Origin of the sequence: Pseudomonas sp. LB-090624 (assembly GCF_003205205.1) — a bacterium.
Taxonomy (GTDB): domain Bacteria; phylum Pseudomonadota; class Gammaproteobacteria; order Pseudomonadales; family Pseudomonadaceae; genus Aquipseudomonas.
Genome location: NZ_QJRL01000011.1, coordinates 1 through 55441, shown reverse-complemented (window position 1 = coordinate 55441; position 55441 = coordinate 1). Strand labels below are relative to the sequence as shown.

The window sequence follows — 55441 nt, the reverse complement described above, 5'->3', positions numbered from 1 at the left end:
AGGCCCAAGTGCTGGCGCAGCACTTCCTCGATCTGGTAGCCAACGGTGTAGCTGGGGTTGAGCGCGGTCATCGGGTCCTGGAAGACCATGGCGATGTCCTTACCCACCACCTTGCGCCGTTGCCGGCCGCTGAGCTTGAGCATGTCGGTGCCGTCGAAGGTAAGGGCGTTGGCGGTGATGCGCCCGGGGGCATCGATCAGGCCCATCAGGGCCATCATGGTGACCGACTTGCCCGAGCCGGACTCGCCGACAATGGCCAGGATTTCTCCGGCGTCCACCGCCAGGTCCAGGCCATCGACCACCGGTACTGCGTTGGCGTCGCCGAAGCGCACATTCAGGTTGTTGATCTGCAACAGTGACATGGCGTTCTCCTCAGGCGGCGTTCTTGAGTTTCGGGTCCAGCGCATCGCGCAGGCCGTCGCCCATCAGGTTGATTGCCAGCACACTGAGCAGGATGGTCAGGCCGGGCAGGCTCACCACCCACCAGGCGCGCTCGATGTAATCCCGGGCCGAAGCCAGCATGGTGCCCCACTCGGGGGTAGGCGGCTGCACGCCGAGGCCGAGGAAACCCAGCGCAGCGGCGTCGAGGATCGCCGAGGAAAAACTCAGGGTTGCCTGCACGATCAGCGGTGCCATGCAGTTGGGCAGCACGGTGACGAACATCAACCGTGGCAAACCGGCGCCGGCCAGGCGGGCAGCGGTGACGTAGTCGCGGTTGAGTTCGCCCATTACCGCGGCGCGGGTCAGGCGCACGTAGGACGGCAGGGAAACGATGGCGATGGCAATCACGGTGTTGATCAGGCCAGGGCCGAGGATGGCGACGATGGCCACAGCCAGCAGCAATGACGGCAGCGCCAGCATCACGTCCATCAGGCGCATGATCGACGGGCCGAGCAACTGCGGGAAGAAGCCTGCGAGCAGGCCCAGGAGGATGCCCGGGATCAGTGACATCACCACCGACGACAGGCCGATCAGCAGCGACAGCCGTGCACCTTGAATCAGCCGTGAAAGCAGATCACGGCCCAGTTCGTCGGTGCCCAGGATGAACTGCCAGGTGCCGCCTTCCAGCCACACGGGTGGGGTCAGCAGGAAGTCGCGGTACTGCTCGCTGGGGTCATGCGGGGCTACCCACGGCGCGAACAGCGCGCAGAACACCACCAGGCACATGAAGGCCAGGCCCATCACCGCGCCTTTGTTGCGCGCGAAGGCTTGCCAGAATTCTTTGTACGGGGAGGGGTAGAGCAGGCTCTGGTCCACCGGGCTGGCCGGCGACACGGATTTTGGAATCGGGCTAGTCATGGCTTGGGCCTCAGCGCTGATGACGGATGCGTGGGTTGGCCAGGCCGTAGAGAATGTCCACGACGAAGTTGACCAGAATCACCAGGCAGGCGATCAACAGGATGCCGTTCTGGACCACGGGGTAGTCACGGGCACCGATGGCTTCGATCAGCCATTTGCCGATGCCCGGCCAGGAAAAGATGGTTTCGGTCAGTACCGCACCGGCCAGCAGCGTGCCGACCTGCAGGCCGAACACGGTCAGCACCGGGATCAGCGCATTGCGCAGGCCATGCACGAACACCACACGGGCCGGGGACAGGCCTTTGGCGCGGGCGGTGCGGATGTAGTCTTCGCGCAGCACTTCGAGCATTGAAGAACGGGTCATGCGGGCGATCACCGCCAGCGGGATGGTGCCGAGCACGATGGCCGGCAGGATCAGGTGCATCACAGCATCCTTGAACGCGCCTTCTTCATCGCTGAGCAGGGTGTCGATAAGCATGAAGCCGGTTTTCGGCTCGATGTCGTAGAGCAGGTCGATGCGCCCGGATACCGGGGTCCAGCCAAGGCTCACGGAGAAAAACATGATCAGGATCAGGCCCCACCAGAAGATCGGCATCGAGTAGCCGGCCAGTGATATGCCCATCACCCCGTGGTCGAACAGCGAGCCGCGCTTGAGCGCTGCGACTACCCCGGCCAGCAAACCGACGATACCGGCGAACAGCAGGGCGGCGAAGGCCAGTTCCAGGGTGGCCGGGAACAAGGTGATGAACTCGCTCCACACGCTTTCGCGGGTGCGCAGCGACTCACCCAGGTCGCCCTGTGCCAGCTTGCCGACATAGTCCAGGTACTGGACCGGCAGTGGCTTGTTCAGGCCCAGGCGTTCCATGGCCTGGGCATGCATTTCGGGGTCGACCCTGCGCTCGCCCATCATCACTTCCACCGGGTCGCCGGGGATCAGGCGTATGAGCGCGAAGGTGAGCAAGGTGATGCCGAAAAAGGTCGGTATCAACAGGCCAAGGCGCCGGGCAATAAAACTCAACATTGTCGGGGTTACCTCATCAGGCCGTGGGGCGATCAGCCCGGTACGGCAGTGCCGCCGGTCCCCGTGTGGGTGGCCGGCGGTCGTTGTTGTTCTACTTCACCTTGGTCGTGGCGAAGTTATTGTTGGTCAGAGGGCTGATCACGTAGCCCTCCACGTTGTCACGCATGGCCGTGAACACCTTGGGGTGGGCCATGCTGATCCAGGGTTGGTCGTCATCGTACACCTTCAATGCCTCGCTATAGAGCCTTGCGCGCTCGTCGTTGTCGATCACCTCGCGGGCGCGGGTGATCAGCTCCTGGAACTTAGGGTTGCACCAGCGGGCATAGTTCTCGCCGTTCCTGGCCGCCTCGCAGCTCAGCAGCGGGGTGAGGAAGTTGTCCGGGTCGGCGTTGTCGCCAGCCCAACCGGTAGACACCAGGTCGGCTTCGCCATTCTTGGCGCGGCGCAGCATCTCGGCCCACTCCATCACGCGTATATCCAGCTTCAGGCCGATCTGCTTGAGGTCGGCTTGCAGCATCTCGGCGGATAGACGCGGGTTAGGGTTGGTCATGCCGCCGCCGTTACGGGTGAACAGGGTGATCACCGTACCTTCGGGTACTCCGGCCTGCTTGAGCAGGGCACGGGCTTTGTCGAGGTCGCGCGGCGGGTTCTGGTTGCGGGGGTTGTAGCCGATCATGGTCGGTGGATAAGGGTTTACCCCCACCAGTGCGTTGCCTTTGCCGAACAGCTGGTCGACATGGGCCTGGCGGTCGAAAGCCATGTTGATGGCTTTACGCACACGCACATCGTTGAGGTATTTGTGCTGGGTATTCATGGCGATGTACCCGGTGACCAACGCTTCGGTTTGGGCAACCTTGAGACTGGGCTCGGCCATTATCGACGGCACGTCATCCGGCTTGGGGTACAGCGCCACCTGGCACTCGTTGGCGCGCAGTTTCTGCAGGCGCACGTTGCTATCGGTAGTGATGGCGAATATCAGGGAGTCGGCTGGCGGCTTGCCGCGGAAGTAGTCCGGGTTGGGTTTGAAGCGGACCTGGGCGTCCTTGTTGTAACGCTGGAAGATGAATGGGCCGGTACCGATCGGCTTGCTGTTCAGTTCGGCGGTCTTGCCGGCTTTGAGCAACTGGTCGCCGTACTCGGCGGAGTAGATCGAGGTGAAGCCCATGGCCATGTCTCGCAGGAACGGCGCTTCTGGGCGGGTGAGTGTGATCACCACGGTGTAGTCGTCGCGCTTGTCCACCGATTTGAGCAACCCCTTGAACGCCATGCTTTCGAAATACGGGTAACCGACGCTGGTCTTGTCGTGCCACGGGTGGGCAGGGTCGAGCTGGCGGCGCAGGCTCCACAGCACATCATCGGCGTTGAACTCGCGGCTGGGAGAGAAGTAGCTGGTGCTGTGGAATTTCACGCCCTTGCGCAGGTGAAAGGTGTAGGTCAGGCCGTCTGCCGAGATATCCCAGCGTTCGGCCAGGGCCGGCTGCACGTCAGTGGTGCCAGGTTTGAAGTCGACCAAGCGGTTGAACAGCGTTTCTGCGGTGGCATCGAAGGTCACGCCAGTGGTGTACTGGACCACGTCGAACCCCTCCGGGCTGGCTTCGGTGCACACCACCAGCGGCTTGGCCGCCACCTGCGTGGCGCCGCCGAGCACCAGCGCGGCCAATGCCAGACGCAGTGGTAGCGATTTGATGAAAGCTCTCTGCATGGGTTGAAGACTCCCTGCTTGCATTGATTCCAGCGTAGCCGCCACGGCCCGCCGTGAAGCGGACCGTGGCGCCAACGGTCAGAGAATATTGAATGGAATGGTGGTGACCACGCGGAACTCATCCAGGCTGCCATCGCCCTGCGCCTTGCTGGCGCGGTGGGTGGTGTAGGTGGCACGGATGCTGGTGTCTTTCAGTGACCCGCTCTGCACCGCGTAGCTGGTGCCGATGCCCCACTCATAGTGGGTTTCGCCATCCAGGCCGTTCACGTCATACGCGGTCCCACGGTAGTGGGTGCCATCGATCCCCCAGCCGCGGGCGTTGTACAGGTTGAACTTGAGCCCCGGTACGCCGTAGGGCGCCATGTTCAGTACGTAGGAAATCTTCAGCGATTTCTCGTTGGGGCCGTTGAAGTCCGACAGCAGCGAGTTCGCCAGGTAGATGCCGTTGGTTTCGTGCAGGTAGTCGAAGTACTCGTTACCGTTGACCTGCTGCCAGGAGGCGCCGAGGGTGTGCGCCTGGTGGGTCAGGTCGAACGACAGGCTGTAGGTGTCGTTGTCGATCTTGCCCATCTTCTGGCTGCCGGCGTCGACCGTCTTGTAGTAGTTCAGGCCGGTACTCAGGCTGAGCACTGCACTGTCGCCAAGCACGTGGTTGGCGCCGAAGTAGTACTGGTTCCAGAAATCGTCGGCGTTGGTCGCGTACAGGCTGGTACTCAGGCTCTTGAACGGCTGGTAGTTGATGCCGGCGGTACTGGCGCGGTCGGTTTCCACGCCAGTGGCACTGTACTCGCTGCGGAACTTGCTGAGGCTTTGCTCGGTTCGTGGCGAGACGCGGTCAAAGGTGCCCAGGTCGAAGCTGAGGTTGTCGAATTCGGCGCTGTGCAGGAACGCGCCCTGGAAGCTGGATGGCAGCGCGCGGTTACCGATGTAGGCGATCATCGGTGTGTCCACTGTCTGGCGGCCGAGGGTAAGGGTGGTGTTGGATACCCGCGCCTTGATGTTGCCCAGGCCCAGCTTGCTCCACTGGCCAATGGGGTCGCCATCGCTGTGGGTCAGCGTGCGGTTGTTGGGGCCGGCAATCGCTTCGCGGCTCTGCTGCAGGGCGATGGCGTTGTAACCGGCCGCCTCGACGGCGATGCCCACGGTGCCCTCGGTGAAGCCGGAACTGTAGTTGAGGATGGTGCCCTGTACCCAGTTTTCGCGGCTGTGCGTGGGGTGGCGGGTGCCGTCGTTCTTGTAGTACTTCCACAACGGGGCGCGTGCGGCACGCTCGCGGGCGTACCAGTTGCGGGTACTGCCGGACAGGCTCTGACCGTCGATGAAGCCGCTGGCCTGGGCCTGCGCGCTTTCACTTTTCAGGGTGACGGGGATGAAGTCCTGGCTTTGCGGGTCAGCCTGGGCCACGGTGGATAAGGCACTGATGGATAAGGCCAGTGCGGTCAAGGTGAATACTCTCAAGGTTAAAGCTCCCTTTCTTTTCTAGTTATGCCGGCCTTGTGGGCCGGGTGATTGCTGCGGTGTTGCCAGGGTCGCCGCGGGATCGCCGGGCAGAATCGGGGCGTTGTGTTGGCCGTTCTGGCCTCTTCGCGGGCAAGCCCGCTCCCACAGGTAGGGCGCAGTGTCCGAACCTGTTGAGATCCTGTGGAAGCGGGCTTGCCCGCGAAAAGGCCGGTACTGGCTAACGCTTAATCAACACTCACACCGGAAAAAACATTGCGCCCAAATGGGCTGACCTTGAATTCGGATACCTTGGTGCTGAGCGGCTGGTTAACCGTGGAATGTGCCACCGGGGTAATGGGTACCTGCTGCTTGAGCCGTTGTTGGGCTTGCTGGTACAGGGCGCTGCGTTGCGCCTGGTCGGTGACCTGCTTGGCCCGCTTGACCAAGTTGTCGTACTGCGGGTCGCACCATTGCGAGTAGTTGTTGCTGCCGATGGCATCACAGCTGTAGAGGGTACCCAGCCAGTTGTCCGGGTCGCCGTTGTCACCGGTCCAGCCGATCAGGGCAATGTCGTGTTCGCCGCTTTTCATGCGCTTGAGGTATTCGCCCCATTCGTAGCTGACGATGCGCACCTTGAAGCCAAGCTTGTGCCAGTCGGCCTGGAGCATTTCCGCCATCAGCTTGGCATTGGGGTTGTACGGGCGTTGCACCGGCATGGCCCACAGAGTGACCTCGGTGCCCGGCTTGACCCCCGCCTGCTGCAGCAACTGCCTGGCCTTTTCCGGGTCGTAAGGCGCATCCTTGACGCTTTCGTCATAGGACCATTGGGTTGGCGGCATGGCGTTGACGGCCAGTTGGCCGGAATCCTGATACACCGCCTGGATGATGGCTTTCTTGTTCACCGCCATGTCCATCGCCTGGCGCACTTCCAGGCGGTTGAACGGTGGGTGCTGGGTGTTATAGGCGATGTAGCCGAGGTTGAAGCCCGGTTGCTGCAGGACCTGCAGTTTGCTGTCGGTCTTGAGTGCCGGGATGTCCGCCGGGCGTGGATGCAGGGTGACCTGGCACTCGTTGCGGCGCAGCTTCTGGATGCGCACCGAAGGGTCGACGTTGATCGAGAACACCAGGTTGTCGAGTTTCACCTGCTCCGGCGCCCAGTAATCCTTGTTGCCCTTGTAGCGGATCTGCGAGTCCTTCTGGTAGCGCTGGAACACGAAGGGGCCAGTGCCGATCGGCTGCTGGTTGATGTCGCTGGCACGCCCACTGGCCAGCAAGGTGTCGGCGTACTCGGCGGAGAGAATCGAGGCAAAGCTCATGGCCAGGTTCTGGATGAACGCGGCATCGACCCTGTTCAAGGTGAACACCACGGTCAGTGGGCCGGTTTTCTCGACCCGGGCGATATTCTTGTCCAGGCCCATGCTGATGAAGTAGGGGAACTCGGTAGGGTAGGCCCGGCGGAACGGGTGGTCCTTGTCGAGCATGCGGTTGAAGGTGAACAGCACGTCATCGGCGTTGAAATCTCTGCCTGGGGTAAAGGCCTTGTTGCTGTGGAACCTGACCCCTTCACGCAAGTGGAACGTGTAGCGCAGGCCGTCTTCGGACACCTCCCAGCGGGTGGCCAGGGCAGGGTGCACGGCAGTACCGCCGCGCTCGAACTCGACCAGGCGGTTGTAGATTGGTTCGGCGGCGTCGTTGTCGGTGGCGCTGGTGTACTGGGCGGTGTCGAAACCGGCAGGGCTACCTTCAGAGCAGAACACCAGGTTGTTGGCCAGCAGGACCGGGGATTGGCTGACCAGGCCCAGGGCCAGCAGCGCGGAAAGGCGGGTAACGTGGCGCATGGCAAATCCTTTTTCATCTGTTCGCGCCGCCTCCGGGTACGAATGGCGGCAACAGTTCGCCGACCCCGCAGCGTATGGCCGCAGGACGACATGAAGAGGTGGCGGGGGTGAAGGGCACCCGCGATTCAGCGGGTGCCTCAGTCAGCCTATTTGTCCACGCTGACGCCGTAGAAGGAGTTCAGCGCGAATGGGCTGATCTTGAAGTCCTTCACCTTGGCGCTCATGGGCTGGTAGACGGTGGAGTGGGCGATCGGCGTGATCGGAACCTGCTCCTTGAGGATGTGCTGCGCCTTTTGGTACAGCTCGGTACGTTTGGCCTGGTCGGCGGTGGCCTTAGCCTGCTTGATCAGGTCGTCGTAGGGCTTGTAGCACCACTTGGAGAAGTTGTTGCCGTCGATGGCATCGCAGCCGTACAGGGTACCCAGCCAGTTGTCCGGGTCACCGTTGTCGCCGCTCCAGCCGATCAGCATGGCGCCCTGTTCGCCGCCTTTGGAGCGCTTGATGTATTCGCCCCATTCATAACTGACGATCTTTGCCTTGATGCCAATCTTGTTCCAGTCGGACTGGAGCATTTCGGCCATCAGCTTGGCATTGGGGTTGTACGGGCGTTGCACCGGCATGGCCCACAGGGTGATCTCCGTGCCTTCCTTGATACCGGCTTCCTTGAGCAGCTGCTTGGCTTTTTCGGGGTCGAACGGGGCGTCCTTGATGCTGGTGTCGTACGACCACTGGGTGGGCGGCATGGCGTTGACTGCCAGCTGGCCGGCGCCCTGGTAGACCGACTCGATGATTTTCTTCTTGTCCACGGCCATGTCCAGTGCCTGGCGCACTTTCAGCTGGGCCATGGGGTTGGGCTCGCTGCTGCCCTTGATCTTGTCCATCACGTTGTAGGCGATGTAGCCGAGGTTGAAGCCGGCCTGCTGTGGCATCTGCAGGTTCTTGTCGGCCTTTAGCGGTTCGATGTCGGCCGGGCGCGGGAACAAGGTGACCTGGCACTCGTTCTTCTTCAGCTTCTGCATGCGCACCGAGGCATCAGTGGTGATGGCGAAGATCAGGTTGTCGATCTTCACGTCTTCAGGCTGCCAATAGTCCTTGTTGCCCTTGAAGCGGATCTGCGCATCCTTCTGGTACTTGCTGAACACGAACGGGCCGGTGCCGATGGGTTTCTGGTTGATGTCGGCGGCCTTGCCGTCCTTGAGCAACTGGTCAGCGTATTCGGCGGACTGGATCGAGGCAAAGCTCATGGCCAGGTTCTGGATGAACGCGGCGTCGACTTCGTTGAGGGTGAACCTGACCGTGTGCTCGTCGAGCTTCTCCAGCTTGGCGATGTTCTTGTCCATGCCCATGTCGGTGAAGTAGGGGAACTCGGTGGGGTAGGCCTTGCGGAACGGGTGGTCCTTGTCGAGCATGCGGTTGAAGGTGAACAGCACGTCGTCGGCGTTGAACGGGCGGGTTGGCTTGAAGTAGTCGGTGGTGTGGAACTTCACCCCTTCGCGCAGGTGGAACGTGTAGGTCTTGCCGTCGTCGGACACTTCCCATTTGGTCGCCAGGCCCGGGATCACCGCAGTGCCGCCGCGTTCGAACTGGGTCAGGCGGTTGAATACGGTCTCGGCCGAGGCGTCGAAGTCGGTCCCGGTGGTGTACTGCCCTGGGTCGAAACCGGCCGGGCTGCCTTCGGAGCAGAACACCAGGTTGGACGCGGCGAGGGCCGAAGGCGCACCGGTGAGCAAGCCTGCACCTAGCAGGAACGGAATGACTGCGTGTTTGAGCATGGTGGCCTCATTGTTGTCATTTTTCGATTGAGGTGGCCTCGTGAGCCGACCTGCGGATACTTATGCAGGGGGTGTTCCCAATGCAATACATACAAGGATAGTTGGCGCCAGAAATGTGGTACGGGCGTACATGGATGTCGCATCGGTATAACTTTCGGCGAAGTTAAACGTTTGCGAGGGCAAAATGATGGCTTTTTTCAGAATATTTCGGCGCGGGGATGGGTGTAGGACGCACCTTGCTGGTGCGTAGGAGATGTCTGAAATCGCTAAATTGTGCGGTTGGGTCGGGGCTCTGTGGCAGCGGGCGTGTCCGCTGCCACAGGTGTTTCGTGAGTCTGTTACGGCATCTGCACTTCAATCAGCCCGTCGGCGTTCATGCTCACCTCACTGGTCCCGGCTTCGATGTCGGGCGCCGGCGCCGCTTCATCTGCGCCCATGGCCTTCATCGCCATCGGTGCGCTACGCAGGTACGGGCGAGGGTAACCACTGCTGTTCAGGTTCAGGCTGACCACCTTGTAGCCCTTGCCACCCAGCGCTTCGGTGGCCAGTTGCGCGCGTGCCTTGAAGGCGTCGACCGCATCCTTGAGCAGTGCATCTTCGCTGGACTTGCGCGTGGCCGGGGCGATGGAGAAGTCCATGCCACCCATTTTCAGTTCTTGCAGCAGGTCGGCGGTAAGCTGCGACAGGGCTGGGAAATTGGCGCTTTCCAGGCGCAGTTCGGCACGTTCGCGCCAGCCGGTGATCTTCTGGCCTTTGCTGTCATACACCGGGTAGCTGTTGCGGCTACCCTGGCTGATCTTCACGTCCTTGACCTGGCGCGACTGCTGCACGGCCTTGTTCATGGTTTCGGTGATCTGCTTGGCAAGCTTGCCCGGGTCGGTATTCTGCGCTTCGCTGTACAGGGTCACGACCATCAGGTCGCGCGCCACTTCCTTGCTGACTTCGGCACGCAGCGATACCTGGTTGTAGCGCGGTTCATCGGCAGCCAGGGCCGGCAGGCTGGCGAGCAGGCCGCAGGACATGATCAGGGCGGCGCCGCGACGTGGGATTTGCATGTAGTACTCCTTGGCAATAAAAGGCGTGGGCTCTGGTCATCCATGCCACGCATGGCCCATCAGACCGGGAACAGTGTAGTGGGTTCACAAGTGCCATCATGACAGTGTGACAAAGTGTGGCGCTTTGCCGCATCGCTGCAGCAGGGCGCCCGGCTTCGGTATACTCCAGCCGATTTTTCTGGAGCACTCATCAGGAGAGCTCATGCTCGCCGCCGTACAACCGTTGTCCGCTACCCGCCAGAACCTCTGGCGCCTTACCGTCATTCGGGTCCTGGTCCTGGCTGCCCAGGCCGGTTCGGTGGGTGTCGCCTACTGGACCGAGCTGCTGCCATTGCCCTGGCTGTCGCTGGCCGGCACCTTGGCCTTGTCCTCGCTGCTGTGTGCCTTCACGGCCCTGCGGCTGCGCCTGTCGTTGCCAGTCACCGAAATGGAGTACGCCCTGCAGCTGGCCTGTGACCTGCTGATCCACAGCGCCTTGCTGTATTACTCCGGGGGTTCGACCAACCCGTTCGTGTCGTATTACCTGGTGCCGTTGGCGATTGCCGCAGTGACCCTGCCGTGGTTGTATTCGCTGATCCTGTCCGGTATTGCCTTGACCGCCTACAGCCTGCTGCTGGTGCAGTTCTATCCGCTCGAAGGCCTGCCGATGGCGCGGGACAAGATGCAGGTCTACGGCATGTGGCTGAGTATCGCGCTGGCCGCCGCCGTCATTACCTTCTTTGCTGCACGGATGGCCGAAGAACTGCGCCGACAGGAGCAGCTGCGTTCCGAGCGGCGTGAAGAAAGCCTACGCGACGAGCAGTTGCTGGCCGTCGCTACCCAGGCTGCCGGTGCTGCACATGAGCTGGGCACGCCGTTGGCGACCATGAGCGTGCTGATCAACGAAATGCGCCAGGACCACACCGACCCGCTGTTGCAGGAAGACCTGCAGATACTTCAGGACCAGGTAAAGCTGTGCAAGGAAACCCTGCAGCAGCTGGTGCGTGCCGCCGAAGCCAACCGCCGCCTGGCGGTGGTTGAACAGGATGTCACGGCTTGGCTGGACGAAGCGCTGAACCGCTGGCACCTGATGCGCCCGGAAGCCAGCTACCGCTTTCAGCGCCTGCGCGACGGTCAGGTGCCACGCCTGACCCCGCCGCCGGACCTGACCCAGGCATTGCTGAACTTGTTGAACAATGCCGCCGATGCCTGCCCTGATGACCTCGAGGTGCACCTGGACTGGGACGCCCAGGATATCGTCATCAGCATCCGCGACCATGGCCCTGGCGTGCCGCCGGCCATCGCCGAAGCCATCGGCAAACCCTTCATTACCACCAAAGGCAAAGGCTTCGGCCTGGGCCTGTTCTTGAGCAAGGCCAGCGTGACCCGTGCGGGCGGCTCGGTGAAACTCTATAGTCATGAACAGGGTGGCACCCTGACCGAACTGCGCCTGCCCTATGGCAAGCGAGGAGATGAATGATGAGCGAAGAAAACCAAGTCGAAGGCGAGGAGCTGCCGCACCTGCTGCTGGTGGATGACGATGCCACCTTCACCCGGGTCATGGCGCGTGCCATGAGCCGTCGTGGTTTCCGCGTAAGCACTGCCAGCTCGGCCGAGGAAGGCCTGATCCTGGCCCAGCAGGACCTGCCGGACTATGCCACGCTGGACTTGAAGATGGACGGCGACTCGGGCCTGGTGCTGCTGCCCAAGCTGCTGGAGCTGGACCCGGAAATGCGCGTGGTGATCCTGACCGGCTATTCGAGCATTGCCACTGCCGTGGAAGCGGTCAAGCGCGGCGCGTGCAACTACCTGTGCAAGCCGGCTGACGCCGATGATGTGCTGGCGGCGTTGCTGTCGGAGCACACCGACCTAGATACCCTGGTGCCGGAAAACCCGATGTCGGTCGACCGCCTGCAGTGGGAGCACATCCAGCGCGTGCTGAACGAGCATGAGGGCAATATCTCCGCTACCGCGCGAGCGCTGGGCATGCACCGGCGAACCTTGCAGCGCAAGCTGCAAAAGCGCCCGGTCCGGCGCTGAGTCTTGCTGGGCTTGGGCCGGCCCTTTCGCGGGCTTGCCCACTCCCACAGGGTCAGCGCAGGCCCCAAGTCTTGTGGAATACCTGGGGGCGGCCAAGCCCGCTAAGAGGGCAAAACTGACAGAGGCTTCTCTTTATCACCCCGCGATCCCCGCAAATTCCGGCTGTTGGCGTATCATTAGCCACCTAACGGCAACCCTCTCCAGGATCGCTTGCGCATGCTCGCCCTTCTTATCCAGACGCTGAACATCACGGCGCCGGTTTTCGCCATGCTGTTCATGGGCGTGCTGCTCAAACGCATCCGCCTGATCGACGATAATTTCAACCGCGTCGCCTCGCAGCTGGTGTTCAACGTGTGCATGCCGGCGCTGCTGTTTCTTGGCATCTACCATGCCGACCTGGCTGCAGCAGTCAAGCCGGGGGTCATCCTGTACTTCATCGTTGCCACGTTGGTGGGCTTCGCCATTGCCTGGGGGCTGGCCATCTGGCGCAGCCCGCTGGCCGACCGTGGTATCTATACCCAAGGCGCATTCCGCGGCAATAACGGCGTCATCGGCCTGGCCCTGGCTGCCAGCCTGTACGGCGACTACGGGATTTCTCTGGGGGCGGTGCTCGCCGGCCTGGTCATCCTTATGTACAACTCGCTATCTGCGGTGGTGCTTGCGGTGTACAGCCCGGACCTCAAGTCCGACCCGTGGAGCATCTGCAAGAGCATTTTCAGCAACCCGTTGATCATCAGTGTGCTGGTAGCCACCCCCATGGCCTACGGCCAAGTGCCGCTGCCCAACTGGCTGCTGACGTCGGGCGACTACCTGGCCCAGATGACCCTGCCGCTGGCGTTGATCTGCATTGGCGGCACCTTGTCGCTGGCGGCACTGCGCGACAGCGGCAGGCTGGCGTTCGATGCCAGCCTGGTGAAGATGGTCTGGCTGCCGGTGGTCGGTACGCTGGGTGCCTGGTTGTGTGGCTTTCGTGGCGCGGAACTGGGCATTCTGTTCCTGTACATCGGTAGCCCGACCGCAGCAGCCAGTTACGTCATGGCACGGGCGGCAAGCGGGAACCATCAGCTGGCGGCGTCGATCATCGTGATTACCACGCTAATGGCGGCGATTACCACCAACATCGGCATTTTCATCTTGCAGTGGGGCGGATGGATCTAGATCCTTGACTGCAAATAACAGCAACAACACTGCCTCACTGAGCTAAAGGACACTTCATGCAAGACCAGAGCACGCCCGAGCAGTTACAGCGCGGGCTGAAGAATCGCCATATCCAGCTTATTGCGCTGGGCGGGGCCATCGGTACCGGGTTGTTCCTGGGCATTGCCCAGACCATCCAACTGGCCGGCCCCTCCGTGTTGCTGGGCTATGCCATCGCCGGCCTGATGGCGTTCCTGATCATGCGCCAGCTGGGCGAAATGGTCGTGGAAGAACCGGTCGCAGGCAGCTTCAGCCACTTTGCCCACCAGTACTGGAGCGAATTCGCCGGCTTTGTCTCGGGCTGGAACTACTGGGTGGTGTACGTGCTGGTCGGCATGGCCGAGCTCACGGCGGTCGGGATCTATGTGCAGTACTGGTGGCCGGAATTCCCCACCTGGGCCACGGCGGCGATCTTCTTCGTGGTGATCAACCTGATCAACCTGACGCAGGTCAAGGTCTACGGCGAAATGGAGTTCTGGTTTGCCCTGGTCAAGGTGGTGGCCATTGTCAGCATGATCGGCTTTGGCGCCTGGTTGCTGAGCAGCGGCCATGGTGGCCCGGATGCCAGCGTGGCCAACCTGTGGCAGTACGGCGGCTTCTTCCCCAACGGCGTAAGCGGCCTGGTGATGGCCCTGGCGGTAATCATGTTCTCGTTCGGTGGCCTGGAACTGGTGGGCATCACCGCCGCCGAGGCCGACAACCCGCGCCAGAGCATCCCCAAGGCCACCAACCAAGTGGTGTACCGCATCCTGATCTTCTACATCGGTGCATTGGCGGTGCTGCTGTCGTTGTACCCTTGGCAGAAAGTGGTGCAGGGGGGCAGCCCGTTCGTGATGATTTTCCACGAACTGGACAGTGACCTGGTGGCGACCATCCTCAACATCGTGGTCCTGACTGCCGCGCTGTCGGTGTACAACAGTTGCGTGTATGCCAACAGCCGCATGCTGTTCGGCCTGGCCAGCCAGGGCGATGCGCCGCGCCAACTACTGAAGGTCAGCCGCAGCGGCGTGCCGCTGACCGCGCTGGGTGTGTCGGCGTTTGCCACTGGCCTGTGCGTACTCATCAACTACCTGATGCCGGGTGAAGCCTTTGGCTTGTTGATGGCCTTGGCGGTGTCGGCGTTGGTGATCAACTGGGCAAGTATCAGCATTACCCACCTGAAATTCCGCAAGGCCAAGTTGGCCGCCGGGATCACCCCGTTTTACAAAAGCCTGGGGCACCCGCTGACCAACTACCTGTGCCTGGCCTTCATTGTGCTGATCCTGGTAGTGATGTACCTGACCCCGCCGATTCGCATTTCGGTGATGCTGATTCCGGCATGGATAGCCGTGCTGTGGGTGGCCTTCAAATTGAAGAAAGCTCGGCAGGTTCGTCGGTAGATCTTCTGCGTTTTGTGGGGTCGAGCGGCGCCCGTGCGGCGCTCGATCTCAACGACGCGTTCAATGTTGGCGGCGCCAGGCGCGCACGGTGGTGTACAGCAACACCAAGGCAAGCACCGGCAGTACGTAGAACAGCATCAATTGTTCCAGTCGGCCGGCCAGCGGCATGCCCATGGTAAAGGCTGCCACGTGCAGGCCATAGGCCAGGTACAGGCACAGGAACACCAGGCCTTCTGCGCGCGTGATGCGGTACCCGGAATAGAACACCGGCAGGCTCAGCACTGCCACGCCAAGCATCACCGGCAGGTCGAAAGCCAGCGCATTGGGCGAGATCGACAGCGGCTCGGGGGTGACCAGTGCGGTCATGCCCAGTACGGCCAGCAGGTTGAACAGGTTGCTGCCGATCACCGTGCCCACGGCAATCTCCCGTTCACCACGCAGGGCGGCAATCAGCGCGGCGGCCAGTTCCGGGAGCGAGGTGCAGATGGCGACGACGGTCAGGCCGATGATGCGTTCGGACAAGCCCAGGTCGGTGGCCACCTCCACCGCGGCCTCCAGCAGCAGGTGGCCGGCCAGGCTGAGCAGGCCAAAACCGGTCAGCACTTGCAGCAGTGTGCCTGACCAGAAGCGTCCAGCACTGGCTCTGGCCGTGTCCGGAGCAGGGTAGGTACGTGCGTAGTGGCGGGACTGGTGCCAGAGCATCGCCAGGTAACAAGCCAGGCTCAGCAGCAGAACCACCCCTTCGACGCGCCCCAGGTGGCCATTGGCAGACAACGCATAGACCAGCCCACTGGCGGCGATCATCAGCGGTATGTCCAGGCGCACCAGTTGCCGCGACACGCGCAGCGGGATGATCAGGGCCGCCAGCCCGAGTATCACAAGTACGTTGAAGATATTGCTGCCGACCACGCTGCCGACCGCCACGTCAGGCGCGCCCTGGTAGGCTGCCTGCAGGCTTACGGTCAGTTGCGGGGCGGTGCTGCCAAAGGCCACCAGGCTGAGGCCGATGATCAGTGGGCGAACGTGCAGGCGCTGCGCCAGGCGCAAGGCTGCGCGCACCAGCAGTTCGGCGCCGCCTACCAGCAACAGCAGGGCGATGCCCAGTTGCAGCAGGCTGAAAGTAGGAAGGGTGGCCAAGTCGAAAATGGTCGGACTCCTGTCGCGTCAGTCGCTAAGCCCTTGTACTCGCACGCGAGCCGTTCCGCTACGGAGCATGCCGATTTTTTCTGCGGCGGCGCGTGACAGGTCAATCAGGCGGCCACGAGTGTGCGGGCCACGGTCGTTGATGCGTACCACCACGCTGCGCTGGTTGGCCATATTGGTAACCAGTACGCGGCTACCGAAGGGCAGGCTGCGATGGGCGGCGGTCAGCCCGTGCTGGTTGAACGGTTCGCCACTGGCGGTGCGTTTGCCATGGTGGCGCGAGCCGTAGTAGGAAGCGGTGCCCGTCTGGTCGTAGCCGCGCGGGTCGATGTCATGGCTGGCGCAGCCGGCCAGGAAAGAAAACAGGGCGAGGGTGCCGAGGGATCGTTTTAGCAAGTCAGGTGCTCTCCGGTGCGGCCATTCGCGGGTAAACCCGCTCCTACAGGTAAAGCGCTGGCTTGTGCAGGAGCGGCTCTAGCCGCGAACGAGGGCAAAGCCCTCGCAGCATTACAGGGGTAAAACAATCACCCTTCGAGCTTGGCTTTGAGCAATTGGTTCACCTGCCCCGGGTTGGCCTTGCCTTTGGAGGCTTTCATGGCCTGGCCGACGAAGAAGCCGAACATCTTGCCGCGCTTGGCCTCGTCAGCCGCGCGATACTGTTCCACCTGCTCGGCGTTGGCAGCCAGCATTTCGTCGAGCATCTTGTCGATCGCACCGGTATCGGTGACCTGCTTCAGGCCTTTGCTCTCGATGATGCTGTCGGCATCCCCTTCGCCGGCAGCCATGGCCTCGAACACGGTCTTGGCGATCTTGCCGCTGATGGTGTTGTCGCGGATGCGCAGCAGCATGCCACCCAGCTGAGCGGCGCTGACCGGCGCCTGGTCGATCTCGACACCCAGCTTGTTCAGCAGGCTGCCCAGTTCGACCATGACCCAGTTGGCGGCCAGCTTGGCGTCGCCACCCGTCTTCACCACTTCTTCGAAGTAGTCCGCCTGCTCACGGCTGGACGCCAGCACGTTGGCGTCGTAGGCCGACAGGCCATACTGGCTCTGGAAGCGCTCGACTTTTTGCGGTGGCAGCTCCGGCAGGCCGGCGCGGATGGTTTCGAGGTAGCTGTCCTCGATCACCACCGGCAGCAGGTCCGGGTCGGGGAAGTAACGGTAGTCGTTGGCTTCCTCCTTGCTGCGCATGGAGCGGGTCTCGTCCTTGTTCGGGTCGTACAGGCGGGTTTCCTGTACCACCTTGCCGCCGTCCTCGATCAGGTCGATCTGGCGCTGGATCTCGCTATTGATCGCACGTTCGATGAAACGGAACGAGTTGACGTTCTTGATCTCGCAGCGGGTACCGAATTCGGCCTGGCCCTTCGGGCGGATCGACACGTTGCAGTCGCAACGCAGTGAGCCTTCTGCCATGTTGCCATCGCAGATGCCCAGGTAGCGCACCAGCGCATGGATTGCCTTGACGTAGGCAACGGCTTCCTTGGCGCTGCGCATGTCAGGCTCGGAAACGATTTCCAGCAGCGGGGTGCCGGCACGGTTCAGGTCGATGCCGGTGGAGCCGCTGAAGTCTTCGTGCAGGCTCTTGCCGGCGTCTTCTTCCAGGTGCGCGCGGGTTACGCCGATGCGCTTGATGGTGCCGTCTTCCAGGGCGATGTCCAGGTGGCCCTTGCCCACGATCGGCAGGTCCATCTGGCTGATCTGGTAACCCTTGGGCAGGTCCGGGTAAAAGTAGTTCTTGCGCGCGAACACGTTGCGCTTGCCAATTTCGGCGTCGATCGCCAGGCCGAACATGCACGCCATGCGCACGGCTTCCTGGTTCAGCACCGGCAGTACGCCAGGCATGCCAAGGTCAACCAGGCTGGCCTGGGTATTCGGCTCGGAGCCGAAGGTGGTGGCGCTGCCGGAGAAGATCTTCGACTGGGTGGCGAGCTGAGTGTGGATTTCCAGCCCGATCACAACTTCCCATTGCATGTGTGAATTCCTCAGAAGCCGTTGGGGGCGCGGGTGTGCCAGTCGGTCACTTGCTGGTAGCGGTGCGCGACGTTGAGCAGGCGGCCTTCTTGGAAGTAGGGCGCCAGCAGTTGTACGCCGACCGGCAGACCGTCGACGAAGCCAGCTGGCATCGACAGGCCCGGCAGGCCCGCCAGGTTGGCGGTGATGGTGTAGACGTCTTCCAGGTAGGCGGCGACCGGGTCGCTGCTCTTGGCGCCGAGCTTCCAGGCCGGGTTAGGCGTGGTCGGGCCGAGGATCAGGTCGACATCGTTGAAGGCAGCCATGAAGTCGTTCTTGATCAGGCGGCGGATCTGCTGTGCCTTCACGTAGTAGGCGTCGTAGTAGCCGGCCGACAGGGCGTAAGTACCGACCATGATGCGACGTTGTACTTCCACGCCGAAGCCTTCGCCACGCGAACGCTTGTACAGGTCGGTGAGGTCTTTCGGTTCTTCGCAGCGGTAGCCGAAGCGCACACCGTCGAAGCGCGACAGGTTGGAAGAGGCTTCCGCCGGAGCGATCACGTAGTAGGCCGGAATGGCGTGCTGCATGTTCGGCAGGCTGATTTCCTTGACCACGGCACCGAGCTTTTCCAGCTCCTTGACGCTGGCCTGGACCAGTTCAGCGATGCGGGGGTCGAGGCCGGCACCGAAGTATTCCTTCGGCAGGCCAATGCGCAGCCCTTGCAGCGAAGCATTGAGGCTGGCGCTGTAGTCCGGCACCGGTTCTTCGATGCTGGTGGAGTCCTTGGCGTCGAAACCGGCCATGCCTTGCAGCAGCAGCGCGCAGTCCTCGGCGGTACGGGCCAGCGGGCCGCCCTGATCGAGGCTGGAGGCATAGGCGATCATGCCCCAGCGCGAAACACGACCGTACGTCGGTTTCAGGCCGGTGAGGTTGGTCAGTGCCGCCGGCTGACGGATCGAACCGCCGGTATCGGTGCCAGTGGTGGCCGGCAGCAGGCGTGCGGCCACGGCCGCAGCCGAGCCGCCCGACGAACCGCCCGGCACGTGCTCGAGGTTCCACGGGTTCTTCACCGCGCCGTAGTGGCTGGATTCGTTGGCCGAACCCATGGCGAATTCGTCCATGTTGGTCTTGCCCAGGGTGACCATGCCGGCTTCGGCCAGTTTGGCGACCACGGTGGCGTCATAGGGCGCCTTGAAGTTGTCGAGCATCTTCGAGCCGCAGCTGGTGCGTACGCCGTTGGTGCAGAACAAATCCTTGTGGGCGATCGGCGCGCCCAGCAGCGCGCCGCTCTCGCCGGCGGCGCGACGGGCGTCGGCGGCGCGTGCCTGGTCCAGGGCCAGGTCTTCGGTGATGCTGATGAAGCTGTTGATCTGTGGGTCGAGCTGCTTGATGCGCGCCAGCAGCGCGCCGGTCAGCTCTTCGGAGGAAAACGACTTGTCGGCGAGTCCGCGGGCGATCTCGGCCAGGGTCAATTGATGCATGGCAGGCTCTATCCCTTACTCGATGACTTTGGGAACCAGGTACAGACCGCTTTCGGTCGATGGCGCGATTGCCTGGTAGGCGTCGCGTTGGTTGCTTTCGGTGACCTGATCGGGGCGCAAGCGCTGGCTGGCCTCCAGTGGGTGGGCCAGGGGCTCGATGCCCGTGGTGTCGACCGCTTGCATCTGGTCGACCAGGCCGAGAATGCTGTTCAGGGCGTCAGTAATGCGTGGCAGTTCGCCATCATTCAGGCCCAGACGGGCCAGATGGGCGATCTTTTCCACGTCGCAGCGTTCAAGCGCCATGAGGATCTCCAGGGGAAACAAAGAACGGAATTTGGGTCCGCAGTGAGGAACATGTCAGCTTTCTGACGGTCTAACGGCCGCGAATTTCTGCTGGCGTGCTCGGAAAAACAGCCAATTTAACATATTGGCTCCTTGCCCAAAATCCCTGCCATTGTTAGAGTTTGCCGCACTTTTTTACCCACGCTTTCCCCAGGGTCACTTTCCCATGTTCAAGAAACTGCGTGGCATGTTTTCCAGCGATCTTTCCATCGACCTGGGTACTGCCAACACCCTTATTTACGTGCGTGAGCGCGGTATCGTCCTGAATGAGCCCTCGGTTGTTGCCATCCGTACCCATGGCAACCAGAAAAGCGTCGTCGCCGTCGGTACCGAAGCCAAACGCATGCTGGGCCGTACGCCTGGCAACATTGCAGCCATTCGTCCGATGAAGGACGGCGTCATCGCCGACTTCAGCGTCTGCGAAAAAATGTTGCAATACTTTATCAACAAGGTTCACGAGAACAGCTTCCTGCAGCCAAGCCCGCGCGTGCTGATCTGTGTACCGTGCAAGTCGACCCAGGTAGAGCGCCGCGCCATTCGCGAGTCGGCCCTGGGGGCCGGTGCCCGTGAAGTGTTCCTGATCGAAGAGCCGATGGCCGCTGCCATTGGTGCCGGCCTGCCGGTCGAAGAGGCCCGCGGTTCGATGGTCGTCGACATTGGTGGTGGTACCACTGAAATCGCCCTGATCTCCCTGAACGGCGTGGTCTATGCCGAATCCGTCCGCGTTGGCGGCGACCGCTTCGACGAAGCCATCGTCACCTACGTGCGCCGCAACTATGGCAGCCTGATCGGCGAATCCACCGCCGAGCGCATCAAGCAGGAAATCGGTACGGCTTACCCGGGCGGCGAAGTCCGTGAAGTCGACGTGCGTGGCCGTAACCTGGCCGAGGGCGTACCGCGTGCCTTCACCCTCAACTCCAACGAAGTGCTCGAAGCGCTGCAGGAATCGCTGGCGACCATCGTCCAGGCGGTCAAGAGCGCCCTGGAGCAATCGCCGCCCGAACTGGCCTCGGACATCGCTGAGCGTGGCCTGGTGCTGACCGGTGGTGGTGCGCTGCTGCGTGACCTCGACAAGCTGCTGGCCCAGGAAACCGGCCTGCCGGTGATCGTCGCCGAGGACCCGCTGACCTGTGTCGCCCGTGGCGGCGGTCGCGCCCTGGAGATGATGGACAAGCATGCGATGGACCTGCTCTCCAGCGAGTGATCCCGCTCGCTGTTCACGAGCGCCCGGTTTACAGGTAGTACGCACAGTGCTACCTGTATGTGCTGGGCTGGCGCCCGTTCGGGCGCCGTATCCGTCAATCCGCAACCAGGCTGGTGCGTTGTCCCATGTCCAATGACCTCCTGAGTCGTCCACGAGGAACGGCCCATTAAACCGCTTTTCTCCAAGGGCCCTTCGCTGGGCGTTCGCCTGCTCGTCCTGGTGGTGATGTCGGTCGCGTTGATGGTTGTCGACGCGCGCTTCGATGTGCTCAAGCCCGTGCGCAGCCAGATGGGCCTGGTGCTGATGGAATCCTACTGGATCACCGACCTGCCGCAGCGTGCCTGGCAAGGCGTGGCCGGCCAGTTCGGCAGCCGTACCGAGCTGATAGCCGAAAACGAGAAGCTCAAGACCGAAGCCCTGCTGCTGCAGGGGCGCTTGCAGAAGCTGGCGGCCCTGACCGAGCAGAACGTGCGCTTGCGCGAGTTGCTCAACTCCTCGGCGCTGGTCAACGAGAAGGTCGAGGTCGCCGAGTTGATCGGGGTCGACCCCAATCCGTTCACCCATCGCATCCTGATCAACAAGGGTGAGCGCGACGGTGTGTTCCTCGGCCAACCGGTACTCGATGCCCGCGGCCTGATGGGCCAGGTGGTCGAGTTGATGCCCTATACCTCGCGGGTGCTGCTGCTGACCGACACCACCCACAGCATTCCGGTGCAGGTCAACCGCAATGGCCTGCGGGCCATCGCCAGTGGCACGGGGAACCCGGAGCGTCTGGAGTTGCGCCATGTGGCCGATACCGCCGACATCAAGGAAGGCGACCTGCTGGTCAGTTCCGGCATGGGCCAGCGTTTCCCTGCCGGCTACCCGGTGGCCACGGTGAACGAAGTGATCCACGACTCCGGCCAGCCCTTCGCGATCGTTCGCGCTATCCCAACCGCCGCGCTGAACCGCAGTCGCTACATGCTACTGGTGTTCAGCGACCGTCGTAGCCCAGAGCAGCGCGCGACCGATGCCGCTATCGCCCAGGAAGAGGCTGACCGCAAAGGCGCTACCCCCGCCGGCCAGCCGGCTGCCAGCGGCGAGCAGGCTGCTCCTACCGCTACCGCCCCGGTCGCACAGCCACCGGCTGCCACGCCAGCGGTACAGCCCGCAGCCCCGGCCGCACAGCCCGCTGCCCCGGCTGCCGCACCCGTTACCCCCCGGAGGCAATGATGGCTGCATCACGCCGTAACAACGGCTGGGTTATCTGGCTGACTTTTGCCATCGGCCTGTTGCTCAGCGTTTCGCCCATGCCGCACTTCATGGAAGTGTTCCGGCCCATGTGGCTGGCCTTGCTGGTGTCGTTCTGGACCTTGAACGTGCCGAGCAAGGTTGGCATGACCACGGCATTCGTGTTGGGCCTGGCCGAGGACGTGCTGTACGGCACCCTGCTCGGGCAGAACGCGCTGATCCTCACCCTCATCACCTTCCTGGTGCTGTCCTTGCAGCAGCGCCTGCGCATGTTTCCCATGTGGCAGCAAAGCCTGGTCATCCTGGTGATTTTCGGTATCGCCCAACTGATCCAGCTATGGCTCAGCGCCCTGACCGGCAACCGCCTGCCTACCCTGGCACTGGTCTGGTCGGCGGTGATCAGTGCCTTGCTCTGGCCGTGGATCAGTTTCGCCCTGCGCGACCTGCGCCGACGCTTGCATATCAACTGACGGCAAAGTGCCGCTGACAGGGAGATGTCTGCATGAACCCGCTACACCTGGCTTCTGGCTCGCCTCGTCGGCGTGAACTGCTGACCCAGATTGGCGTAACGTTCAGCGTCGTCAGCGCCCCCATCGATGAAACCCCGCTGAGCGGCGAAAGCGCGCCGGCCTACGTTGAGCGCCTGGCCCGGGCCAAAGCGGCCGCCGGCCTGGCCACTGTCGCCGGTCCGGCGGTGGTGCTCGGCGCAGACACTGCGGTGGTGCTCGATGGTCGAATTCTCGGCAAGCCGGAAAACCGCGAAGATGCCCTGGCCATGCTGGCTGACCTGTCTGGGCGCGAGCATCAGGTACTGACTGCGGTCGCCCTGAATGATGGGCAGCGCGTGCAGAGCCTGTGTGTGACGAGCAGGGTACGTTTCCGCGAGATCACCGCTGGTGAGGCGCAACGCTACTGGGCCAGCGGCGAGCCCGCCGACAAGGCCGGCGGGTATGCCATCCAGGGCCTGGGCGCGGTGTTCGTCACAGGCCTGTCCGGCAGTTACTCGGCGGTGGTCGGCTTGCCGCTCTGTGAAACGGCCGATCTGCTCGGCCAGTTCGGCATCGCCTGCTGGCAATCACCTGCGCATACGCCAGAGGTAACAAACCAGCGGTAGCCAGCACTGCATAGCCCATCCATCATTACAAAAGACCTTTGACGAGAGCCTGCCATGAGTGAAGAGATCCTGATCAACATCACCCCGATGGAGTCACGCGTGGCGGTGGTGGAAAACGGGGTGCTGCAGGAAGTGCACGTCGAGCGCACCCAGCGCCGTGGCATCGTCGGCAACATCTACAAGGGCAAGGTGGTGCGTGTGCTGCCGGGCATGCAGGCGGCCTTCGTCGACATCGGCCTGGAGCGCGCGGCGTTCATCCATGCCTCGGAGATCTCGCAGCGCGAAGGTTCGGCGGTTGAAAACATCACTGCATTGGTGCATGAGGGCCAGGCCCTCGTCGTGCAGGTGACCAAGGACCCGATCGGCACCAAAGGCGCTCGCCTGACCACCCAGCTGTCGATCCCGTCGCGTTACCTGGTGTACATGCCGCGCAGCAGCCACGTCGGTATTTCGTTGAAAATAGAGGACGAAGCGGAGCGCGAGCGCCTCAAACAGGTGGTCAGTGTCTGCATGGACAGCGAGAACATCAAGGATGCCGGCGGCTTCATCTTGCGCACTGCCGCTGAAGGCGCGCGTGCCGAAGAAATTCTGCAGGACATCCGCTACCTGCGTCGCCTCTGGGAGCAGATTGGCACCCAGATCCAGACCTGCGGTGCGCCCACGGTCATCTACGAGGACCTGGGCCTGGCCCTGCGTACCCTCCGCGACCTGGTCAACCCAAAGATCGAGAAGATCCGCATCGACTCGCGCGAGACCTTCCAGAAGACCACCCAGTTCGTCGGTGAACTGATGCCGGAAATCGCCGACCGCCTTGAACACTACCCTGGCGAACGGCCGATTTTCGATCTGTATGGCGTCGAAGACGAGATCCAGCGCGCCCTGGAGCGCAAGGTGCCGCTGAAGTCCGGTGGCTACCTGGTGGTCGACCCGGCCGAAGCGATGACCACCATCGACGTCAACACCGGGGCTTTCGTTGGCCACCGCAACCTTGAAGAGACCATCTTCAAGACCAACCTCGAGGCTGCCACCGCCATCGCCCGGCAACTGCGCCTGCGCAACATCGGCGGCATCATCATCATCGACTTCATCGATATGGAAGATGAGGACCACCAGCGCCAGGTGCTGCGCACCCTGGAGAAGCAACTCGAGCGTGATCACGCCAAGACCAACATCATCGGCATAACCGAACTGGGCCTGGTGCAGATGACCCGCAAGCGCACGCGCGAAAGTCTCGAGCAGGTGCTGTGCGAACCCTGCCTGGCCTGTCAGGGCCGTGGCAAGCTGAAAACGCCCGAGACCATCTGTTACGAAATCTTCCGCGAGATCCTGCGTGAGGCCCGTGCCTATCAGGCCGAAGGCTACCGTGTGCTGGCCAACCAAAAGGTGGTCGACCGTCTGCTGGACGAAGAATCAGGCAACGTGGCGGAGCTGGAGGCCTTTATCGGTCGAACCATTCGCTTCCAGGTCGAGTCGATGTATTCGCAGGAACAGTACGACGTGGTGCTGCTCTGAGGCCTTCTGAACTACGCCGCGGCATTGTCACGCTGGCAAAACCTGCGCGACGGGCCATCATGGATAAACGACTTGGAGGGCCACGGCCATGGGACGTCTGACCCGCGTTCTTGTCGCCTTGACCCGCTGGGGGCTGGGCATTTGCGCCCTGTTGGCGGTATTGGTGGCGCTGTACGTCAGCCTCGGCCGTGAACTGGTGCCCCTGGTAGCCGAGTATCGCGCCGATGTAGAGAGCAAGGCCGAGCAGGCGCTTGGCCTGCCCGTGCATGTAGGTGCGCTTGAAGGGCACTGGAGCGGCCTGGCGCCGGTGCTTCGGGTGCGCGACCTGCAGTTGGGCGAGGGCGCCAAAGCGTTGCGGCTGGATGAAGTCATGGTAGTGCCCGACATATGGGCCAGCCTCACCGCCCGTGAGGTGCGCCTGGCGCGCATCCAGCTGGGTGGCTTGCAGCTCATCCTGCGTGAGAACGACCAGGGCGCCTGGAACCTTGAAGGGCTGCCGAAGAAAGACGACACGCCGCTGGACCCTGCCAACCTGCTGCAGCGCCTGCGCCAACTGGGCCGCGTCGATGTGTTCGACAGCCAGGTCACCGTATACCCCTGGCAGCGCGACCCGCTGACCCTGACTTACGTCAGCGCGGGCCTGCAGGCCGGTGCTTCGCGCCAGGCATTGGACCTGCGGGCGACCTTGCCCGATGGCCAGCCATTGGCGCTGAGCCTGCATAGCCGGGTGTCGGCCAAGGCCTGGCGCGATGGTGAGGTTGAGGCCTATCTCAGCTTGCCGCAAAGCGACTGGTCGCGCTGGTTGCCGCCAAGCCTGCTGGGGCAATGGCAGGCTGATACCCTGCGCGCGGGGGGTGAGTTCTGGGTCGAGTGGGGCAAGAGACAGTTGCAACAGGCCGTGGTGCGGCTCAACGCTCCGGAGATGAAGGGCGCCTACAGCGGGCGCAAGGCTGCCACCCTGAATAACCTGGCCCTGGGTGCCTGGTTCCAGCGTCGGGAGCAAGGCTTCGACGTGGCCGTCGACTCGCTGGCCATGGACATCGGCAAGACGCGCTGGGAATCGCACCTGCAGTTGCAGCAACGTCCTGGCGAGAACGACGCTGATGAACGCTGGCAGGTTCAGGCCGACCGGCTTGACCTGACGCCATTGACCCCGCTGATCAATGCCCTGGCACCGCTGCCGGACAAGGTCATGGCCGTGGTCGATGGCCTGAACGTGACTGGCGCACTGCGTAATGTACGGCTGGAGGCCCGGCCCAAGGCTGAAGGGGATCAGCGCCTGCAATTCGCAGCCAACCTGGACAAGGTCGGCTTCGATGCCTACCACAATGCCCCGGCGGCGGGTAACGTCAGCGGTAGCATCAGTGGTGACCTGGGGCACGGTGAACTGCGCCTCGACACTGATGCGTTCATGCTGCATTTGTACCCGATCTTCGCCAAGCCCTGGCATTACCAGAAGGCCAATGCGCGGCTGGTCTGGGCACTCGACAAAGACGGCTTCACCCTGATTGCGCCGTACCTCAAGGTGCTGGGCGAGGAGGGCAAGATCGCCGGGGACTTCCTGATTCGCCTGTTGTTCGAGGAAGGCCGCGAAGACTACATGGACTTGCGGGTTGGCCTGACCGAAGGCGATGGCCGCTATACCGCCAAGTACCTGCCCGAGGTCCTCAGCCCGGCACTGGACGAGTGGTTGCGCAGTGCAATCGTCAAGGGCGCCGTGGACGAAGGTTATTTCCAGTACCAGGGCTCGCTGAACCACGGCGCGGCGCCTGAAGCGCGCAGCATCAGCCTGTTCTTCAAGGTGCATGACGCTGCGCTGGACTTCCAGCCTGGCTGGCCTCAGGTACAGCACGTGGATGGCGATGTCTTCATAGAAGACAGCGGCGTACGCATCAAGGCCCAGCGTGGTGTGCTGCTCGACACCAAGGTCAGCGATGTGACGGTGGATATCCCACATGTCCAGGAGGGCCAGCCCAGCCACCTGTTCCTCGATGGCGACTTTGATGGCAGCCTGGGCGATGGCTTGAGGATTCTCAAGGAAGCGCCGATTGGCACAGGTGAGATCTTTGCCGGCTGGGAGGGCGAGGGGCCGCTCGAAGGCAAACTCAAACTCGATATCCCGTTGGCGCATGGGCAGCGGCCGAAAGTGCAGGTCGACTTCGCCACCCGCGATGCACGCCTGAAAGTTGCCCCGCCGAGCCTGGAGTTGAGCCGCCTGAAGGGGGACTTCAGCTTCGACTTCGACAAGGGCCTGAGCGGCAAGGCCATCAGCCTGCAGGCGTTCGGCAAGCCGGTAACCGCACAAATCACCGCCGAAGGCCAGGCCGGGCAGATGCAGACCCGCATCGATGCCAATGGCCAGGTTTCGCTCAAGGCGCTGACCGACTGGTTGCAGTTCAACCAGGCTTTGCCGGCATCCGGTGACCTGCCGTACCAATTGCAGCTCAGCCTGGGCAGCCGGGACAACCGCCTGAGCGTCACCTCCAGTCTCAAAGGGCTGGCCATTGACCTGCCAGCGCCGTTCGGGAAGGCCGCTGCCGATACCCGTGACAGCCGTTTCAGCATGAACCTGCAAGGCCCGGAACGACGTATTGACGCTACCTACGCCGACCTTGCCCGTTTAGCCTATGCCGCGCCGGGTGACAACCTGGCCCAGGGGCGGGGCGAGTTGCTGTTGGGTACAGGTGACGCCCAAGTTCCGGCCGGCCAGGGCCTGCGGGTACGTGGGCGTCTGGATACGCTGGATCTGGCACCTTGGCAGGAGCAGGCGGCGCGTTTGGCCGGCGACGACCCGGGCGGTAGTGCGCGACAGAAACTGCAAAGCGTTGACCTGAGCATTGGCCAGTTGAAAGCCTTCGGCATGGACCTGAACCAGGCGGTGGTTCGCCTGGCCCGGGGCGGCCCGGCCTGGGACCTGCGCCTGGACAGCAAGGAAGTCATCGGCAACGCCCGGGTGCCGGATGCCAAGGGCGCGCCCATGGTCGTACGCATGCAGACCTTGCGCCTGCCCGCGCCCAGCCCAGCTGAAAAGCAAGCTGAAGAACAAGCCCAGGATGGCCCCGACCCGCTGGCGTCGTTCGACCCGCGCAAGGTCCCGGCGCTGGACCTGAGCATCGACAAGCTGTACCGAGGTGACGACCTGTTCGGCAGTGCCGCGGTCAAGCTGCGGCCAACCGCGCGTGGTGTGACCGCCAGCGATATCGACCTCGACTTCAAAGGCTTGCGCATCGACGGCGGCGGTGGCTGGGAGGGCGAAACCGGCAAGACCAGCAGTTGGTACAAGGGCCGCCTGGATGGCGAGAACCTGGCCGATGTCCTCAAGGCCTGGGGTTTTGCCCCGACGGTGACCAGCCGAGATTTTCGCCTGGACGTTGACGGCCGCTGGCCGGGCTCACCGGCTGCGGTGGGCCTCAAACGTTTCTCGGGCAGCATGGACGCGGCGTTGCGCACGGGCCAGTTCGTCGAGGTCGAAGGCAGCGCCCAGGCCTTGCGGGTGTTCGGCCTGCTCAACTTCAATTCGATCGGTCGCCGTCTGCGCCTGGATTTCTCCGACCTGTTCGACAAGGGCCTGGCTTATGACAGGGTTAAAGGGCTGCTGGTGGCCAGTGATGGGGTCTACGTGACCCGCGAACCGATCACCATGACCGGCCCGTCGAGCAGCTTCGAGCTGGAGGGCACGCTGGACATGGTCCGTGACCAGGTTAATGCCAATCTGCAGGTCAGCCTGCCGGTGACCAACAACCTGCCGCTGGCCGCGCTGATCGTCGGCGCGCCGGCAGTGGGCGGGGCGTTGTTCCTCGTCGATCGGCTGATCGGTGACCGGGTGTCGCGCTTTGCCAGCGTGCACTACCGTGTCGAAGGCCCGTGGAAAGAGCCTAGAATCACCTTTGTGAAACCTTTCGAGAAATAGAGCCAGGAGTGCCCATGAAGGCAGCGGTAATCCAGATGGTCAGCCAGGACGATGTGCTGGCCAACCTGCAGCGTGCCGGCGCCCTGTTGCAGCAGGCTGCATTGGGCGGCGCGCGGCTGGCGGTGCTGCCGGAAAACTTTGCCGCCATGGGCCGCAAGGACGCCGCTGCCATAGGTCGTGCCGAAGCCTTGGGTGAAGGGCCGATCCTGCCATGGTTGAAACGTACTGCTCGCGACCTCAAGTTATGGATAGTCGCCGGTACCTTGCCCCTGCCGCCGGTCGGGCAGCCCGAGGCCAAGGCTCATGCCTGCTCGCTACTGATCGATGAACACGGCGAGGTAGCAGCGCGCTATGACAAGCTGCACTTGTTCGACGTGGACGTGGCCGACAACCGCGGGCGTTACCGTGAATCGGATGACTATGCCCACGGCGCCCAGGTGGTGGTGGCTGATACGCCGGTTGGGCGGCTGGGGCTGAGCGTGTGCTACGACCTGCGCTTTCCCGAGTTGTACAGCGCATTGCGCGCTGCCGGTGCAGAACTGATTACTGCTCCGGCGGCCTTCACGGCAGTGACTGGCGCCGCGCACTGGGAAGTGCTGGTGCGGGCCCGGGCCATCGAAACCCAATGCTACCTGCTGGCTGCGGCGCAGGGCGGCACCCACCCAGGCCCCCGGGAAACCCATGGCCATGCGGCGATTATCGACCCTTGGGGCCGCATCATCGCAGAACAGGCGCAAGGCGAAGCGGTACTGCTCGCCGAGCGCAACATTGAAGAACAAGCGTCCATCCGGGCGCGCATGCCGGTGGTATCGCACCGGCGCTTTTTTTCGCAGGGCGCGTTGCGACCTGCGCACACCTCGGAGTGACTATGAGCCAGATGTTATCCACCGTCAGTGAGCAGCTCCTGGCCCCAGGCGGCTTGAGCCTGGACAGCCTGCAGAGCGTGCTGGGTGAGTTGGCCGGCCCCGGCATCGACGCCGCCGACCTGTATTTCCAAGGCCAGATCTCGGAAACCTGGGCGCTGGAAGACGGCATCGTCAAAGAGGGCAGTTTCAACCTGGACCAGGGCGTCGGCGTGCGTGCCCAGTCTGGGGAAAAGACCGGTTTCGCCTACAGCAACGCCATCAACCTCGAAGCACTGACTTCGGCAGCCCGCGCTGCCCGTTCGATTTCCCGTGCCGGGCAAAACGGCACGGTGCAGGCCTTCCGCAGCCAGGACGTGACCGCCCTGTACGCAGCGGATAACCCGCTGGACGTGCTCAGCCGTGCCGAGAAGGTCGAGCTGCTCAAGCGTGTCGATGCTGCCACCCGTGCGCTCGACCCGCGTATCCAGCAGGTCAGCGTCAGCATGGCCGGGGTATGGGAGCGCATCCTGATTGCGGCCGCTGATGGCAGCCTGGCCGCCGACGTGCGCCCGCTGGTGCGCTTCAATGTCAGCGTCATCGTCGAGCAGAATGGCCGTCGCGAGCGTGGCGGGCAGGGCGGTGGCGGCCGTACCGACTACCGTTTCTTCACCGAAGAGCGGGTCATGGGTTATGCCCGCGAGGCGTTGCGCCAGGCCCTGGTCAACCTGGAAGCGATCCCGGCACCGGCCGGTACCTTGCCGGTGGTGCTGGGCTCGGGCTGGTCGGGCGTGCTGCTGCACGAAGCGGTCGGCCACGGCCTGGAAGGTGACTTCAACCGCAAGGGCAGTTCAGCGTTCAGCGGACGGATTGGCGAGAAGGTTGCGTCGAGCCTGTGCACCATCGTCGACGATGGCACCCTCGAAGGCCGCCGCGGCTCGTTGAGCGTGGACGACGAAGGTACCCCGACCGAGTGCACCACGCTGATCGAGAACGGCGTGCTCAAGGGCTACATGCAAGACAAGCTCAACGCGCGCCTGATGGGCATGGCGGTGACCGGCAACGGCCGCCGTGAGTCCTACGCGCACCTGCCGATGCCACGCATGACCAACACTTACATGCGTGCCGGCGAAAGCGACCCCCAGGAAATCATCGCGTCGGTGAAGAAGGGTATCTACTGCGCCAATCTCGGTGGTGGCCAGGTGGACATCACCAGCGGCAAGTTCGTGTTCTCGACCAGTGAAGCCTACCTGATCGAAGACGGCAAGATTACCGCACCGGTGAAGGGCGCGACCCTGATCGGCAACGGGCCGGAGGCGATGAGCCGGGTGTCGATGGTCGGTAATGACCTGGCGCTGGACAGCGGGGTGGGGACGTGTGGCAAGGACGGGCAGTCTGTGCCGGTCGGGGTAGGGCAGCCGACCTTGAAGCTGGATGCGATTACCGTGGGCGGTACCGGGGCTTGAGGGCTTCGGGAACCGTTGTGGGGGCGGGCATGCCCGCTCCCACAGGGTCCCGGTCCGTCAGCGTAGCCCGCGCTGCAACTCGTCGAGGTCGCGAATGTACTTGAAGACCTTGCGCGCGGCGGCCGGTGGTTTGTTCCGGGCCTTTTCGTGCTGGGCATGGCGCACCAGCGAACGCAGCTGCTGGCGATCGGTGTCGGGGTATTCGTTGACGAAGCGCTCGAGGTCTTCGTCGTTACCGTCGATCAACCGGTCACGCCAGCGCTCCAGGCCATGGAAGCGCTCGTTGTACTGGCGGGTCGAGCTGTCCATCTGCTCGAGCAAGGCATGGATGGCATCCAGGTCCTGCACGCGCATCAGCTTGCCGACAAACGACATGTGGCGTTTGCGGGCACCATGAGCGGTGTGCTTGCTGGCCTCGGCCAATGCCTTGCGCAGCTCGTCGGTCAGCGGCAGGCGCGCCAGGGTATCGGCCTTGAGCGTGGTGAGTCGCTCGCCGAGTTCGACCAGGGCATGCAGCTCGCGCTTGATCTGGGTTTTGCTTTTTTCGCCGTCGAAGGCGTCGTCGTTTGAATCAACCATGGTGGCAGTCCGCTAAGAATCGCCGCCATGATAACCAGTCGGGGGCCGCTTGTCCGGCCCGGTCGTAGAATGACCCTCGCCGAACGCAGAATTTGAGTGGAGAGAACCATGAGTGCAGTCCAGAGCGTAGGTCCGAAAGACCTGCCAGCATTGCAGGAGCAGGTCGAGGCGATCATCACCGAGGCGCGCCGCCAGGGGGCCAGTGCCTGCGAAGTGGCTGTGTCGCTGGAGCAGGGCCTGTCCACCACCGTACGCCAGCGCGAGGTCGAAACGGTCGAGTTCAACCGCGACCAGGGCTTTGGCATCACCCTCTACGTTGGCCAGCGCAAAGGCTCGGCCAGCACCTCGGCCAGTGGCCCGGACGCGATCCGCGAGACCGTCGCTGCTGCCTTGGCCATTGCCAAACACACTTCCGAGGACGAATGTTCGGGCTTGGCCGACGCGGCACTGATGGCCCGTGAAGTCCCCGACCTGGACCTTTATCACGACTGGGACATCGAGCCGGAGAGGGCGATCGAGATGGCCCAGGCGTGTGAGGCAGCCGCTTTCGACGCCGACCCGCGCATCCTCAACGCCGATGGCACCACCCTCAATACCCACCAGGGCTGCCGTGTGTATGGCAATAGCCACGGCTTCATCGGCGGTTATGCCTCGACTCGCCACAGCCTGAGCTGCGTGATGATTGCCGAAGGCGACGGGCAGATGCAGCGTGACTACTGGTATGACGTGAACCGCCAGGGCAGCCTGCTGGCCGACCCGCGCAGCATCGGCGTGCGCGCTGCCCAGCGGGCCGCCAGCCGCCTGGGCGCACGGCCGGTGCCCACTTGCGAGGTGCCGGTGTTGTTCTCGGCTGAACTGGCCGGCGGCCTGTTCGGCAGCTTCCTGTCGGCGATTTCCGGTGGGAACCTCTACCGCAAGTCGTCGTTCCTCGAGGGCACGATCGGTCAGCGCTTGTTCCCGTCCTGGCTGACACTCGACGAGCGCCCGCACATCCCGCGTGCCCTCGGCAGTGCTGCATTTGACGGTGATGGCCTGGCTACCTATGCCAAGCCGTTCGTCGACAAGGGTGAGCTGGTGTCGTACCTGCTGGGGACTTACTCGGGGCGCAAGCTGGGCCTGCCGAGTACGGCCAACTCGGGGGGTGTGCACAACCTGTTCGTCAGCCATGGTGTCGAAGACCAGGCTGCATTGATTCGCCGAATGGGCCGCGGGTTGTTGGTAACCGAGTTGATGGGGCATGGTTTGAACATGGTGACAGGTGACTACTCCCGCGGTGCGGCGGGTTTCTGGGTAGAAAACGGCGAGATCCAGCATGCCGTGCAGGAAGTCACTATCGCCGGTAATATGAAGGATATGTTCCAACAGATTGTCGCGATTGGCAGCGATCTTGAAACCCGTAGCAATATTCACACTGGCTCGGTGCTGATCGAGCGCATGACGGTTGCGGGTAGCTGATCTCTAGTCTGTCCCGGCCCTTTCGCGGGCGCACATCTGAAGACCCGGCCCTCGCGCCGGGTTTTTTTGATTCATCACCTTTCTCTTGAAGTGATTCTGTTTATCAATTAATAATGAATATCATTATCCAGTAACTCGGCGATGATGTTCATGAAACCCGTCCTCCGCGAACTGCCCTACCTGGAAAACTGGCGCTGGCTCAGCCGGCGTATTCGTTGCGCACTTGAACCTGACGAGCCGCGCCTGATCGAGCATTACCTGGCCGAAGGCCGCTACCTGGTGTGCTGTACCGAGACCTCGCCATGGACGGTGGCGCTGACCTCCTTCCGCCTGCTGCTGGATACCGCCTGCGACCGCATGCTGCCCTGGCATTGGCGCTGCCTGTGCCTGGACCAGGCCTGGCGCCCGCTGCTGGACCTGCGCAATCTCGACCGCCAGGAACGCAACCAGCGCTGGCAAACCTACGCTCTGCAGCTGGCTGACTGCCGCCTGCTGCCGTCGATTTCTCCCGATGAACCGATGCAAGGATTTGATGATGAGTGATACCCGTATCGAGCGTGACAGCATGGGCGAGCTGCAGGTGCCGGCCCAGGCCCTGTACGGTGCCCAGACCCAGCGCGCGGTCGACAACTTCCCAATCAGCGGCCAGCGCATGCCGGCCCAGTTCATTCGTGCGCTGCTGCTGGCCAAAGCTGCTGCCGCCAAGGCTAACGTCGAGCTGGAGCAATTGACTGCCGCGCAGGGCCAGGCCATCGGCAAGGCCGTCGAGCAATTGCTGGCCGACGACTTCATTCAGCACTTCCCTGTGGATGTGTTCCAGACCGGTTCCGGCACCAGCTCGAACATGAACGCCAACGAGGTGATCGCTACCTTGGCCAGCCGCGTTCTGGGTGAAACAATCAATGCCAACGACCACGTCAACTGTGGCCAGAGCAGCAACGACATCATCCCCACCACCATCCACGTCAGTGCGGCGTTGGCGCTGCACGAGCAGCTGTTGCCGGCGCTGAGCCACCTGGCCCAGGTGATCGAGGCCAAGTCGGTGCAAGTGCATCAGTATGTCAAAACCGGCCGGACCCACTTGATGGATGCCATGCCGGTGCGCATGAGCCAGGTGCTGGATGGCTGGGCCGCGCAGGTAAACGGCGCCAAGGCACACATCCAAGCCACCCTGCCGAGCCTGCAGGCGTTGGCCCAGGGCGGCACCGCCGTGGGTACCGGCATCAACGCTCACCCACAGTTCTCTGCCAGCTTCGCCCGCCAGCTCAGCGGCCTGACCCAGGTCGAGTTCACCCCGGGGCAGAATCTGTTTGCCTTGATCGGCTCGCAGGATACCGCCGTGGCCCTCTCCGGCCAGCTCAAGACCACCGCAGTGGCACTGATGAAAATCGCCAACGACCTGCGCTGGATGAATTCCGGCCCGTTGGCCGGCCTTGGGGAGATCGAGTTGCAAGGCTTGCAACCGGGTTCTTCGATCATGCCGGGCAAGGTCAACCCGGTGATTCCGGAGGCCACAGCCATGGTCGCCGCCCAGGTGATCGGCAATGACGCCACCATCGCCGTGGCTGGCCAGTCTGGCAACTTCGAGCTGAACGTGATGCTGCCGGTGATTGCCCGCAACCTCCTGGAAAGCATCGAGCTGATGGCCAACGTCAGCCGCCTGCTGGCCGACAAGGCCATCGCCAGCTTCAAGGTCAACGAGGGCAAGCTCAAGGAAGCCCTGGCGCGCAACCCGATCCTGGTCACTGCGCTGAACCCGATCATCGGCTACCTCAAGGCCGCCGAAATCGCCAAGACCGCCTACAAGCAGGGCCGTCCGATCATCGATGTGGCGCTGGAGCACACCGACCTGTCGCGTGACCAGCTTGAAGCGCTGCTGGATCCGGAAAAACTCACCGCTGGCGGCATCTGACCCTGCGTTGCCGCCCAGGAGACCACCATGCAGCACTGGAAACGCACCACGGAAACCGCCAACCGCCTGTTCGAGCAAGGCGAGCTGGTCGATGCCCGGGAACACTACCTGCAAGCCTTGGCGCTGGCCCAGGTGCTGTTCGAGCGCTGGCATGACGTCGACGAAGCGGTGGCCGCGTTCGTCATCGCCCACCACAACCTGGCCGACCTGCACCTGCGCCTGAACCAACCGCAGGAAAGCGCCGACTACCTGTGCGCCGCTCACCAGCGGCTGCTGCGGGCCAGCCAGGAGGCGCGCTTGCCGCAGCCGCTGCGTGATGCCGCCTTGCGCCACAGTGGGCGCACCTACACCGAACTGCTGAGTTTCATCGCCGAGTACGGCCAGTACCCGCGTACGGAACGCCTGCTCAACCGCCAGGGTGCCGGTGCCAGCGAACTTGCTGGCCAGCCGCACATGGCGCCCAGAACCCATGCCTACGGAATTCACTGACATGCCTCATACCCTGCCTGCAATGCCTTACGCCTACGATGCGCTGGAACCGCACATCGACGCCCAGACCATGGAAATCCACCACACCAAACACCACCAGACCTACGTCAACGGCCTCAATGCCGCCCTCGAAGGTACCGAATGGGCTGAATGGCCGGTGGAAAAACTGGTCGGTGCGGTCAAGCAACTGCCGGAACACCTTCGCGGTGCTGTGACCAACCACGGTGGCGGGCACGCCAACCACAGCCTCTTCTGGACCGTGATGTCGCCGCGGGGCGGTGGTGAGCCTGTCGGCCAGTTGGCTCAAGCGGTGGCTGCACAACTGGGCGGTTTCGAGGCCTTCAAAGAGGCATTCACCAAGGCTGCACTGACCCGCTTTGGCAGCGGCTGGGCCTGGCTCAGTGTCACACCGCAGAAAACCCTGGTGGTGGAGAGCAGCGGCAACCAGGACAGCCCGCTCATGCACGGGAATACGCCGATCCTTGGTCTGGACGTGTGGGAGCATGCCTACTACCTGAAGTATCAGAACCGTCGTCCGGAATACATCGGTGCGTTCTACAACGTCATTGATTGGGCAGAAGTGGCACGCCGTTACCTCGAAGCCCTGAAGTGAGTCGAACCGGTATGCGCTCTGAGGTGATGTCTGTCAGCAGTGTGCGCCTGTTCCGCCTGGCGCTTGGGACTTTGCTTTTGCTGGCCGGCACCGCGCTGCTGGTAGCGCGTGGCCTAGCCTGGCTGGACCTGGAGCCCCGCATGCTGCGCGCCCTGGAGGGCGGTGCAGTCTGCGCACTCGGCACGGCGTTGGGCGCAGTACCGGTACTGGTCATTCGCAACATGCCGGTGGCACTGGCCGATACGCTGCTGGGCTTCGGCGCTGGCGTGATGCTGGCGGCCACCGCGTTTTCCCTGATCATCCCGGGTTTGGGCGCGGCCCAGGCCATTGGCTTCAGCCCTTGGGGGGCGGGTGGCCTGATCAGCTTTGGCTTGTTGTTCGGTGCGCTGTGCCTGTTTCTGGTTGACCTCAAGGTGTCTGGCGCTTCCCCAGAAGCGTTGGTCGGTACCGGCAACCAGCCGGTGATTGCTGCGCGTATCTGGCTGTTTGTCATTGCCATCATCGCGCACAACATCCCCGAAGGCATGGCTATCGGTGTGTCAGCCGGTGGTGGCATGGCCGACGCCGACAGCCTGGCCATGGGCATAGCCTTGCAGGATGTGCCTGAGGGGTTGGTCATTGCGCTGGTGCTGGCCGGGGCGGGCATGTCGCGCTTCAGGGCCTTCCTGATCGGCGCCGCGTCAGGCTTGGTCGAGCCGGTGGCCGCAGTGATCTGTGCCTGGCTGGTGAACATTGCCGAACTGCTACTGCCGCTGGGCCTGGCCTGCGCGGCGGGGGCGATGCTGCTGGTAGTGACCCAGGAGATCATCCCGGAATCGCGCAGCAACGGCCATCATCGCTTGGCCAGCCTGGGGCTATGTATTGGCTTTTGCCTGATGATGGTGATGGATACCGCGATGTCCTGATCGGTCATCAGGATAATCGGGATGGCTGTGGGGGGGCGGCCTTGCGTAGCGCCCCGTCGATCCTGAGCAGCGCAGGTAAACTGTGGGTTATTCGCCTTCGTCGAAGAAGTTGTTGATCAACTCGACCAGCGCATCCATGGCATCGGTGTCCTGCTCACCCTCGGTGTGCAGGTGCACCTGGGTACCTTTGCCAGCCGCCAGCATCATCACTGCCATGATGCTCTTGCCATCCACCAGTTTGTCCGGCGCGCGGCCTACCCGTACTGTGCAAGGGAAGCGGCCGGCCACGCCGACGAACTTGGCTGCCGCCCGGGCATGCAGACCCAACTTGTTGATGATGGTGATTTCGCGGGCGGGCATTTAGGGTGGATCCTTGGGCTAGAGGTCGCGGTGGCGGACCTGGACGTTTTTCAGGGACTGTTGCAACTGTTGACCAAGGCGCTCGGTGATGTATACCGAACGGTGGTGACCGCCAGTGCAGCCAATGGCAATGGTGACGTAGGCTCGGTTGCTGGCGGCAAAGCGTGGCAACCACTTGAGCAGGTAGCTGGAGATATCGTTATACATGTCTTCGACATCCGGCTGTGCGGCCAGGTAATCGATAACCGGTTGATCGAGGCCGGAATGCTCACGCAATTCGGGCTTCCAGTACGGGTTGGGCAGGCAACGCACATCGAACACCAGGTCAGCGTCGACCGGCATGCCGCGCTTGAAGCCGAACGACTCGACCAGAAACGCAGTGCCAGGCTCGGGCTGGTTGAGCAGACGCAGCTTGATCGAGTCACGCAACTGGTACAGGTTCAGGTTGGTGGTGTCGATCTTGAGGTCAGCCAAGTCGGCGATCGGCCCCAGTAACTCGCTTTCTACGCGGATCGCTTCGGCGAGCGAGCGGTTGGCGTTGGTCAGCGGATGGCGCCGGCGGGTTTCCGAGAAGCGCTTGAGCAGCATGTCTTCGTCGGCATCCAGGTACAGCACGTCGCACTGGATGTGCCGGGCACGCGCGTCTTCAAGCAATTCCGGGAAGCGCGTCAGGTGGCTGGGCAGGTTGCGCGCATCGATCGACACGGCCACCTTGGGTTGCAGCAGTTCAGTGTTGATCAGTGCATTTTCCGCCAACTGTGGCAGCAGCCCGGCAGGCAGGTTGTCAATGCAGTAGAAACCGTTGTCTTCCAGGACATCGAGGGCGGTGCTCTTGCCGGAGCCGGAGCGGCCGCTGACAATGATCAAGCGCATGGTCAATGCTCGTTCTGTACGTCCAGGACAACCTGGAACAGGGCCTCACTGCTGGTGGCCGCACGCAGGCGATCGCGGACCTCCTTGCGATCGAGCATGCTGGCGATCTGGCGCAGCAGTTCCAGATGCGCATCGGTGGCGGCCTCAGGCACCAGCAGGACAAACAGCAGGTCCACCGGCGCGCCATCAATGGCGTCGTAATCGATTGGGGCCTCCAGGTGCAGCAGGGCGCTGACCGGGGCGGAGCATCCTTCAAGGCGGCAGTGTGGGATGGCAATGCCGTTGCCGAAACCGGTCGAACCGAGTTTTTCCCGGGCGACCAGTTTTTCGAAGACGACTTGCATCTCCAGTTCGGGTACTTGGTCGGCGATGACGGTGGCGACCTTTTCCAGGGCGCGCTTCTTGCTGCCGCCCGGCACGTTCACAAGGGAACGGCCGGGGGTCAGGATGGTTTCAAGTCGGATCATGGATGAGGGGGATCAGCGGGCAGCTGCACCTTGCAGCAAGCTTTGCTGTTTTTCCTTGTGTTTTTTCAGTTGGCGGTCGAGCTTGTCGGCCAAGGCGTCGATCGCTGCATACATGTCTTCGTGTTCGGCGTTGGCTACCACTTCACCGCCGGGAATCTGCAGGGTCGCCTCGACCTTCTGCTGCAGCTTCTCGACCTTCATGATGACCTGCACGTTGGTGATCTTGTCGAAGTGACTTTCCACGCGGGCGAGCTTTTCAAGCACGTAATCGCGCAGTGGCTGGGTGACTTCTACATGCTGTCCACTGATATTGACTTGCATACAGCTTCTCCTTTGTTGCCCGTGCATAAAGAGGCAGGTATTGCACCTGCCCCACAAACGCTGTGGCACATCCCAGGGGCTACATCAGTCGCTTGCGCTCGCTCGACGGTGCGATGCCGAGGGACTCGCGGTACTTGGCGACGGTGCGACGGGCTACCTGGATGCCTTGTGCCTCCAGTAAACCAGCGATCTTGCTGTCACTCAATGGCTTTTTCTGATTTTCCGCCGCAACCAGTTTCTTGATGATCGCGCGGATCGCCGTGGACGAGCATTCTCCGCCTTCTGCGGTGCTCACGTGGCTGGAGAAAAAGTATTTCAGTTCGTAGATGCCACGCGGGGTATGCATGTATTTCTGCGTGGTAACCCGCGAAATGGTCGACTCGTGCATGCCCACTGCCTCGGCGATGTCATGCAGCACCAACGGCTTCATGGCTTCGTCGCCGTGGTCGAGGAAGCCACGCTGGTGCTCGACGATTTGCGTGGCCACCTTCATCAGGGTTTCATTGCGGCTTTGCAGGCTCTTGATGAACCAGCGCGCTTCCTGCAGCTGGTTGCGCATGAACGTGTTGTCTGCGCTGGTGTCTGCTCGGCGCACGAAACCGGCGTACTGCGGGTTGACGCGCAGGCGCGGGATGGCTTCCTGGTTCAGCTCGACCAGCCAGCGATCGCTGTCCTTGCGCACGATCACATCAGGTACCACGTATTCGGGTTCGCTGGACTCGATCTGCGAACCGGGGCGCGGGTTAAGACTTTGCACCAGCTCGATCACCTGGCGCAGCTCGTCTTCCTTGATTTTCATGCGCCGCATCAGCTGGCTGTAGTCACGGCTGCCGAGCAGGTCGATGAAGTCGGTGACCAGGCGCTTGGCTTCGCTCATCCACGGGGTATTGGCGGGCAGCTGGCGCAGTTGCAGCAGCAGGCATTCGCCCAGATTACGGGCGCCGACGCCGGCCGGTTCGAACTGCTGGATGCGGTGAAGCACCGCTTCGACCTCGTCCAGCTCGATATCCAGCTCCGGGTCGAAGCCCGCGCAGATCTCCTCGAGGGTGTCTTCCAGATAGCCCTGGCCGTTGATGCTGTCGATCAGGGTCACGGCGATCAGCCGGTCGGTGTCGGACATCGGGGCCAGGTTCAGTTGCCACAGCAGGTGGCTTTGTAAGCTTTCGCCGGCCGATGTGCGGGTGGTGAAGTCCCACTCGTCGTCATCGTTGCTCGGCAGGCTGCTGGCACTGGTCTGGTAGATGTCTTCCCAGGCGGTGTCGACCGGAAGCTCGTTGGGGATACGCTCGCTCCACTCACCGTCTTCCAGGTTGTCGGCACTCACGGTGCTTTCCTGGAAGCTGTTGTCCTGGACTTCGGCGGCCGGCTTGTTCTCGGCGTTGTCCGCCATCGGGTCGCTATTGTCGAAGTCGTCGCCGTCTTCCTGACGTTCGAGCATCGGGTTCGACTCCAGCGCTTCCTGGATTTCCTGTTGGAGGTCCAGGGTGGAGAGCTGGAGCAGGCGGATGGCCTGTTGCAACTGCGGTGTCATCGTCAGTTGCTGGCCCATTTTTAGGACGAGCGATGGTTTCATGGCTGGGGCTTAATACCTTGTTCGCCGGCGCGCATGCGCCATCCACTACACGAGGGCGCCGGGGCGCCAGATCAAGCAAGTTTTATGCCTTAAATTGTAGCGTTTGCCTAGAGTACCGTAACAACTTTAGCCCGGGTCTCGGGGCTAATAGCCAGTACTCCAGGCCCATGCCAGGGTCAGAGGCGGAACTCGTGGCCCAGGTAAACCTCTTTGACCAGATCGTTGGCCAGGATGGTTTCGGCGTCGCCTTCGGCGATTAGCCGGCCATCGTTGACGATATAGGCGGTTTCGCAGATATCCAGTGTCTCGCGGACGTTGTGGTCGGTGATCAATACGCCGATGCCCTTGGCCTTGAGGTGGTGGATGATCTGCTTGATGTCGCCGACCGAGATCGGGTCGACACCGGCAAAGGGTTCGTCCAGCAAGATGAATTTGGGCGCGGTCGCCAGTGCGCGGGCAATCTCGACGCGGCGGCGTTCACCGCCGGACAGGCTCATGCCGAGGTTGTCGCGGATATGGCTGATGTGGAACTCCTGCAGCAGGCTTTCCAGCTCTTTGCGCCGGCCGTCGCGGTCGAGGTCCTTGCGGGTCTCGAGGATGGCCATGATGTTATCGGCCACCGACAGCTTGCGGAAAATCGACGCTTCCTGCGGCAGGTAGCCGATGCCGGCGCGGGCACGGCCGTGCATGGGCTGATGGCTGACATCGAGGCTATCGATCAGCACCCGGCCCTGTTCGGCCTGGACCAGCCCGACGATCATGTAGAAGCAGGTGGTCTTGCCGGCGCCGTTGGGGCCGAGCAGGCCGACGATCTGACCGCTGTCGATTGACAGGCTGACGTCACGTACCACCTGTCGACCCTTGTAGCTCTTGGCCAGGTGCTGGGCTTTGAGGGTTGCCATTTACTCGGCCTTCTTCTTGGGCTGGATCACCATGTCGATACGCTGACGCGGTGAGGTCACGTTGCCACCACGACCGGCGGTCGCCACCTGGGTCTGGGTGTTGTAGACGATTTTCTCGCCCTCGGTGGTGTTGCCTTCGTTTTCGACCTTGGCGCGATCGGTAAGGATCACCAGGTCTTTTTGCGACTGGTACTGGATGGTTACGCCCCAGCCTTTCATCTTGTCCGGCTTGGCCGCGCTCTGCTGCTGCTCGAAGTAGGCCAGGTTGCCCACCGAGGTCACCACGTCGATATCGCCAGAGGCGGAGCGAGTGATGGTCACGGTGTTGCCTTTGATCATCATCGAACCCTGGGTGATGATCACATCGCCGGTGTAGGTGGCCACGCCTTGCTTGTCATCCAGGTGGGCATTATCGGCCTGGATGCGAATAGGCTGGTCACGGTCATTCGGCAGGGCGAGGGCGCTCGCGCTTCCCAATGCTGCGCTCAGGCTGAGCAAAAGGGGGAGGGTTTTAACGAGCCTCATACTGTCCTCTTACGTTAGAGAGCAAGTCCATCTTGCCTTCTTTCAAATACGCTTTCATTCCTTTGCCCGTAGTTGTGCCACCGGCGCCGTCGATTCTAACGGCTTGCTCGGTCTGCGCATATTGCTTCTGCGGGAACACGGTCATGCGTGAGCTGGTAATGATGGTTTCGCGCTGTTTTTCGTCAGTGCGGGCAACCCGTACGTTGTCGATCAGTTCGACCTCGGTACCGTCCGGGTTCACCTCGGCGCGGGTGCTCTGTACGTGCCACGGGAACTCGGTACCGCGATACAAGTGCAGGTCCGGGGTGGTCAGCAGGGTGATTTCACTGGCCTTGAGGTGTTCGACCTTGTCCGCGGTCATTTCATACTGCAGTTTGCCATCTGGCAGGAACTGCAGGCTGTGGGCATTGATGGCGTAGTAGTCGATGGCGCTTTCGTCGACCTGGGCCACTGGCTTGTCGAGGAAGCTTTCCGGGCTGACATTCCAGTAGCCAATGGCTACCAGCAGGGCGGCGATCGCCCCGAGCAGCACGATGTTTCGGGCTTTCTTGCTGAACATGGGCAGCCTTACAGGTAGTTGGCGTTGGCAGCGTCCAGGGTACCCTGGGCCTGCATGATCAGTTCGCAGAATTCACGGGCCGCGCCTTCGCCGCCCCGTGCCTGGGTCACGCCGTGGGCGTGCTGGCGTACGAACGGCGCGGCATTGGCGACTGCCATGCCCAGTGCTACCCGGCGAATAACTGGCAGGTCGGGCAGGTCGTCACCCAGATAGGCCACTTGATCATAGCTTAGGCCCAGTTCGGCGAGCAGGCCGTCAAGCACCACCAATTTGTCCTCGCGGCCCTGGTACAGGTGCGGTATGCCGAGGTTCTTCGCCCGGCGCTCGACCACTGGGGTCTTGCGCCCACTGATGATCGCGGTGGTCACGCCGGAATTCATGAGCATCTTGATGCCCTGGCCGTCGAGCGTGTTGAAGGTCTTGAATTCGCTGCCGTCCTCGAGGAAGTACAGGCGCCCGTCGGTGAGCACGCCGTCCACGTCGAACACTGCCAGCTTGATGCTCTTGCCGCGTTGCATGAGGTCCTGGTTCATTCCATCGCTCCTTACATCACGCCAGCGCGCAGCAGGTCGTGCATGTTCAGGGCGCCGGTAGGGCGGTCCTCGCGGTCCACCACCACCAGCGCGCCGATCTTGTGGTCTTCCATGATTTTCAGGGCCTCGGCGGCGAGCATCTCGGCCCGCGCGGTCTTGCCATGAACGGTCATGACCTGGTCGATCAGGGTAGTGTGTACATCGATGTTGCGGTCCAGGCTGCGACGCAGATCGCCGTCGGTGAAGATTCCGGCCAGTTTGCCATCGGCTTCGACGATCACGGTCATGCCCAGGCCTTTGCGGGACATTTCCAGCAGTGCGTCCTTGAGCAGGGTGCCGCGCGGTACCTGAGGCAGTTCGTCGCCGGCGTGCATCACGTTCTCGACCTTCAGCAGCAGGCGCCGGCCCAGCGCACCGCCAGGGTGCGAGAAGGCGAAGTCCTCGGCGGTGAAACCGCGGGCCTCGAGCAGGGCGATGGCCAGGCAGTCGCCCAGCACCAGCGATGCGGTGGTCGAGGAAGTGGGCGCCAGGTTCAGCGGGCAAGCCTCTTGCTCGACGCGGGCGTCAAGGTTGACCTCGGCGGCCTGGGCCAGCGGCGAATCGGGGTTGCCGGTCAGGCTGATCAGCTTGATGCCCAGGCGCTTGATCAGTGGCAGCAGGGTGACGATTTCGGCAGTGCTGCCGGAATTCGACAGGGCAAGGATGACATCGTCGCGGGTGATCATACCCATGTCGCCATGGCTGGCTTCGGCCGGATGCACGAAAAACGCCGGAGTACCGGTGCTGGCCAGGGTCGCGGCGATCTTGTTGCCGATGTGCCCGGACTTGCCCATGCCGACCACGACGACCCGGCCCTTGCTGGCCAGGATCAGTTCGCAGGCCTTGACGAAATTGTCGTCGATGCGCGCCAGCAGGCCCTCTACGGCCTCGAGTTCCAGGCGCAGGGTGCGTTGGGCGGATTGGATCAGCTCGCTGGATTGGCTCATGTCGAAAAAGCAATGCCTGATGAAAAGGCGGCGATTATAGCCGCAATGTAAGAAACCCTCACGCTTTCGATTGCCACAGGTAAAACACCTGCCTGCCTGTCGCGGCGCTGAACGACCTCGTTGCCCGGCCTTGGGGCGGCGCTGTCAGCGGTGCTATAGTTCGCCGCTATTCGGCCTGTCAGGGGTGCGTGTGCCTTCCAGATGGAGGCCGGCGTCCATATGGACGAGGCTGCATCAGCAAGGAGTCTAGATGAGTGTGGATAGCGCCTACGCGGTCGAGTTGAAGGGTGTTACCTTCAAACGCGGTTCGCGCAGCATTTTCAGCAACGTCGACATTCGCATCCCGCGCGGCAAGGTCACCGGTATCATGGGGCCATCGGGTTGCGGTAAGACCACGTTGCTCCGCCTGATGGGCGCGCAGCTGCGCCCCTCCGGTGGTGAGGTATGGGTTGCCGGGCAGAACCTGCCGACGCTGTCGCGCAGTGACCTGTTCGACGCCCGCAAGCAAATGGGGGTGCTGTTCCAGAGCGGTGCGCTGTTCACCGACCTCGATGTGTTCGAGAACGTTGCGTTCCCGTTGCGCGTGCATACGCAGCTGTCGGACGAAATGATCCGTGACATCGTGTTGATGAAGCTGCAGGCGGTGGGCCTGCGCGGTGCCATCGACCTGATGCCCGACGAGCTGTCCGGTGGCATGAAGCGCCGTGTCGCCCTGGCCCGGGCGATTGCGCTGGACCCGCAGATTCTCATGTACGACGAACCGTTCGTCGGCCAGGACCCTATTGCCATGGGCGTTCTGGTGCGCCTCATCCGCCTGCTCAACGATGCCTTGGGCATCACCAGCATCGTGGTTTCCCATGATCTGGCGGAAACCGCCAGTATCGCGGACTACATCTACGTGGTGGGTGATGGCCAGGTGCTGGGCCAGGGCACGCCTGACGAGCTGATGGGCTCGGACAACCCGCGGATTCGCCAGTTCATGAAAGGCGACCCGGACGGCCCGGTTCCCTTTCACTTTCCTGCGCCTGACTACCGCGCCGACCTGCTGGGGGCGCGTTGATGCGCAGAAAATCCTTACTCGAACGCGTCCGCCTGCTGGGCCGCTCGGCAATCGACGTGGTGGCGGTACTGGGGCGTTCCTGCCTGTTCCTGTTCCATGCACTGGTCGGCCGCGGCGGCATCGGCGGCGGCTTCCAGTTGCTGACCAAGCAGCTGTACTCGGTGGGCGTGCTGTCGCTGGCGATCGTCGTGGTGTCAGGCGTGTTCATCGGCATGGTGCTGGCGCTGCAGGGCTACAGCATCCTGACCAAGTACGGCTCGGAGCAGGCGGTGGGGCAGATGGTCGCCCTGACCCTGCTGCGTGAGCTTGGGCCGGTGGTGACAGCATTGCTGTTCGCCGGTCGCGCCGGTTCTGCCCTGACCGCCGAAATTGGCAACATGAAGTCCACCGAGCAACTGTCGAGCCTGGAAATGATCGGCGTCGACCCGCTCAAGTACATCGTTGCACCACGCCTGTGGGCTGGTTTCATCTCGCTGCCGTTGCTGGCGCTGATCTTCAGCGTGGTCGGCATCTGGGGCGGGTCGTGGGTGGCGGTGGACTGGCTGGGGGTCTACGAAGGCTCGTTCTGGGCCAACATGCAGAACAGTGTTTCTTTCACCGACGACGTGCTCAACGGCTTGATCAAGAGCCTGGTATTCGCCTTCGTCACGACCTGGATCGCCGTATTCCAGGGGTACGACTGCGAGCCCACCTCAGAAGGGATCAGCCGTGCCACCACCAAGACCGTGGTCTACGCCTCGTTGGCAGTGCTGGGTCTGGACTTTATTCTGACCGCCTTGATGTTTGGAGATTTCTGATGCAAAACCGCACCCTGGAAATCGGTGTCGGCCTGTTCCTCCTGGCCGGGATCCTGGCGCTGCTGCTGCTGGCCCTGCGTGTCAGCGGGCTGTCGGCCAGCCCGAGCAGCGATACCTATAAAGTTTATGCCTACTTCGACAATATCGCCGGTTTGACGGTCAGAGCTAAAGTGACCATGGCCGGCGTGACCATCGGCAAGGTCACCGCCATCGATCTGGACCGTGATTCCTACACCGGTCGGGTGACCTTGCAGCTGGACAAGTCGGTGGACAACCTGCCGACCGACTCCACTGCCTCGATCCTGACCGCTGGTCTGCTTGGCGAGAAGTACATCGGCATCAGCGTTGGCGGTGAGGACGAAGTGCTCAAGGACGGCGCGACCATCCACGACACCCAGTCGGCGCTGGTGCTGGAAGATCTGATTGGCAAGTTCCTGCTCAACTCCGTTGGCAAGGAACCGAAAGAAGCGCAACCGGCTAATTAAGGAGTTTCCATGATTTCGATCCTGCGACGTGGCCTGCTGGTTCTGCTGGCGGCCTTCCCCCTGCTGACCATGGCGGCGCAAACCCCGCACGATGTGGTTCAGGGCACCACCACTGAACTGCTCGGCGACCTCAAGGCCAACAAGGAACAGTACAAGTCCAACCCCAACGCCTTCTACGATGCGCTCAACCGCATTCTTGGCCCGGTGGTGGACGCGGACGGTATTTCCCGCAGCATCATGACCGTCAAGTACTCGCGCAAGGCTACCCCGGAGCAGATGCAGCGCTTCCAGGAAAACTTCAAGCGCAGCCTGATGCAGTTCTATGGCAACGCGCTGCTGGAGTACAACAACCAGGGCATCACCGTCGACCCGGCCAAGGCTGATGACGGCAAGCGTGCCAGCGTCGGCATGAAGGTCACCGGCAACAACGGTGCCGTATACCCGGTGCAGTACACCCTGGAAAACATCGCCGGCGAGTGGAAGGTGCGTAACGTCATCGTCAACGGCATCAATATCGGCAAGCTGTTCCGCGACCAGTTCGCCGATGCCATGCAGCGCAACGGCAACGACCTGGACAAGACCATCGACGGCTGGGCCGGCGAAGTGGCCAAGGCCAAGCAGACTGCCGACAGCTCGCCGGAGAAGACCGTCAAATGAGCGAGGCTGCCGTAAGCATGGCCGAGCCGGGGGTGTTGTGCCTGGCCGGCGTGCTGGACTTCCGCAGCGGGCCGGCCTTGCGCAAGCAAGGCAAGGCGCTGATCGCGGCTAGCCGTGACGCGCAACTGGTGCTCGATTGCACGGCAGTACAGCGCTCCACCAGTGTCGGCCTGTCGCTGCTGCTGGCGTTCATGCGTGATGCCCAGGCGGCCGGCAAGGCTTGCCAGGTGCGCGGCATGCCTGACGACATGCGTGAAATTGCCGAGGTCTATGACCTCGATGAAGTGCTGGCAACCTGATGGCCCGGCACGGATGATGGCCCCTCGGTCAGCGAAGCCCTCGTTGGGCTTCGCAGGCGAGGGGCTTTTTTGTATGATGGCCGACCCGTGCGCATCGGGCGCCGATTGAGGTTGAGCATGCAGGCCGTAGAAGTTAAAAGCTTCCTTGAAGAGAAATTGCCGGGTTCCCGGGTCGAAGTTGAAGGCGAAGGCTGCAACTTCCAGTTGAACGTGATCAGCGACGAGTTGGCTGGCCTGAGCCCGGTCAAACGCCAGCAGGCGATCTATGCTCACCTGAATCCGTGGATCGCCAATGGCAGCATCCATGCGGTAACCATGAAATTTTTCAGCAGCGCAGCCTGGGCTGAGCGCACCTGAGCCAACTTGGCGGCGAGATTCCAATGGACAAACTGATTATTACTGGCGGCGCTCGCCTTGACGGCGAGATCCGCATTTCGGGCGCGAAGAACGCAGCCCTGCCGATTCTGGCGGCGACCCTGCTGGCCGATGGCCCGGTCACCGTGGGCAACCTGCCACACCTGCACGACATCACCACCATGATCGAGCTGTTCGGCCGCATGGGCATCGAGCCGGTGATCGACGAAAAGCTGGCGGTGGAGATCGACCCGCGTACTATCAAGACCCTGGTCGCGCCTTACGAGCTGGTCAAGACCATGCGTGCCTCGATCCTGGTGCTGGGCCCTATGGTCGCTCGGTTCGGTGAGGCCGAAGTGGCCCTGCCTGGCGGTTGCGCCATTGGCTCGCGCCCGGTCGACCTGCACATCCGTGGCCTCGAAGCCATGGGCGCGAAGATCGAAGTCGAAGGCGGCTACATCAAGGCCAAGGCGCCGGAAGGTGGCCTGCGCGGTGCGCACTTCTTCTTCGATACCGTCAGCGTTACCGGTACCGAGAACATCATGATGGCCGCTGCCCTAGCCAAGGGCCGCAGCGTGCTGCAGAACGCCGCGCGCGAGCCTGAAGTGGTCGACCTGGCCAACTTCATCAACGCCATGGGCGGCAACATCCAGGGCGCTGGCACCGACACCATCACCATCGATGGCGTCGAGCGCCTGGCATCGGCCAGCTACCGCGTAATGCCTGACCGCATCGAAACCGGTACCTACCTGGTTGCCGCTGCCGTGACCGGTGGCCGCGTCAAGGTCAAGGACACCGACCCGACCATCCTTGAAGCGGTACTGGAAAAACTCAAGGAAGCCGGCGCCGACATCAACACCGGTGAAGACTGGATCGAGCTGGACATGCATGGCAAGCGGCCAAAAGCCGTCAACCTGCGCACCGCCCCGTACCCGGCATTCCCGACCGACATGCAGGCGCAGTTCATTTCGCTGAACGCCATTGCCGAGGGCACTGGTGCAGTCATCGAAACCATCTTCGAAAACCGCTTCATGCACGTGTACGAAATGCACCGCATGGGTGCGCAGATCCAGGTCGAAGGCAACACCGCCATCGTCACCGGGGTCAAGACGCTGAAGGGCGCCCCGGTGATGGCCACCGACCTGCGTGCTTCCGCCAGCCTGGTGCTGTCGGCGCTGGTAGCCGAAGGCGATACCCTGATCGACCGCATCTACCACATTGACCGTGGCTACGAGTGCATCGAAGAAAAACTGCAGATGCTCGGCGCGAAAATCCGCCGCGTACCGGGCTAGTAGCCCACTGGTGCATGGACGCACCATTCGAATTGAATGCGGCCAGGTCGATGACCTGGCCGGCAGTAGCCGCTTAAGGACCGACGTTCCAATGTTGACCATCGCGCTTTCCAAAGGCCGTATTCTCGACGATACCCTGCCGTTGCTGGCCGAGGCCGGCATCGTGCCGACCGAGAACCCGGACAAGAGCCGCAAACTGATCATCCCCACCACGCAGGCCGACGTGCGCCTGCTGATCGTGCGTGCCACCGACGTGCCGACCTATGTCGAGCATGGTGCCGCCGACCTGGGTGTGGCCGGCAAGGACGTGCTGATGGAGTATGGTGGCCAGGGCCTGTATGAGCCGCTGGACCTGCAGATTGCCCAGTGCAAGCTGATGACTGCCGGTGCAGTCGGTGCTGCCGAGCCCAAGGGCCGCCTCCGGGTCGCCACCAAGTTCGTCAACGTAGCCAAGCGCTACTACGCCGAACAGGGCCGTCAGGTCGACATCATCAAGCTGTATGGCTCGATGGAACTGGCACCGCTGATCAACCTCGCCGACAAGATCATCGACGTGGTCGACACTGGCAACACCCTGCGTGCCAACGGCCTGGAGCCCCAGGAACTGATCGCCACGATCAGCTCGCGCCTGGTGGTCAACAAGGCCTCCATGAAAATGCAGCATGCCCGTATTCAGAGCCTGATCGACACCCTGCGTGGGGCGGTCGAATCGCGACACCGCGGCTGATACCTCCTGCGCGCGACTCTCGCGGTCGCGCCCGTCTATCCGCGTCATAGCCATTTTTCTCGGGTGCCCGCGCGGATGGACTGGTAGCCTAGGGCGCCTGAGCATTCGTAAATAATCGAGGCCCTCGCCATGACCGTGTCCACTGCAATTGCCCGTCTCAATGCTGCTGATCCGGATTTCGCCCGACATCTGGATCATCTGCTGAGCTGGGAAAGTGTGTCCGATGACGCGGTGAACCAGCGCGTGCTCGATATCATCAAGGCTGTGCGTGAGCGCGGCGACGCTGCGCTGGTGGAATTTACCCAGCGTTTCGATGGTGTTGAGGCCAAGTCGATTGACGACCTGATCCTCAAGCGCGACCGGCTGGAGCTGGCGCTGACCCGCATTACCCCGGTGCAGCGCGAAGCCCTGGAAAAGGCCGCTGAGCGTGTGCGCATCTACCACGAGCGGCAGAAGCAGGATTCCTGGCAGTACACCGAAGCCGATGGCACCGTGCTGGGGCAGAAAGTCACGCCGTTGGACCGTGCCGGCCTGTATGTGCCGGGCGGCAAGGCGTCGTACCCGTCGTCGGTGCTGATGAACGCCATCCCGGCCAAGGTGGCCGGTGTAGCTGAAGTGGTGATGGTAGTGCCGACCCCACGTGGCGAGGTCAACGAGCTGGTGCTGGCTGCTGCGTGCATTGCCGGTGTCGATCGTGTGTTCACCGTCGGTGGTGCCCAGGCCGTCGCGGCGTTGGCCTACGGCACCGAGAGCGTGCCGCAGGTGGACAAGATCGTCGGCCCGGGCAACATCTACGTCGCCACTGCCAAGCGCCACGTATTTGGCCAGGTGGGCATCGACATGATCGCCGGCCCGTCCGAAATCCTGGTGGTGTGTGACGGCCAGACCGACCCGGACTGGATCGCCATGGACCTGTTCTCCCAGGCCGAGCACGATGAAGATGCCCAGGCCATCCTGGTCAGCCCGGATGCCGCCTTCCTCGACCGTGTTGCCGCCAGCATCGACAAGCTGATGCCGACCATGGAGCGCGCCGAAATCATCGAGAAGTCGATCAATGGCCGTGGCGCCCTGATCCAGGTGCGTGACATGCAGCAGGCCATCGAGGTCGCCAACCGCATTGCGCCAGAGCACCTGGAGCTGTCGGTAGCCGACCCGCAGGCCTGGCTGCCGCACATTCGCCACGCAGGCGCGATCTTCATGGGCCGCCACACCAGTGAAGCGCTGGGCGACTACTGCGCCGGCCCTAACCACGTACTGCCAACCTCCGGCACCGCGCGTTTCTCCTCGCCGCTGGGGGTGTATGACTTCCAGAAGCGTTCTTCGATCATCTTCTGCTCCGAACAGGGTGCGTCCGAGCTGGGCCACACTGCTTCGATCCTGGCCCGTGGCGAGTCGCTGACCGCCCACGCCCGCAGCGCTGAATACCGTATTCTGACCCAAGAGAAGGGGAACTGAGCATGAGTCGATTCTGGAGCCCCTTCGTCAAGGGCCTGGTGCCATACGTGCCGGGCGAGCAGCCCAAGCTGGCACGGTTGGTCAAGTTGAACACCAACGAAAACCCCTACGGCCCTTCGCCCAAGGCGCTGGAGGCCATGCGCGGCGAGCTGAACGATAACCTGCGGCTGTATCCGGACCCCAATGGTGACCGGCTTAAGCAGGCCGTGGCCGAATACTACGGTGTGACCAGCGCGCAGGTGTTTGTCGGCAATGGCTCGGACGAGGTGCTGGCGCACATCTTCCACGGCCTGTTCCAGCACGATGCACCACTGCTGTTCCCGGACATCAGCTACAGCTTCTATCCGGTCTACTGTGGGCTGTATGGCATCGCCTTCGAACAAGTAGCGCTGGACGAGCAGTTCCAGATCTGCATCGAAGACTACAACAAGCCCAATGCCGGCATCATCTTCCCCAACCCCAATGCACCCACCGGCTGCTTGATGCCGCTGCAGGCAGTGGAGCAGTTGCTGCAGGCCAACCGTGATTCGGTGGTGGTGGTGGATGAAGCCTACATCGATTTCGGTGGCGAAACCGCCATCAGCCTGGTCGACCGCTATGACAACCTGCTGGTTACCCAGACCCTGTCGAAGTCGCGCTCGCTGGCTGGCTTGCGGGTAGGCCTGGCAGTGGGGCATCCGGACCTGATCGAGGCGCTGGAGCGGATCAAGAACAGCTTCAACTCGTACCCGCTGGACCGTGCGGCAATCGTCGGTGCGGCAGTGGCGTTCGAAGACCGCGCTTACTTCGAGGAAACCTGCCGCAAGGTGATCGACAGCCGCGAGCTGTTGGTAACTCAATTGCAGGCCAAGGGCTTTGAAGTGCTGCCATCGGCTGCCAACTTCATCTTTGCTCGCCACCCGCAACAGGATGCCGCCGAACTGGCCGCGCGCCTGCGCGAGCAGGGCGTGATCGTGCGGCACTTCAAACAGGCGCGGATCGCCCAGTTCCTGCGCATCACCATCGGCACGCCAGAGATGAACCAGGCGCTGCTTGATGCGTTGAACTGACCGGCATCGCTTTCTGCTGTTACGCAGCCTTTTAGCGGTATAAGGCTGCTCCAGCAGAGAGCGCGCCCTGCTCAATAGCTGATTTCTTCTATGGCAAACGTCTTGGCCGCTGACCTGTTGCGTACCGCCAGCGGTGTACCGCCCAGCACCAGCGCGTAGTCGTTCTGCTTCTCCATGCCTTCAGGGTCGGTCCATTGCCCGGCCCTGGCTGCCACCTGGGCGACCACATGCCCATTCTTCAGTATCGTCAGGTAGCCATTGGCATCGCTGTTCCAGCGCAGTCGCCCCTTGTGCTCATCAGCCCGCGCCTTGCGCACGCCGGTATCACCGAGCAAGGGCGTGCCGTCCAATAGCCACTCCGGCTGCAACCGCAGGCCCATATGGCGTAACACAGTGGGCGCCACCGAGGTCTGCGCGGGAAGGCCGTACAGGTTGTCGGGCCCTGGCATTTCCGCGGGCACGCTCAGTTCGGTCAGTTCCTGATTCAGCGGTTTGTTGCTGGCGATGAAGATGCTTTTTTCCTGTTCTGAAGCGCCGCCGTGGCCTTTGCCCCAACAATCGCGGCCGTGATCGGTGCTGACGATCACCAGCCAGTCTTCCTGCGGGAACATGCGACGTCGCTGGTCTACCTTGTCCAGCAGCCGACCGATCTCGCTGTCAACCTTGCGCAATGCCTGTTGGTAACGCTCGCCGTACCCCTGGTTGTGCCCCACCTGGTCCGGCTCGTCCAGTTGAACGAAGGTGAAGTCTGCGGGCGTATCGGTGAGTACCTGCAAGGTGCGCTCGATCACTTGTGCATCCGTCAAACCACTTTCGCGCACGTCGGCGCCGTGGGCGTCTTCCAGCAGGAATGCCGTGTTGATGGGGTGCCAGTTGACGATGCTGGAGAGGTAGGCATTGGGCAAGGCAAGACGCAACCGCTTGAAGACGCTGGGAAATGCCGGGTTCACGCGCAGGGACTCGGCGTCCGAGTCGACGCCATGTTTGTTGCTCCAGACGCCTGTCAACAGCGTGACCCACCCGGGGCCGCTCAAGGTGGGCTGCTCACTGGCTTTGCCATTCTCGCCCCCGGCGTAGGCCCTGCCATGGTGCAGCCGCTGCTTCAGGTTGGTGGCGTCGCCCAACTCCAGGTATTCCCGCAGTTGTACGCCGTCCAGGCCGATGAACAACGCCTTGGGCCGGCTGGGTTGGCGGCTCGGTTCACAGCCAGGCAGCAGGGTCAGGAACAGCATTAGCAGCAGGCTTGCCAGTCGCATGTTGGTATCTTCCTGGGAGTACCCCGCGAGCGTTGCAATTCGCCTTGTCCAGCACAACTGGCAGAAATACCAGGCGGTTTGCGCTGTTGCCCGCTATCCAGTACCCTGAGCGAATTCATCGGATGATTGGTTGAATGGCATGACTAGTGAGTTGACCAAGCGTTCCTTGGTCGAACTGGCGGTGGAGCGCATGCGCGAGCGTATCGTGCTGGGCCACTGGCAGGTCGGCCAGCGTCTGCCGACCGAACCTGAACTCGCCCAGCAGCTGGGCATCAGCCGTAATACCGTGCGTGAGGCCATGCGCGTGCTGGCTTTCAGTGGCCTGGTCGAAATCCGCCAAGGCGATGGCAGTTACCTGCGCACGGCCCAGGATCCGTTGCAGGCGGTGCAGGCAATGTCCCGCTGCACAGCTGAGCAGGCCCGCGAAACCCGGCATATCCTCGAAGCCGAGGCCATTGGCCTGGCAGCGGTGCGGCGCACCGAGGCTGACCTGCAGGCGCTACGCGAGGCCCTGGCCGGCAGTGCCGGGCACTTTCACGGGGATGTCGATACCTATGTGGCCTGCGACCTGGTGTTCCACCAACGGTTGGTCGATGCCGCCCACAACCCGGCGTTAAGCGAGTTGTATCGCTACTTTTCCGGGGTGGTGGCTGCCGCGCTGCAACACAACATGGCCACCGTGCCACGCTGCCAGGCCACGTTCGACCTGCATGGGCAGATCCTCGACGCCATCGAGCAACGCGACGCGGAGCGGGCCAAGCGCCTGAGCCGTACCCTCATCGAATCCTGAACCCGAGAAGGCCATGGCTGAATTCATCACCCGCAAAACCCCGCAGAACCCGCGGGACCTCGAAGAGTTGCTGATCGACGCCGAGGCTGACGACGAGCAGGTTCAGCAGCAGCCCGCGCTGCCAAGGCGGCCATGGTTGCTGCTGCTGGGCCTGGTGCTGGTGGCGCTGAACCTGCGCCCGGCGCTGTCGAGCATGGCGCCGGTGCTGGGCCAGGTCTCCGATGGCCTGGGGCTGAATGCCTCGCAAGCGGGCTTGCTGACCACCTTGCCGGTGCTCTGCCTGGGCTTGTTTGCACCGCTGGCGCCTGTGTTGGCGCGGCGTTTTGGCAGCGAGCGGGTGATTCTCGGCATCCTCCTGACGCTGGCGCTGGGTATTCTGGTGCGAAGCACCTTCGGCGCCATTGGGGTGTTTCTCGGCAGCCTGATGGCGGGTGCCAGCATCGGTATTATCGGTGTGCTATTACCCGGGATCGTCAAGCGTGATTTCCCGCAGCATGCAGGTACGTTAACCGGTGTGTACACCATGGCCTTGTGCCTGGGCGCGGCCATGGCGGCAGGTGCCACCGTGCCTTTGGCCCAGCATTTCGATGGCAGTTGGGCGCTGGGCCTGGGCTTCTGGGTGTTGCCGGCCTTGCTGGCCATGCTGGTGTGGCTGCCACAGGCGCGCCAGGGGCATGGCCTGCACAAGGTGGCTTATCGCGTGCGTGGCCTGTGGCGCGACCCGCTGGCCTGGCAGGTTACCCTGTACATGGGCTTGCAGTCGTCGCTGGCCTACATCGTCTTTGGCTGGTTGCCCTCGATCCTGATCGGCCGTGGCCTGAGCCCGACCGAGGCAGGGCTGGTGCTATCGGGGTCGGTGATCGTGCAACTGATCAGCTCGCTCAGCGCGCCCTGGCTGGCCACCCGCGGCAATGACCAGCGCCTGGCGATCGTACTGGTCATGCTGACCACCCTGGCGGGGTTGTTCGGATGCCTGTATGCGCCACTTTCCGGACTGTGGGGGTGGGCGGTGGTGTTGGGCCTCGGGCAGGGCGGTACCTTCGCCTTGGCGCTGACCTTGATCGTGTTGCGCTCGAAGGACGCCCACGTTGCCGCGAACCTGTCGAGCATGGCCCAGGGCGTGGGTTACACGCTGGCGTCGATGGGGCCGTTTGCGGTGGGGTTGGTGCATGACCTGACCGGGGGATGGGCGGCGCTGGGCTGGATTTTTGCTGTGCTTGGGATAGGTGCCATTGTGTATGGGCTAGAGG

The 55441-nt window shown here is 62.7% G+C and carries 55 protein-coding genes (1 of these 55 cut by a window edge); 30 read left to right on the top strand and 25 right to left on the bottom strand.

What is annotated here, in order from left to right; all coding sequences use genetic code 11:
- The 8 genes from DMX11_RS13055 to DMX11_RS13015 form a co-directional block, all read right to left on the bottom strand.
- Positions 1–362, bottom strand: the 5' portion of a protein-coding gene (locus DMX11_RS13055) for an ABC transporter ATP-binding protein (RefSeq protein ID WP_110744901.1). 607 nt of this gene lie to the left of the window's left edge; only the first 362 of its 969 coding nucleotides appear in the window; the start codon lies at positions 360–362; the stop codon falls past the left edge of the window.
- Between the two features lie 10 nt (positions 363–372).
- Positions 373–1299, bottom strand: a complete 927-nt coding sequence (locus DMX11_RS13050) for an ABC transporter permease subunit (RefSeq protein ID WP_009685150.1) — start codon at positions 1297–1299, stop codon at positions 373–375.
- Positions 1300–1309: 10 nt separating this feature from the next.
- A complete protein-coding gene (locus DMX11_RS13045) occupies positions 1310–2320 on the bottom strand; it encodes an ABC transporter permease subunit (protein WP_110744900.1) in 1011 nt (336 codons plus the stop codon).
- A 91-nt stretch (positions 2321–2411) separates the two neighbouring features.
- A complete protein-coding gene (locus tag DMX11_RS13040) occupies positions 2412–4022 on the bottom strand; it encodes an ABC transporter substrate-binding protein (protein ID WP_110744899.1) in 1611 nt (536 codons plus the stop codon).
- A 78-nt stretch (positions 4023–4100) separates the two neighbouring features.
- Positions 4101–5480, bottom strand: coding sequence for an OprD family porin (locus DMX11_RS13035; RefSeq protein WP_110744898.1), 1380 nt, complete (start codon positions 5478–5480; stop codon positions 4101–4103).
- Between the two features lie 227 nt (positions 5481–5707).
- On the bottom strand, positions 5708–7300 hold the full coding sequence (locus DMX11_RS13025) for an ABC transporter substrate-binding protein (RefSeq protein WP_110744896.1): 1593 nt from the start codon (positions 7298–7300) through the stop codon (positions 5708–5710).
- Between the two features lie 146 nt (positions 7301–7446).
- A complete protein-coding gene (locus DMX11_RS13020) occupies positions 7447–9072 on the bottom strand; it encodes an ABC transporter substrate-binding protein (RefSeq protein ID WP_110744895.1) in 1626 nt (541 codons plus the stop codon).
- Positions 9073–9410: 338 nt separating this feature from the next.
- Entirely contained in the window at positions 9411–10127 is a 717-nt protein-coding gene (locus tag DMX11_RS13015; protein ID WP_110744894.1) for an SIMPL domain-containing protein, read from the bottom strand.
- A gap of 202 nt (positions 10128–10329) precedes the next feature.
- Between DMX11_RS13015 and DMX11_RS13010 the strand changes: the two genes are divergently transcribed.
- The 4 genes from DMX11_RS13010 to DMX11_RS12995 all read left to right on the top strand — a co-directional run bounded on the left by DMX11_RS13010 (position 10330) and on the right by DMX11_RS12995 (position 14722).
- Positions 10330–11586, top strand: coding sequence for an ATP-binding protein (locus DMX11_RS13010; protein ID WP_110744893.1), 1257 nt, complete (start codon positions 10330–10332; stop codon positions 11584–11586).
- Positions 11586–12146 carry a response regulator transcription factor gene (locus DMX11_RS13005; RefSeq protein WP_025337806.1) on the top strand — a complete coding sequence of 187 codons (561 nt, stop codon included), beginning with the start codon at positions 11586–11588 and terminating at the stop codon, positions 12144–12146. Before DMX11_RS13010 ends, DMX11_RS13005 begins: the two co-directional genes overlap by 1 nt.
- 216 nt (positions 12147–12362) lie before the next feature.
- Positions 12363–13304, top strand: coding sequence for an AEC family transporter (locus tag DMX11_RS13000; protein WP_110744892.1), 942 nt, complete (start codon positions 12363–12365; stop codon positions 13302–13304).
- Between the two features lie 56 nt (positions 13305–13360).
- Positions 13361–14722 (top strand): amino acid permease, encoded by a 1362-nt coding sequence (locus DMX11_RS12995; protein ID WP_110744891.1) that lies wholly within the window; start codon positions 13361–13363, stop codon positions 14720–14722.
- A 60-nt stretch (positions 14723–14782) separates the two neighbouring features.
- Here the strand turns inward: DMX11_RS12995 and DMX11_RS12990 are convergent, their stop codons facing one another.
- From DMX11_RS12990 to gatC, 5 genes are all read right to left on the bottom strand, one after another.
- Positions 14783–15826 (bottom strand): calcium/sodium antiporter, encoded by a 1044-nt coding sequence (locus DMX11_RS12990; RefSeq protein ID WP_110744968.1) that lies wholly within the window; start codon positions 15824–15826, stop codon positions 14783–14785.
- A 60-nt stretch (positions 15827–15886) separates the two neighbouring features.
- Positions 15887–16261: a septal ring lytic transglycosylase RlpA family protein gene (locus DMX11_RS12985; RefSeq protein WP_054881438.1), complete on the bottom strand. Its 375-nt coding sequence runs from the start codon at positions 16259–16261 to the stop codon at positions 15887–15889.
- A gap of 128 nt (positions 16262–16389) precedes the next feature.
- Complete coding sequence (gene gatB, locus DMX11_RS12980) at positions 16390–17835, bottom strand: Asp-tRNA(Asn)/Glu-tRNA(Gln) amidotransferase subunit GatB (protein ID WP_110744890.1); 1446 nt, start codon at positions 17833–17835, stop codon at positions 16390–16392.
- Between the two features lie 11 nt (positions 17836–17846).
- Positions 17847–19298: an Asp-tRNA(Asn)/Glu-tRNA(Gln) amidotransferase subunit GatA gene (gatA, locus tag DMX11_RS12975; protein WP_110744889.1), complete on the bottom strand. Its 1452-nt coding sequence runs from the start codon at positions 19296–19298 to the stop codon at positions 17847–17849.
- Positions 19299–19313: 15 nt separating this feature from the next.
- The gene (gene gatC / locus DMX11_RS12970) at positions 19314–19601 is read right to left on the bottom strand and encodes an Asp-tRNA(Asn)/Glu-tRNA(Gln) amidotransferase subunit GatC (protein WP_003255165.1); all 288 of its coding nucleotides are present in this window, start codon (positions 19599–19601) and stop codon (positions 19314–19316) included.
- 205 nt (positions 19602–19806) lie between these two features.
- Between gatC and mreB the strand changes: the two genes are divergently transcribed.
- The 8 genes from mreB (at position 19807) to tldD (ending at position 30918) form a co-directional block, all read left to right on the top strand.
- Positions 19807–20844: a rod shape-determining protein MreB gene (gene mreB / locus DMX11_RS12965; RefSeq protein ID WP_003255163.1), complete on the top strand. Its 1038-nt coding sequence runs from the start codon at positions 19807–19809 to the stop codon at positions 20842–20844.
- Between the two features lie 195 nt (positions 20845–21039).
- Positions 21040–22056, top strand: coding sequence for a rod shape-determining protein MreC (gene mreC, locus DMX11_RS12960; protein ID WP_371921793.1), 1017 nt, complete (start codon positions 21040–21042; stop codon positions 22054–22056).
- Positions 22056–22544 (top strand): rod shape-determining protein MreD, encoded by a 489-nt coding sequence (mreD, locus tag DMX11_RS12955; RefSeq protein ID WP_110744887.1) that lies wholly within the window; start codon positions 22056–22058, stop codon positions 22542–22544. Before mreC ends, mreD begins: the two co-directional genes overlap by 1 nt.
- A gap of 32 nt (positions 22545–22576) precedes the next feature.
- Entirely contained in the window at positions 22577–23188 is a 612-nt protein-coding gene (locus DMX11_RS12950) for a nucleoside triphosphate pyrophosphatase (RefSeq protein WP_110744886.1), read from the top strand.
- A 54-nt stretch (positions 23189–23242) separates the two neighbouring features.
- On the top strand, positions 23243–24700 hold the full coding sequence (gene rng / locus DMX11_RS12945; protein WP_110744885.1) for a ribonuclease G: 1458 nt from the start codon (positions 23243–23245) through the stop codon (positions 24698–24700).
- Between the two features lie 88 nt (positions 24701–24788).
- Entirely contained in the window at positions 24789–28610 is a 3822-nt protein-coding gene (locus DMX11_RS12940; RefSeq protein WP_110744884.1) for a YhdP family protein, read from the top strand.
- Between the two features lie 14 nt (positions 28611–28624).
- Positions 28625–29476: a carbon-nitrogen hydrolase family protein gene (locus DMX11_RS12935; RefSeq protein WP_110744883.1), complete on the top strand. Its 852-nt coding sequence runs from the start codon at positions 28625–28627 to the stop codon at positions 29474–29476.
- Between the two features lie 2 nt (positions 29477–29478).
- Entirely contained in the window at positions 29479–30918 is a 1440-nt protein-coding gene (tldD, locus tag DMX11_RS12930; protein ID WP_110744882.1) for a metalloprotease TldD, read from the top strand.
- 57 nt (positions 30919–30975) lie between these two features.
- Here tldD and yjgA read toward each other — a convergent pair whose 3' ends face one another.
- Positions 30976–31497 (bottom strand): ribosome biogenesis factor YjgA, encoded by a 522-nt coding sequence (gene yjgA / locus DMX11_RS12925; protein WP_009683052.1) that lies wholly within the window; start codon positions 31495–31497, stop codon positions 30976–30978.
- A gap of 108 nt (positions 31498–31605) precedes the next feature.
- Between yjgA and pmbA the strand changes: the two genes are divergently transcribed.
- The 6 genes from pmbA (at position 31606) to DMX11_RS12895 (ending at position 36871) form a co-directional block, all read left to right on the top strand.
- Positions 31606–32952, top strand: a complete 1347-nt coding sequence (gene pmbA / locus DMX11_RS12920; protein ID WP_110744881.1) for a metalloprotease PmbA — start codon at positions 31606–31608, stop codon at positions 32950–32952.
- A gap of 141 nt (positions 32953–33093) precedes the next feature.
- A complete protein-coding gene (locus DMX11_RS12915) occupies positions 33094–33495 on the top strand; it encodes a FagA protein (RefSeq protein WP_110744880.1) in 402 nt (133 codons plus the stop codon).
- Positions 33488–34864: a lyase family protein gene (locus DMX11_RS12910; protein ID WP_110744879.1), complete on the top strand. Its 1377-nt coding sequence runs from the start codon at positions 33488–33490 to the stop codon at positions 34862–34864. The genes DMX11_RS12915 and DMX11_RS12910 overlap by 8 nt, the downstream gene beginning before the upstream one ends.
- Before the next feature lie 27 nt (positions 34865–34891).
- Positions 34892–35353: a hypothetical protein gene (locus DMX11_RS12905; protein WP_110744878.1), complete on the top strand. Its 462-nt coding sequence runs from the start codon at positions 34892–34894 to the stop codon at positions 35351–35353.
- Between the two features lies 1 nt (position 35354).
- Positions 35355–35966: a superoxide dismutase gene (locus DMX11_RS12900; RefSeq protein WP_110744877.1), complete on the top strand. Its 612-nt coding sequence runs from the start codon at positions 35355–35357 to the stop codon at positions 35964–35966.
- Positions 35967–35977: 11 nt separating this feature from the next.
- Entirely contained in the window at positions 35978–36871 is an 894-nt protein-coding gene (locus DMX11_RS12895; protein WP_110744876.1) for a ZIP family metal transporter, read from the top strand.
- Positions 36872–36958: 87 nt separating this feature from the next.
- Here DMX11_RS12895 and DMX11_RS12890 read toward each other — a convergent pair whose 3' ends face one another.
- From DMX11_RS12890 to DMX11_RS12845, 10 genes are all read right to left on the bottom strand, one after another.
- Complete coding sequence (locus DMX11_RS12890) at positions 36959–37231, bottom strand: HPr family phosphocarrier protein (RefSeq protein WP_110744875.1); 273 nt, start codon at positions 37229–37231, stop codon at positions 36959–36961.
- 18 nt (positions 37232–37249) lie between these two features.
- Positions 37250–38104, bottom strand: a complete 855-nt coding sequence (gene rapZ, locus DMX11_RS12885; RefSeq protein WP_110744874.1) for an RNase adapter RapZ — start codon at positions 38102–38104, stop codon at positions 37250–37252.
- A gap of 2 nt (positions 38105–38106) precedes the next feature.
- A complete protein-coding gene (ptsN, locus tag DMX11_RS12880; RefSeq protein ID WP_110744873.1) occupies positions 38107–38571 on the bottom strand; it encodes a PTS IIA-like nitrogen regulatory protein PtsN in 465 nt (154 codons plus the stop codon).
- 12 nt (positions 38572–38583) lie between these two features.
- Positions 38584–38892, bottom strand: a complete 309-nt coding sequence (gene hpf, locus DMX11_RS12875) for a ribosome hibernation-promoting factor, HPF/YfiA family (protein ID WP_003255135.1) — start codon at positions 38890–38892, stop codon at positions 38584–38586.
- A gap of 79 nt (positions 38893–38971) precedes the next feature.
- The gene (locus DMX11_RS12870) at positions 38972–40465 is read right to left on the bottom strand and encodes an RNA polymerase factor sigma-54 (protein WP_110744872.1); all 1494 of its coding nucleotides are present in this window, start codon (positions 40463–40465) and stop codon (positions 38972–38974) included.
- A 176-nt stretch (positions 40466–40641) separates the two neighbouring features.
- Positions 40642–41367 (bottom strand): LPS export ABC transporter ATP-binding protein, encoded by a 726-nt coding sequence (gene lptB / locus DMX11_RS12865; protein WP_110744871.1) that lies wholly within the window; start codon positions 41365–41367, stop codon positions 40642–40644.
- Complete coding sequence (lptA, locus tag DMX11_RS12860) at positions 41368–41892, bottom strand: lipopolysaccharide transport periplasmic protein LptA (RefSeq protein WP_063911362.1); 525 nt, start codon at positions 41890–41892, stop codon at positions 41368–41370.
- Positions 41879–42451, bottom strand: a complete 573-nt coding sequence (gene lptC / locus DMX11_RS12855; protein WP_110744870.1) for an LPS export ABC transporter periplasmic protein LptC — start codon at positions 42449–42451, stop codon at positions 41879–41881. Before lptC ends, lptA begins: the two co-directional genes overlap by 14 nt.
- A gap of 8 nt (positions 42452–42459) precedes the next feature.
- On the bottom strand, positions 42460–42984 hold the full coding sequence (locus DMX11_RS12850; protein WP_110744869.1) for an HAD family hydrolase: 525 nt from the start codon (positions 42982–42984) through the stop codon (positions 42460–42462).
- An 11-nt stretch (positions 42985–42995) separates the two neighbouring features.
- Entirely contained in the window at positions 42996–43970 is a 975-nt protein-coding gene (locus DMX11_RS12845) for an SIS domain-containing protein (protein WP_110744868.1), read from the bottom strand.
- Between the two features lie 250 nt (positions 43971–44220).
- Here DMX11_RS12845 and DMX11_RS12840 point away from each other — a divergent pair, with 250 nt between their 5' ends.
- From DMX11_RS12840 to hisC, 10 genes are all read left to right on the top strand, one after another.
- On the top strand, positions 44221–45030 hold the full coding sequence (locus DMX11_RS12840; protein ID WP_110744867.1) for an ATP-binding cassette domain-containing protein: 810 nt from the start codon (positions 44221–44223) through the stop codon (positions 45028–45030).
- Positions 45030–45827: a lipid asymmetry maintenance ABC transporter permease subunit MlaE gene (gene mlaE / locus DMX11_RS12835; RefSeq protein ID WP_110744866.1), complete on the top strand. Its 798-nt coding sequence runs from the start codon at positions 45030–45032 to the stop codon at positions 45825–45827. The genes DMX11_RS12840 and mlaE overlap by 1 nt, the downstream gene beginning before the upstream one ends.
- Positions 45827–46312: an outer membrane lipid asymmetry maintenance protein MlaD gene (gene mlaD / locus DMX11_RS12830; protein ID WP_010952152.1), complete on the top strand. Its 486-nt coding sequence runs from the start codon at positions 45827–45829 to the stop codon at positions 46310–46312. Before mlaE ends, mlaD begins: the two co-directional genes overlap by 1 nt.
- A gap of 9 nt (positions 46313–46321) precedes the next feature.
- Positions 46322–46969 (top strand): phospholipid-binding protein MlaC, encoded by a 648-nt coding sequence (locus DMX11_RS12825; RefSeq protein ID WP_110744865.1) that lies wholly within the window; start codon positions 46322–46324, stop codon positions 46967–46969.
- Positions 46966–47268 (top strand): lipid asymmetry maintenance protein MlaB, encoded by a 303-nt coding sequence (locus DMX11_RS12820; protein ID WP_110744864.1) that lies wholly within the window; start codon positions 46966–46968, stop codon positions 47266–47268. Before DMX11_RS12825 ends, DMX11_RS12820 begins: the two co-directional genes overlap by 4 nt.
- Positions 47269–47385: 117 nt before the next feature.
- Positions 47386–47625 (top strand): BolA family protein, encoded by a 240-nt coding sequence (locus DMX11_RS12815; RefSeq protein WP_003255121.1) that lies wholly within the window; start codon positions 47386–47388, stop codon positions 47623–47625.
- 23 nt (positions 47626–47648) lie between these two features.
- Positions 47649–48914 carry a UDP-N-acetylglucosamine 1-carboxyvinyltransferase gene (murA, locus tag DMX11_RS12810; protein WP_110744863.1) on the top strand — a complete coding sequence of 422 codons (1266 nt, stop codon included), beginning with the start codon at positions 47649–47651 and terminating at the stop codon, positions 48912–48914.
- A gap of 91 nt (positions 48915–49005) precedes the next feature.
- Positions 49006–49641: an ATP phosphoribosyltransferase gene (gene hisG / locus DMX11_RS12805; protein WP_110744862.1), complete on the top strand. Its 636-nt coding sequence runs from the start codon at positions 49006–49008 to the stop codon at positions 49639–49641.
- A 129-nt stretch (positions 49642–49770) separates the two neighbouring features.
- Positions 49771–51096 carry a histidinol dehydrogenase gene (hisD, locus tag DMX11_RS12800; RefSeq protein WP_110744861.1) on the top strand — a complete coding sequence of 442 codons (1326 nt, stop codon included), beginning with the start codon at positions 49771–49773 and terminating at the stop codon, positions 51094–51096.
- A 2-nt stretch (positions 51097–51098) separates the two neighbouring features.
- Complete coding sequence (hisC, locus tag DMX11_RS12795; protein WP_110744860.1) at positions 51099–52145, top strand: histidinol-phosphate transaminase; 1047 nt, start codon at positions 51099–51101, stop codon at positions 52143–52145.
- A gap of 71 nt (positions 52146–52216) precedes the next feature.
- Here hisC and DMX11_RS12790 read toward each other — a convergent pair whose 3' ends face one another.
- Entirely contained in the window at positions 52217–53401 is a 1185-nt protein-coding gene (locus DMX11_RS12790; protein ID WP_110744859.1) for an alkaline phosphatase family protein, read from the bottom strand.
- A gap of 139 nt (positions 53402–53540) precedes the next feature.
- Here DMX11_RS12790 and DMX11_RS12785 point away from each other — a divergent pair, with 139 nt between their 5' ends.
- Together DMX11_RS12785 and DMX11_RS12780 are read left to right on the top strand one after the other, a co-directional pair.
- Complete coding sequence (locus tag DMX11_RS12785; protein ID WP_110744858.1) at positions 53541–54191, top strand: FadR/GntR family transcriptional regulator; 651 nt, start codon at positions 53541–53543, stop codon at positions 54189–54191.
- A 13-nt stretch (positions 54192–54204) separates the two neighbouring features.
- A partial coding sequence (locus tag DMX11_RS12780) for an MFS transporter (protein WP_110744857.1) occupies positions 54205–55441 on the top strand: 1237 nt, incomplete at its 3' end.

What these genes read in the sequence shown, in the direction of transcription:
- DMX11_RS13045 (WP_110744900.1), bottom strand. Translation starts at nt 2,320, where the DNA reads ATGTTGAGTTTTATTGCCCGGCGCCTTGGCCTGTTGATACCGACCTTT.
- yjgA (WP_009683052.1), bottom strand. Translation starts at nt 31,497, where the DNA reads ATGGTTGATTCAAACGACGACGCCTTCGACGGCGAAAAAAGCAAAACC.
- DMX11_RS12910 (WP_110744879.1), top strand. Translation starts at nt 33,488, where the DNA reads ATGAGTGATACCCGTATCGAGCGTGACAGCATGGGCGAGCTGCAGGTG.
- hisG (WP_110744862.1), top strand. Translation starts at nt 49,006, where the DNA reads ATGTTGACCATCGCGCTTTCCAAAGGCCGTATTCTCGACGATACCCTG.
- DMX11_RS12905 (WP_110744878.1), top strand. Translation starts at nt 34,892, where the DNA reads ATGCAGCACTGGAAACGCACCACGGAAACCGCCAACCGCCTGTTCGAG.
- DMX11_RS12915 (WP_110744880.1), top strand. Translation starts at nt 33,094, where the DNA reads ATGATGTTCATGAAACCCGTCCTCCGCGAACTGCCCTACCTGGAAAAC.
- DMX11_RS12845 (WP_110744868.1), bottom strand. Translation starts at nt 43,970, where the DNA reads ATGAGCCAATCCAGCGAGCTGATCCAATCCGCCCAACGCACCCTGCGC.
- DMX11_RS12900 (WP_110744877.1), top strand. Translation starts at nt 35,355, where the DNA reads ATGCCTCATACCCTGCCTGCAATGCCTTACGCCTACGATGCGCTGGAA.
- DMX11_RS12940 (WP_110744884.1), top strand. Translation starts at nt 24,789, where the DNA reads ATGGGACGTCTGACCCGCGTTCTTGTCGCCTTGACCCGCTGGGGGCTG.
- DMX11_RS13005 (WP_025337806.1), top strand. Translation starts at nt 11,586, where the DNA reads ATGAGCGAAGAAAACCAAGTCGAAGGCGAGGAGCTGCCGCACCTGCTG.
- DMX11_RS13020 (WP_110744895.1), bottom strand. Translation starts at nt 9,072, where the DNA reads ATGCTCAAACACGCAGTCATTCCGTTCCTGCTAGGTGCAGGCTTGCTC.
- DMX11_RS12790 (WP_110744859.1), bottom strand. Translation starts at nt 53,401, where the DNA reads ATGCGACTGGCAAGCCTGCTGCTAATGCTGTTCCTGACCCTGCTGCCT.
- lptC (WP_110744870.1), bottom strand. Translation starts at nt 42,451, where the DNA reads ATGTTCAGCAAGAAAGCCCGAAACATCGTGCTGCTCGGGGCGATCGCC.
- DMX11_RS13025 (WP_110744896.1), bottom strand. Translation starts at nt 7,300, where the DNA reads ATGCGCCACGTTACCCGCCTTTCCGCGCTGCTGGCCCTGGGCCTGGTC.
- DMX11_RS12820 (WP_110744864.1), top strand. Translation starts at nt 46,966, where the DNA reads ATGAGCGAGGCTGCCGTAAGCATGGCCGAGCCGGGGGTGTTGTGCCTG.
- DMX11_RS12935 (WP_110744883.1), top strand. Translation starts at nt 28,625, where the DNA reads ATGAAGGCAGCGGTAATCCAGATGGTCAGCCAGGACGATGTGCTGGCC.
- DMX11_RS12850 (WP_110744869.1), bottom strand. Translation starts at nt 42,984, where the DNA reads ATGAACCAGGACCTCATGCAACGCGGCAAGAGCATCAAGCTGGCAGTG.
- ptsN (WP_110744873.1), bottom strand. Translation starts at nt 38,571, where the DNA reads ATGATCCGACTTGAAACCATCCTGACCCCCGGCCGTTCCCTTGTGAAC.
- DMX11_RS13000 (WP_110744892.1), top strand. Translation starts at nt 12,363, where the DNA reads ATGCTCGCCCTTCTTATCCAGACGCTGAACATCACGGCGCCGGTTTTC.
- mreB (WP_003255163.1), top strand. Translation starts at nt 19,807, where the DNA reads ATGTTCAAGAAACTGCGTGGCATGTTTTCCAGCGATCTTTCCATCGAC.
- DMX11_RS13010 (WP_110744893.1), top strand. Translation starts at nt 10,330, where the DNA reads ATGCTCGCCGCCGTACAACCGTTGTCCGCTACCCGCCAGAACCTCTGG.
- hisC (WP_110744860.1), top strand. Translation starts at nt 51,099, where the DNA reads ATGAGTCGATTCTGGAGCCCCTTCGTCAAGGGCCTGGTGCCATACGTG.
- DMX11_RS12895 (WP_110744876.1), top strand. Translation starts at nt 35,978, where the DNA reads ATGCGCTCTGAGGTGATGTCTGTCAGCAGTGTGCGCCTGTTCCGCCTG.
- DMX11_RS12890 (WP_110744875.1), bottom strand. Translation starts at nt 37,231, where the DNA reads ATGCCCGCCCGCGAAATCACCATCATCAACAAGTTGGGTCTGCATGCC.
- mreD (WP_110744887.1), top strand. Translation starts at nt 22,056, where the DNA reads ATGGCTGCATCACGCCGTAACAACGGCTGGGTTATCTGGCTGACTTTT.
- DMX11_RS12815 (WP_003255121.1), top strand. Translation starts at nt 47,386, where the DNA reads ATGCAGGCCGTAGAAGTTAAAAGCTTCCTTGAAGAGAAATTGCCGGGT.
- lptB (WP_110744871.1), bottom strand. Translation starts at nt 41,367, where the DNA reads ATGGCAACCCTCAAAGCCCAGCACCTGGCCAAGAGCTACAAGGGTCGA.
- rng (WP_110744885.1), top strand. Translation starts at nt 23,243, where the DNA reads ATGAGTGAAGAGATCCTGATCAACATCACCCCGATGGAGTCACGCGTG.
- DMX11_RS13015 (WP_110744894.1), bottom strand. Translation starts at nt 10,127, where the DNA reads ATGCAAATCCCACGTCGCGGCGCCGCCCTGATCATGTCCTGCGGCCTG.
- DMX11_RS13040 (WP_110744899.1), bottom strand. Translation starts at nt 4,022, where the DNA reads ATGCAGAGAGCTTTCATCAAATCGCTACCACTGCGTCTGGCATTGGCC.
- DMX11_RS12825 (WP_110744865.1), top strand. Translation starts at nt 46,322, where the DNA reads ATGATTTCGATCCTGCGACGTGGCCTGCTGGTTCTGCTGGCGGCCTTC.
- gatC (WP_003255165.1), bottom strand. Translation starts at nt 19,601, where the DNA reads ATGGCGCTTGAACGCTGCGACGTGGAAAAGATCGCCCATCTGGCCCGT.
- DMX11_RS12995 (WP_110744891.1), top strand. Translation starts at nt 13,361, where the DNA reads ATGCAAGACCAGAGCACGCCCGAGCAGTTACAGCGCGGGCTGAAGAAT.
- DMX11_RS13050 (WP_009685150.1), bottom strand. Translation starts at nt 1,299, where the DNA reads ATGACTAGCCCGATTCCAAAATCCGTGTCGCCGGCCAGCCCGGTGGAC.
- DMX11_RS12785 (WP_110744858.1), top strand. Translation starts at nt 53,541, where the DNA reads ATGACTAGTGAGTTGACCAAGCGTTCCTTGGTCGAACTGGCGGTGGAG.
- hpf (WP_003255135.1), bottom strand. Translation starts at nt 38,892, where the DNA reads ATGCAAGTCAATATCAGTGGACAGCATGTAGAAGTCACCCAGCCACTG.
- lptA (WP_063911362.1), bottom strand. Translation starts at nt 41,892, where the DNA reads ATGAGGCTCGTTAAAACCCTCCCCCTTTTGCTCAGCCTGAGCGCAGCA.
- rapZ (WP_110744874.1), bottom strand. Translation starts at nt 38,104, where the DNA reads ATGCGCTTGATCATTGTCAGCGGCCGCTCCGGCTCCGGCAAGAGCACC.
- mlaE (WP_110744866.1), top strand. Translation starts at nt 45,030, where the DNA reads ATGCGCAGAAAATCCTTACTCGAACGCGTCCGCCTGCTGGGCCGCTCG.
- mlaD (WP_010952152.1), top strand. Translation starts at nt 45,827, where the DNA reads ATGCAAAACCGCACCCTGGAAATCGGTGTCGGCCTGTTCCTCCTGGCC.
- hisD (WP_110744861.1), top strand. Translation starts at nt 49,771, where the DNA reads ATGACCGTGTCCACTGCAATTGCCCGTCTCAATGCTGCTGATCCGGAT.
- DMX11_RS12840 (WP_110744867.1), top strand. Translation starts at nt 44,221, where the DNA reads ATGAGTGTGGATAGCGCCTACGCGGTCGAGTTGAAGGGTGTTACCTTC.
- tldD (WP_110744882.1), top strand. Translation starts at nt 29,479, where the DNA reads ATGAGCCAGATGTTATCCACCGTCAGTGAGCAGCTCCTGGCCCCAGGC.
- pmbA (WP_110744881.1), top strand. Translation starts at nt 31,606, where the DNA reads ATGAGTGCAGTCCAGAGCGTAGGTCCGAAAGACCTGCCAGCATTGCAG.
- gatB (WP_110744890.1), bottom strand. Translation starts at nt 17,835, where the DNA reads ATGCAATGGGAAGTTGTGATCGGGCTGGAAATCCACACTCAGCTCGCC.
- DMX11_RS12950 (WP_110744886.1), top strand. Translation starts at nt 22,577, where the DNA reads ATGAACCCGCTACACCTGGCTTCTGGCTCGCCTCGTCGGCGTGAACTG.
- gatA (WP_110744889.1), bottom strand. Translation starts at nt 19,298, where the DNA reads ATGCATCAATTGACCCTGGCCGAGATCGCCCGCGGACTCGCCGACAAG.
- murA (WP_110744863.1), top strand. Translation starts at nt 47,649, where the DNA reads ATGGACAAACTGATTATTACTGGCGGCGCTCGCCTTGACGGCGAGATC.
- DMX11_RS12870 (WP_110744872.1), bottom strand. Translation starts at nt 40,465, where the DNA reads ATGAAACCATCGCTCGTCCTAAAAATGGGCCAGCAACTGACGATGACA.